Consider the following 57,671-nt stretch of genomic DNA (forward strand, 5'->3'; position numbering starts at 1 on the left):
CACAATTTCTTTTCCATCAATTTGCCATCCTATTAGTTTATTTCCATGATATCGCAGTTCTACTAATCCATATAGCTGTTTGGGTTCCTTAATTAGACCATGATTATACAGAATATCTTGGAGTTCTTTTAAAATATATGCCAGCATTTTTTTAAATACGTATTCGACATAAACTACCTCTGATAAACTGGATATTTTACCTATATCCAGATATTCGATAAATGTTATCAAAATCCTCCAATGATAGGAATAAACCTCGGCTTAAAGATTTCTTATTGCAGGTCTCGGTTTTCTCAACATTAAACATCTATACAACTGAAAGACTGTTTATAGTAATATAATTCTAAACACGACATTGTAATTTGTTAACCAGGAGTTCTGCTTATGGCCGTAACTATCAGCCTTATTAACATGAAAGGCGGGGTGGGAAAAACCACCCTGGTTATTGCCCTGGCTGAATTTATGGCAATTGAACACGGTTTAAAGGTACTGGTGATAGACCTCGATCCTCAGTCTAATGCCACCGCCTGCCTGATGGACCTCAAAGAATGGAAGCGCCGCAATATGCGGGGACAGACCATTATGCGCCTGTTCCTCGACCCGTTTAAGCAGTGGCCGGTTTTCTCTCCCCGGGAAGCCCTGGTTAGAAACGCGTCCAATATCGGCGGCGGGGTGGATGGGTTGGATCTCATGCCCTCAGGGCAGGAGCTTATGGACCTGCAGGATTCTTTATTAACCGCATTCCCTGATGATTGTGAAGGCGATACCTCACTGTATCTTTTGCGCGATGCTATGCATGATATTCTGCCTGATTATGATATCGTGCTGGTGGACTGCCCGCCGAGCCTGGGCATTATTACCCAGAACGGTCTGGCCGTCAGTGACTGCTGCCTGATCCCGGTAATCCCTGAAACCATGTCTATTAACGGCATTCCCCAGATTATAACCCGGGTTAACCGTTTCAAACGTTTGACCGGTTCTCTTGTTCAGCCTTTGGGAGTGGTTGCCACCCGCTACCGGGAGCAAAACAGCGAACATTCAGTAAATCTTATGGAGATGCGGGCAGGGGCTAAAGTCAAAGGTTATGGGCATGTTTTTGAGACTGTAATTCATGAATCAAGCGGGGCGGCCAATGCAGTAGAGTACCGGCGTAAGCCCGTCAGTCTGCGAGATAAATACCCCTCCCCCCGGCCATTTAATGAATATCGTCAATTGACCACGGAGGTGCTGCATTGTGTCGGAAAATAAGTTTGCCCCGCTAATGGCGGACTTTTTACGGCAAATTGCCCTGGAAGTTGAAAACAATAAAGCCCTGGCCAGCGTTTGGCTGAGCCCTTTCAGGCTGTACTTAAGGAAGCTCTGGAGGCAAACAAGGCCGGCGGTAAAAGCACCGGCAAAACGAAAGCAAAGCAGTACCCGGTTCCGGAAGGATTTGAACCATACCAGATTTACTATGATGAAGGCAGCCCTGGCCTGTACAACAAACTGCAAACCCTGACGGCGGATGAACTTAAAGGGGTTTTGGCCCAATATACTGCCATTCCGCGCGCGCAATACAACCGTAAGCAGAAAAGTGAAGACCTGGCGCAGATGGTGGTGCAGGGGATAAAAGATGTGGCTTCGCGAGGGCAGGCCTTCGGCGACTACAAGCTTGATGATTAGATAACCATGCCTGATTATTTATGTTATTGAATAGGGGATTAAGCAAAATTGGATATGGTTAATAGTGAATTAAAGAAATGCCTGGAGGAATTGGACCAGATCCATGAACAAATTAAACAGCTGCATGAACTGATAATATTATTAAACTCTTGTGAACGCATGGAAGAGAGTTACCTTATAGTCAGCAGCCAGATGCAGTTCATATTTCCGGATACTGCCGGGGCAGTCTACCTTTTTAATCCTGAAGGCGGCTGGCTGGAACTTAAAGCGCTGTGGAACATTTGGCATGCACCGGCAGAAAAACTGTCTGCCGGTGAGTGCCAGGCGGTTCGATTAAGTTTTTCCAGCCTGGCCCCGCAAATCTGTCCTGTTTGCAAACAGCCGGGTTTGGAATCGGAATACGATTGCCTGTGTATCCCCATGCTGGCCCAGGGCGAATTACTAGGACTGGTAAAATTAATGGCTCCCCGGGATTGGTTTGACGAAAACCGCCTGCAGTTGGCGCGGACGGTAGTAGATGCCACGGTTCTGGCTTTGTCAAACTTAAGAATGCGAAAGCTTTTGGATTTATGAAATGGGAGATGAAATCGTTACTATCTCATTGGGGACAGCGATTTTCCCGCAGCATGGCCAGACAGTGGAGGAACTGCTGCAATACTATGTAAAAATTTGCAATCCAGAATCTGAAAAGCAGGCATTAGGAAACTAAGAGAAGAATTAGACGGCCTGTTTGGTATACCGTGGTTCCCAGGATAAACGCCAGCAGGAGTGAAAAAACCACGGAAAAAACTGCGAATGAAATACTTCTGCTTTCCTGGCGTATGGTAGCGACTGTAGCCAGGCAGGGGGTGTAGAACATATAAATCACCAGGAAGGCCAGACCCACCAGAGGACTGATGTGGCTGACCAGAATGCTGGACAGGTTGCCCAATCCTTCTGAGGCGTGATAGAGAACTCCCAGGTGGATAGGGTGGTTTCTTTGGCGAAAAAGCCCAGGAACAAGGCTACGATTAGCTGCCAGTGCAGCCCGGCCATTACCCCCAGCGGTTCAAAAAATTTGCCCAGCATGCAACGTAGGATTTTTCAAACCCCGCTCCCTGGGGGAAAGTGGATAAAAACCATACCAGAACCGCGCTGATGATAACTACATTCTTAATTTTATTTAAAAAGTCCATGGTTCTTATTAAGGCTGACTTCACCACATGACTGGCTTTGGGCCGGTGCAGAGGCGGGAGAGTAAGTTTTATGGCTGTTGCTTCAGGCTGAGGAAAACGCGATTTGATGGCAAAAGCCACTGCCGCACTCACGGCCCAGCTCAGAGCTATCAGGCTGGTCATTACCAGTGTGGCGGTCAGGGGAGTAAAGAAAGCGGCAGCGATATAGAGGATTACGCCCAAACGTGCTGAACAAGGGGTAAACGTACTGACCAGCATGAGAATCAAACGGTCAATGCGCTGGGGAATATCACGTGTGGCCGCCACGGCGGGCACATTGCAGCTATAGCCTATAAACAGGCAGGCAAAACCGCTGCTGTCCATATTAAGGCGCGACATGGGGCTGTGCATAATGTAAGCCATGCGCTGGGCATAACCGGTATCATTGATTGCGGAATAAAAGACATAGAAAATAAGCATTTGCGGGAAGAAGGCCAATGCTGAACCGATGCCGCGAAAAATGCCGTTTGATATCAGGCTGGTAAAGAGAAGCGGAAAACGGTTGGCCCCAGCCCAGCTTTCAAAAACCGCAACCAGGCGGTCCAGACCCAGTCCCAGCAGGTTGGAAATGGGTTTTCCCAGGATAAAACTGGCGGCAAAAAGCGCGGTAAAACACAAGAGCATAATGGGAAACCCCGTAGCAGGCCGCAGCAGGTAATCATCCAGCGTTTTAACCTGTGTTGGCCTGGTATCAAGATCATATTTTCTATCGGATTCAATTATATTCTTAAAGTTTTTAATCATCAGACACCCCGGTTAATATGATAATGATAACTATTATCATTATATTTAATGTTATATCTTGTTGTTATATTGGTCAACGACTTTTAAAATAATGCTCATAGAAGCAAGGACCTGGACAGAATATAAACCGCAGGGAGTAATTATGCTTTAAGCGGAGAAAGTAATTTTATTTTTTTATAAGGTGATTTGCTTTAAAGGCGGGCATAATCAACGCCTGAAAATCTGGAGGTGCGTCTATGTTTGTCGGTCATGCAAAAGATATTGCACAGATTAAGGTTCAAACAGCGGGAGCCAGTGGCGTTATTAAACAGAGTTTGGTAGGTCCTGAGCAGGGCTGGGAAGGTTGGGTTATGCGGCTCTTTACACTGGGGCCAAACGGTTATTCCCCGCGCCATGCCCATGCCTGGCCGCACATTAATTATATTGTCAGCGGGCAGGGAACGCTGTTCCTGGAAGGGCAGGAATATCCGTTTGAAAAAGGTTCCATCGCTTATATTCCCGCTAACGCTATACATCAGTTTTTAAACCGCGGCGAGGAGGATTTTGTTTTTATCTGTATAGTGCCAAAAGAGGGGGATAAATAAAGGCCCATGCAATATCGGCCTCAGAACTATACAAACCCAACGGCTGTGAATGATATAAAGATTAAAGATGAATTTACCAGCGGTCTTTGTGCACAATCTCATCCAGGGGGCGCTTTGGAGGTACGGGTGGTTGTTCTGCGGCTTTCCCCAGAGGTATCATGGATACTACCTTTATGTTTTCCGGCAGGTTGAGGGCTTTTTTTACGGCCGAATCGCTGAATCCTCCCATATAACAGGCACCATAGCCCAGGGCGTGGGCGGCCAGAAGCATGTTTTCCGTGGCATTGGCTCCATCCAGGAAACAATAGTAGTTCATGCCCCGCTCCCCGTACTTGGATGAACGCTCCGGCTCTACGCAAACCACGATCACCACCTGGGCAGTGCTGAGAAGTTCTTGGCCGAAAGCGGCTTGCTGCAGCCTGGCACGCACTTCGGGATCATTAACCACTACAAAATGGCAGGGCTGCAGGTTGCCGGCCGTCGGGGCCATACGGCCTGCCTCCAGGATTATGTTTAAATCGTCCTCTTTAACGGTCTCATTGGTAAAGGCTCTTATACTGCGCCGGGTCATTATAGCCTGAATACAATCCATCTATATTTCCTCCTCATTTTTAATGCAATGTTTCACGTGAAACATATTATTTCAATACATGCTTCATAAATAGCATTTGCGGCATATGTTGTCAATTATAATGGCACTCAAAATCATCTATGTATGAGTATTATAAAACGTACAAAGTAAGTGCATCATTGTATGCTCTTTGTACGTTTGTTAGTATATTATTTATCAAAAAAATCTAAGAGGAGTAAGCGGGGCGTTAATTTATCGGAGAGCGCCTGCTGCGATGAAATGAAGTGGAAAGCGATAGGAGCGTTAGCTCTTACAACGATATTATTCAGCACCTTTGAAGTCGTGTCCCGGCTGATTGCCTTTGATATTGAACCGCTGCAAGTGAACTTTCTGCGTTTTATAATCGGGGGTCTGGCTTTGCTGCCTTTGGCTATTATGGATATGCGCAAGCAGTCTATCCGCCTGGACGGAGACGATTTTAAAAACCTGCTGTGGCTGGGGCTTCTTAATGTTACCTTCTGCTTGTCTATCTTTCAAATCAGTATAAAATACATTCCGGCTTCGGCGGCTGCGGTAATCTTCTGCACCAACCGGTTTTTGTTCATATATTTGAATCCTGGCGGGGAGGGCATAATTTCAGCCGTCTGCAGGTATCGGGTCTGACCAGCGGCATTATCGGTCTGTTCATGGTGATGGGCAATGAAATAATACTCGGCAGCGGTTCCTGGAAAGGAGCGGGAATGGCAGTCTTAGCCTCCATAAGCTATGGCCTGTATATTGTTCAGGCCCGGGACGCCACTCAAAAAATGGGCAGCCTGACCGTCAACAGCCTGTCGTTTATTTTGGGAGCTATAGCTATAATACCATTGTTATTAGCCTTACATATTCCGTTGTTTAAAGCGGAACAGCAGCTCTGGCCCTGGATAATATACCTGTCTCTGGCCGTAACCAGCCTGGCCTATTACCTGTTTCTTTACGGGCTGCAGCATTTACTCCCCGGGGCGGGTTCCCTGCTGTTTTTTATAAAGCCGGTCCTGGCTGCTGCTCTGGCAGCCTTTGCTCTGCATGAAAACCTTACTTTGTTGTTCATTATGGGAACTATAGTAATTATTGCGGGACTCTTAATCTATTCCTGGGGCAACACGGACATTCAAACCGATTAGCAACAGAGTTCGTAATAAAATGTAAAGCATAATTTGCATATTATATAATAATAATGTAAACTATACATATAAAAAATTTATTTGGGGATATATAATGACATTTCTCAGTCAAGAACAGTTAATCAAAGTATTGCTGGCTTTTAATCCCTGGTGGACATCTGCCTATGTTCCCAGGGAATTGAATAAGCCAGTTAGAAGGGTAGCTTTTGATGAAATAAAGAATGCCTTGCTGCATCCTACTATTAGAAGAGCGGTATTTCTATCGGGTGCGCGACGAGTAGGCAAAACTACGTTGGTATATCAACTGATTGCTGATCTTCTTCAACATCGGGCAAACAAAAACCAAATTCTATATATCTCTTTTGACCATCCTATTCTTAAATTTTTTGATATGGGAGAAATATTAAGTGCATTTCTAAACAATATAGCTTCGCAAGTTAATAACGAATTGTACTTGTTTTTTGACGAGATTCATTACGCGGATAATTGGGATACCTGGCTCAAGATAATCTACGACCAGAATCCATCTTATCGTATAATGGTAACCGGTTCGGCCAGCCCTCTTTTAGAAAACAGGGCCAGCGAAAGCGGGGTGGGTCGTTGGATAACTCTGAAGATTCCTACGCTTTCCTTTTTTGAGTATCTGGAATTGATCCAAGCCCGAGATTTGCCAATATTACAACAGAATATTCAACCGGCCTGGCTGCATAATCTGACGCGTAAAGAACTGGCGGACATAATGATAAGGCTTTCGCCATTGCAGTCGTATTTTTCACGCTACTTACTAATAGGTGGGTTCCCGGAACTTGTATTATCAGATGATACGGTCTATGCTCAGCGCGTTTTACGGGAAGATGTAGCCGATAAAGTCCTGAAACGTGACCTTACGGCCCTATTTGGGACCAGGAATGTGATCGATCTAGAAAAAATATTTTTATTTCTCTGCCTGTACAGCGGCAATATTATTTCTCAGGATACCATTGCCAGTGAAGTAGGGGTTTCCCGGCAAACTGTGAGCAACTATCTTTCAATAATGGAACAGGCCAACCTCATCTATATCAGTAATCCCCTGGAGATTGCAGGTAAAAAGATACTGAAATCACGTCCCAAAATTTACATAGCTGATGTCGCGCTCAGGAATGCGGTTTTATTATTGGATGAAAGTGTTTTTTCTGATCCTGTGGAAATGGGGATGATGATTGAAACCGCGGTTTACAAACATGTTACATCATTATATTATGCCAGTCGTCCAAGGATCGGATATTACCGGGGAAGGAAAAATAAGGAAGCAGATATCGTAGTCGCTCTTCCCGGTGGTCGTATCGTAATTGAAGTTAAATACCGCGAAGATACGACGCTGGGCAGAGATGAGGCGATAATTGAACTGGCAAATCTTGATGATACCCTGGGCGCTGTACTGGTAACTAAAAATATAGATGATTTCGGACCGGCTGATTACAATACGCGCATTCCCATTGTAAAAATGCCGGCCTTTGCATTTCTATATCTATTAGGTTATGCTGAAAGGCAATCCCAAAACGGAAGCCTGCGAAAATAAACCTATCTCCAGTAAAACGCTGGAATATATCTTCCGAATGAGGAGTGAAACGGGTGGAATTTTTAATGCAGCGTATATGGCACAGTTCGGTAGTACGAGAGGATGAACACTACCTGATAGCCAAAACCAGCTACCTGGATTCCCTTATGGAACGCATGGCGGCAATGCGGGTTAATTCAGCTGACCTTGTGATAGAAAGGGCTTGGCTTGAACGTCTGGGGCGTCCTGGCGATATGGCCGAAAGCCGGGAATACGTAGAGGAGCTCAAGGGCGTGGAGGCTTATCTGGGCAGCAGCTCCGGATTAAGAACGGGTCTGCAGGGTATAAATAACGAAGCAGAGCGTTCCTTGTTTAATGATACGGTAATTGCCATAGTGCAGGCCGAGACTTTTCTTTTCCGGGAAAGGGGCTACAGTGACGCTGCGGCGTACAGCCGGGCTTGGGAGGAGTTTTATGCCGGTTCCTGCCGTTATTACAGCAATTTGGACCGGGTCAAAACCACCTGGGGAGCTTACATCGGAAATAGCGGGCGGGAAATAAACCTGTTTGACCGGGGCAAGAGCCAGCAGCTATACCGCGATGATGATGATAATTATATAATCAACGGCAGTTTAATTGATTCTTTTCATCAAGTAAATACCCGTCTGGAACTGAATAAGGATATGGTAGTTATTGCTGCTCACGGCCATTTATTAAGGGTTCCTGATGCAGTTTGCCGCGAGTCCGCCTTGCAGATGCAAAATCTAAAAGGCCGATTCATCAAAGGAATTGCCAAGAAAGAATTGGCCGGGCTGCTAGGCGCCGGACAAGGATGTGTGCACCTGATCGACCTTGTTTATGACAGCGTAAAAACCCTGGAACTATACTTACACCAGGAGAAAATCCTGGATTGAGGAAAATATAACGTAAAATTTATTACAGGGGGTTGAAGAGACTACTTCTTTCCCTTAATAAAAGCGCCGGCAAAGACCCCGTCCAGTTCCTTTATTATCATGCTGCTTATATCTTCAGAACCGATAATGGATGCAAGGGTTTCCGCGGAATAAAAATGTTCGGGTTCAACCTGAACCTCGATAAACCCGATGCCTGTCAGCATATCACGGAAGGTGTCTTGAACTAAAGCCCCTCCTATGCATCCTACCCAGGGACCGATCATCTCCCGCAATTCGGGGGCAACTTCATGCAGGGCGACAATGTCAGCCATGGCCAAACGGCCGCCCGGTTTTAAAACCCGGTAGATTTCCCGGAAAACCTTTTTTTTATCAACGGAAAGGTTTATTACACAGTTGGACATTACTACATCTACGCTGCTATCCGGCAGGGGGATTTCTTCAACATATCCCTGCAGGAACTCAACATTTTGAGCGCCCATACGATCACGGTTAGCCCGAGCCAATTTGAGCATCTCGCCCGTCATATCCAGACCGAAAACCTTGCCTGTGTCACCCACATAACGTGATGACGCCAGGGCATCCAGGCCCGCGCCGCTGCCCAGGTCGAGTACTATTTCACCCTCCTGTAGGTTGGCCAGAACCAGAGGGTTGGCACAGCCCAAAGATGCACTGATGGCTTCTTTAGGTACATCTTTTAAGGTATTTAGGTCATATACCGCTTCACCGATAACATTTGCACGGCAGGAACCGCCAGCACCGCAGCAGCCCGCAGATTTGCCCGCGTTTATATCGGCGGCCAGGTTTCCGTAATGTTTCTTTACTTCTTCACGCATATCGTTTGACATTTTATTTCTCCTTTCTCTGCACAACAAGGGTTAAGTTCGAAAACCTCTATCAGTATGTCGAGACTGTCTAATACCTGCACAATCTTTTCCCTGGGGATTGAAGCAATCAGCTGTGTATAGTAATCATCCATGTAGGTGTTAATTCCCGCTACCGTAGCCTGTCCTGCTGCGGTTATTTTCAGACGCATATAACGGCGGTCACTTGGATCGGGACTGCGTTCTACCCAGCCCTGGCTTACCAATGAATCACTTATCCGGCTGGTGGTGCTTTTATCCAGGCCCAATACTTCAGCCAATTCACCAACGCTGGTTGTCTTAACCCGGTTGATTTCCAACAGGGCATGGCACTGACTTAAAGATATACCACAGCAGGCAGCTTCGCCTTTTTCCAGCAGTCCCATCTTCCTTATCAGCAGCCGCACTGATTCCCGCAAGCGGACAGCTTCCGATGTTGCTTTTGATTCGGTCATAATCATCACCCCGCACAATTATTGTAACATGCAATTGTTGCAAAAAACAAATAAAAATTCGTAGTAGGATACAGAAGCTTTAATGCGGTTCTTATGCCATCCTCAAAAAGGGCGGCAACAGAAACCGGTCCTTTGTTCTTCGGATAAATATGTTAAAATTATTACACTGCGATTGAAAATGAGGTGGGGGAATGTACGAGGATTGCGTGTGGCTGCCTTTTGAAGACATGCGTGCATTTATGCAAGACGTTTTCCTGGGTCTGGGGGTGCCGGGCGAGGAAGCAAAGATATGCGCAGATGTGTTGATAAAAGCTGACCAGTTGGGAATAGATTCCCACGGCATCGGCAGGTTAAAGCCTATATATTATGACCGGGTGCGCTTGGGCATTCAAAAGGCTGTAACCGATCTGGAGATTGTACGCGAGGGGCCAACCACGGCGGTTCTGGACGGCCATGACGGGATGGGGCAGGTAGTGGCTTACCGGGCAATGGAAATGGCGATTGATAAGGCTAAAAAACTGGGCCTGGGTATGGTAACCGCCAGGAACTCGACGCATTACGGCATTGCGGGATATTATTGCCTGATGGCGGTGGAAGCAGGCATGATCGGCATCGCCGGCACCAATGCCCGGCCATCGATTGCACCCACCTTCGGGGTAGAAAATATGCTGGGGACCAATCCCATGAGTTTTGGCATTCCCAGTAACGATCCATTCCCGTTTTTGCTCGATTGTGCCACGTCAGTATCGCAACGGGGAAAGATAGAGGTATATGACCGGGAGAACAAGGAATTGCCGGAGGGTTGGGTAATTGACCGCCAGGGCCGCACCCGCACCGATACACATCAGATTCTGGAGGACCTGGTCAGCGGAGAGGCAGCCTTGACTCCTCTGGGGGGAATTGGCGAGGAACACGCCGGTTATAAGGGCTACGGCTACGCCACGACAGTGGAAATACTGTCTGCGGCTCTGCAGGGCGGGAAATTCCTCAAAGACTTATCCGGATTTGACGCGGATGGGAAACGGCAGCCGTACCACCTGGGGCATTTCTTTATAGCCATCAATATTGAGGCTTTTACAGAGCTGGAGAAATTCAAAAAAACCACGGGTGAAATATTGCGTTCATTACGGGCTTCACAAAAGGCTCCCGGCGAACAGCGCATATATACAGCCGGGGAAAAGGAATACCTCATCTGGCTGGAACGCAAAGACAAAGGGGTTCCGGTAAACCCGCCCCTGCAAAGGGAAATGATAATCATGCGTGATGAACTGGGCTTGCCCTATAAGTTCCCTTTTGAAACGCAGCGGCCGATAGCCTTGCTCTGACCATAAATAGGCTCATTCGATACAACCGAGTTTCAGATTGCGGGGGTCATGGCTGGTAATAAGCCGGGTTCCCCATTTTTTCATGTCCTTCCAGGGGATGGCCTGTCCTTTGACTGGTCCCAACCTGCCCTGCTGCTCCAGATGGTTTTGAATATCTGACAAAACATTATCACTCCAATAAAATCTCTGTCCGGGTCCTTCACGGAAAAGCCGCCAGCCCTCCGGTGAAATCATTTCCCACAGCAGGTCATAGTTAAAGGGAGAATCTCCCGCCAGCACGACCGGACCGGAGCGGGTCTGCACTTCCACCAGCTGATGCCCCCTGGTATGCCCGCCGTTGTAAATTAATTTAATGCCTGGTTTTAGTTCATAATCGCCTTCTACCAACTCCATCTGGGGCAAAAGATTAAACCAGTGGTTGGGGTTATAATACGTCTCCTCATTAGGATTTAAATGCAGGAGGCCGCGAAAATCATCAGCCTGAATAAAAAAACGCGCCCGGGCAAAGTCGTTCATACCTGCGGTATGATCCCAGTGGAGATGGGTCATGACCACCTGTTTTATAGCTAAAGGATCAAATCCCAATTTGTCTATGGCAGCCGGGATTTCATGTTCAGGGTTTCTGGTGAAACCGGTATTAAGGCCGGGAATATAGGCCGGAGAAAAGCCTGTGTCGACCAGAAGCATCTCGCCATCTTCATCAACTACCAGAAAGGCGAAACAATGAATATTCTCCATAGCCGGAACCGATTTGAAAAATATACTGAAACAACCGTTAAATAACGGATAGATGCGGTGGTACATCAATTATTCCCCCATAAATTGTTGCTATATAGATTATACTCCAACGGATTAGTTTTTGAAAACTAAGAAGAAAATGAAAATATGATCAGGGTCATAAATTGTCAAAGCTAAGCGGTCTAATATACGATAATTATTTTAGATTCTAAATATTTTATAAATTGCAGGTGAATTATGTGCCCGGATTCTCATTTCCGGACCTGCCCCTGGCAATGCCGGCGATAATAATTATTATCACGGCAGGCATAATATTTGTTCTGTTGGGCTGTTTACTGATCAAAAATAAAAAAAGACAAATCATGTATCATGGAGAACAAAGCAGCTTAAACAGAGTACTGGATGATATGAATATGGTTACCTGGTCATATGAACCGGTAAGCAAACGGGTATTTGTATCGCGCGGTATTCAGCGGGTGGCTGGCTGCGGTCCATATGATCTTCAAACCCGTCCCGGTTTATGGCAGCGGTTGGTTCATCCCTATGATAATCTCAGGATGCGTGAAGCCTGGAGAGAATTAGCCCAGGGGAAAAGACTTGTTTTTGAACATCGCCTGCTTTTGCCTGATGGCACTGTAAAATGGGTGCGCCACTATGCCATGGCTGTTGGTGAAAATAATAAGAAGTTTCGTTTTGAAGGTTTAATAATAGATATAAGCGAACAAAAGGAACAGCAGGAACGCATGCAGCAGATGGCATTTCACGATTCTCTCACCGGACTGGCCAACCGTAACCTGTTTGAAAACTACTTTAAGCATTGCCTGGCCAGCAGCCAGTATTTCCCGCAAAGGATGGCTATCATGTTTATTGATCTGGATGGGTTTAAGTCTGTAAACGACAGGTATGGACACGATACAGGCGATCTGCTGCTGATGGAAGCGGCACGCCGCTTTAAAACCCAGCTGCGGGGCAGTGACCTATTAGCCCGTATGGGAGGCGATGAGTTTGTGGCTTTATTAACCAGGGTTTCCCGTGAGTCTCTGGTACTGGTTGCAGACCGGATTATAGAAGCCTTTAGCAGCGATTTTACTATTAATGGGCAGCACATATCAACCGGCGTCAGTGTGGGGATCAGTATATATCCCGATGACGGAGGGGACCTGGAAACCCTGGTTAAGAATGCGGACCAGGCCATGTATATGGCAAAACGTGAGGGAAAAAACACCTACCGTTTCTTTGACCAGACCATATGAGGTTTAACCCGCACCTCTGTATAAACGGCCCATTTTTATCATACTTTGCGTCAAATGGTTTCCGGCGTTTGGGGCAGATCAGATTTACTGACCGCCGCCTTGTTGACCTGAAAGCTTCTGCTCCAGGGCTTTGAGGTTCTTCATAAGAATGTCGCCTTTAATAATCACCAGGCTCAATTGCTTGCTGTTTACCGCGTTCTCCAGATCTGTTACGGCGAAATCGGTTTTCATAAGTATGTCCTGACTGGCCTTCTGGGATTGTACCTTCAAACGGTTCCAGGGGTCCTGAATGTTTGTTATGTGGGCAGAAGCCTGTTCCCAATCCTGCTGGGCGGCGAAAGCCATGGCTGCCATAGCTTCATATTTAACCTGAAAATAATCCGGCGGTATGGACATGCTGAATATTTGTATCAAATCACTGAACTTCTTATAGAGTTCAATTGCGGAGATCAGGCTTTCCTCCAGCTTTTGTTCACTGATGCTGGCGGTAAGTTTATCAAGTTCCTGTTCAAAATCATCGCGGCTGGTACTGCTCATTCCGGCTTTAGCCGCTTCCGGCTCCAGGCTGTTCCAGCTTTCATGAATTTTTAATAAGCTCATGGTTTCAGCTTGATATTTCATACCGGGCTGCTGCTCTTTGCCTTGAGTCTTACCTTGACCTGAACCCTGGCTTTGTTTCTGCGACTCTGCTTGTTTTCCATCACTCTGGCCTGATCCGCCCTGTGATCCGTCAGATTGGCTGCTGTCCTGGCCTTGTCCGCCTTGAGCCGTCATTTGTCCTTGAGTTGCAAACATCGGCATTTTCACAGCCTTGGTTTTTTTATCTAATTCGCTGATTATTTTATCAATTTCTTTAAGAATGTCCTTTGCGCCTGATGGTGTCTTGGGCTTTTGATTCATTGATGTCTCAGGCTTCTTGGGCTGGGAACTGCTTTTTTGCGAACAGCCGCATATAAGCAGACAGGAGACAAGGATAATCAATATCAGATATATAGAATATTTTTGTTTTGTCAAAAAAATCACCTCGAACGCATTATTTGTACCCAATTGTGTATTTCAGTTTATCTTTTCCATGAGTCCGAGGAATGATGCGAAAAACCGTATAAAATTGTGATAGTGAATACCGTCCTTCATAAAAAGTCTGCCTAAATCTGCGCCTGAAGGGTCTGCGTGTTAGCTAAGCGAACCCCGCGCCTATCGTTCCCCTTTGCTGTGCGGTATCTACCAGCGGGACAGACTTTTGGCAAACTGGGAGAATTGCTGGGCAAACTCGTTTTCTTTGGGCCGGAAAAGGTTGAGTTCGTTTTCAACACCGTTGATTTTAAGTTTGATTTGTTGTATCTGGCTGTGTTCTTTTCCCAGGTCGGAAATTATTTCGTAGCTGCGTTCAATGCTGCTGATGCTCTGGCGGGTAAAACTGCGAACCCTGATATTATTCGGGGCTATCTGCATATTAATCAGGTTTTTTTCCGTCAAAAACCAGTAGGTTTCATAACGTTCGTAGAGCTTGTCATGCCCCCGTTCTTCCTTATTGGCACGTTCCTTATGATATTCACGATACCAGGCAATTAAGCTGCCGCTATCCTGCAAGGTTTCTTCAAGAACAGGCCTGGTTACCGACTCCATAAACAGATGCAAACCTTCAATCTGCACGGCTATACCACCTTTCTTCAGCTATTTTCTATTAAAAAGAACCCGACTCCTGCAAAAGGGTTTTCATAAACCATATAGCAGTTATTCATATTATCGAAAAATAATGGGAAACATAACAGTGCCTTAATTAAGAATTATGATTCACCGTAAAATAAGACCGGGAAAGGTGTGATTAGATGGATAGCAAGAGAGCTCAAGAAATAATGGAATCAGAGGCGGTATATGAAGTCCGCTACAAAGCTTTCCGGTGTGGATAGAGGAAGTGAACGGCGATAAAGCCAAAATACGTTCTATGGATACCGGACGCCGCTATGAGGTAATGGTGCTCGAACTGGTGGAAGGAATCGGATTGCTGTAATAACGATTTAATTAGAAAATAGCCGCTTAACACTGATTCTTAAACTGTGGGCAAGATAACATTTGAGGTACAATCTGACCAGTGCCAATCGGTACTGGTTAATTTTTGATTTTTGGTACCGGCCTGATTAGATCTTGGAAAGCATGGACTTGAACAGGAAAAATGTAAAAGCCCCGATAATGATAAGCAGCAGAACTGCAAATACTCCCAGCTTGTTATTGCAAACAGCTGTCCAAAGTCTATTAAGCATATTTTCACCACCCGTCTGACGATTTACTGGCAAATCCGGTGGCCACCTGTGTTCCCGGACGGTTTATTTTTCTTCGGTTTGTTTTCGGCTGTTTTTGTTAAGGTACATGCGTTTATCGGCAATTTGAATGGCATCAAACAGGGATGCCGTATCCTGCGGACAACTGGCAATGCCATAATCAGCAAAAATTTCTGCTTCGATACCCGCCGGTTTTTGTTTGCCGAGTTCGGTATTAATGCGCCGCAGGATGTTATCTGCCTGCTCCGGGGTGCTGCCCGGCAGGAGGACGATGAATTCATCGCCTCCGTAGCGGCCCACGTAATCGCTGGTTCTGATAAAGGACGCTATAGTAGCGGCAATATATTTCAGAACTTCATCACCTGCTATATGGCCAAACTCATCATTAATCGTTTTGAAATTGCCTAAATCAACAATAGCTATGGAACATTCTCCTCCGGAGCGTTTTAGCTTATCATTTTCTATTTCAATCTGCTTCATTATGTACCTGCGATTCCAAACCGAGGTCAGGGGGTCGATCAAAGTCTCCTGCTCAATTTTTTCAATCAGCAGGTCAAGTTCTTTGAAAATGGCTATGTAGTTGGCGATAATCCATATAATATCCAGGTCTTCATCGTAGAATGCATCCCGTTTTACTACACAGAAAACCCCGTACAGAACATCACCGTAGGCTACAGGACATATCAGCCGGAAAACACCGTCAGCATCAATCTGCTGCACCTGGGGAGAGCGGGAGTATAAAAGATTTTGGAAAAGTTCACCTTGTATATCAGGTTTGGGCAGGTATTCCTGCAGGCCGCTCGAAAATACCAGTTCAAAATCAGTACCCGCAGGCAAATGACGGGAATCGTAAACAGCCAGGGAGAGAAATTCAACCGAGGAAAAAAGCTCTTCCAAAAAATGCATGGCATTAATATTGCTGTTGTCCAGAACGAGAGAACTAACCATTTCATGAAGGTAGCGGAGGCGGTAAGCATGAAAATTCAGACTGCGTTTTGCTTCCATTTCTTCCAGGTGAAGAGCCAGGTGGGAAGCCAGCATTTCCATAAGTTCGAGGTCCAGTTTATTAAAAGCGTGTTTATCCAGGTGATCAACAGCGATCAAACCCCATTTAAAACCTTTATAAGAAATAGGTACTACTATCAAAGAATTCACATCCCGGCGGTAGACTCCGGGAAGATGATCGGCGGGCAAATCGCCGGTAAAACAAGATTGGCCCGTTATTATGACCTCCTCCAGGATGCCGTTCTTTCCTGTAAAAAGGCCACCCGGGTTAAAATGAGCGAAATCTCCGGTTACTTCTTTAATTTCGAAGCTGCCGGCATTTTTAGAACAGCGCACAGCTATGAGAAAGTTGCGGTAATTAATTATGTAATGCAGGGATGACTGCAGGACGCGAAAATCGTCATCCAGGGTCTGGCATTCGCTGAGGGAACGGAAAATATTAAAAAGGTCGCGCTGACCGCTGGCTAATTTCTCTACTTTGCCTTTTTCCAGCTCCAGGTTGCTATTGTATGATTCCAACCGTAGTACCAATTTGCGGGCGGTCCTATATATGGAAAAATACAGCAAGAGCAGGGTTGTTAACAAGGCTGTAGCGATTACTGCGATCATAAAATAGGTAACACCCTTTTCTTGCTGGTAGAGAACATTATCGCTAACCTTAACCAGCAGAGCTGCATCGCTGTTTTTAATGCCTTTATAGAAGCAGGTGTAGGTTTTGCAGGCATATAATTCATTGCCTATTCTGACATCGCTGTGGCGCTCGATATTAAAATCGGCCTGGGAAACCAGCTGGTAATCATAATCTTTGGAACTTACATCGTACAGCAGCGGAGCCGGGTCAAAGAGGAGATGATCATAGCCCAGGATATCCTGGCCGTGTTTGATGGGACAGCTTACCAAAAAATAGGAGTGATGATGGTGTTTATAAAGCTTTACGCGTAATTGTTTCGGTTGATTCGACAGCAAATCAGAATAGGGGATTATAGCATCGCCATAAGAATAAACAATGCTTTTGTCAGTTGTGCGTACGGCCTGGACCAGGTTTTCTATATACTGGCAGGTTTCATTATAACAGGACAGGGTATCATAAAACATTTCCGAACGGTTGATATGCCCTTTTTTATACGACGTTAATTTCCGTAACGGTTCCTGGCGTTGAGTTAAGGCGAAGGTCTCGGCTGAACAACGTGTAACAAAGTGATTAAGACTGGTAAGGGAAATTCTAGCCTCGGTACGAAAGTTATCCTGGGCGTCTGACTGCATTTTCTCCTGAACCGGGTAAAAAATAATAATAAAACAGAGGGCTAAAAGCGTCAGCAGACCAATTATAACCAGACGAAACTGTCTTAGTAATTCCCTCACTCTATACCCCCTCCCGATGTTTATATCATATTCGTTTCATAGGACAAAAATCCTGCTGAAAATTAGGATAATATTAAGGATATTTGGAAATGCTGCGGCTGATTGGGGCGGAAATACGATAATCAAAGCACCCGGCAGGAATTTATTCTTGAACCAGCGAATAAACCATTTCAACAGCGTTGCTTTATTACGAAAGATGAAAGGGGTTGAGTTCGTGAAAAAACCAGTAATCTGGGTAGTAGTTGGAGTTATGGTTTTATGCCTCATATCCGGGATAGGGATGTACAACGGAATGGTAGCTGATAATGAGAACATTGACAACAAATGGGGCGATGTCGAGAATTATCTGCAGCGCAGGGCGGACCTGATACCTAATCTGGTTGAAACCACGCGCGCTTACGCCGCACAGGAAACCAAAATATTTACAGGAATCGCAGAGGCCAGGGCCAAGCTGGCCGGGGCGAATACGGTAGCCGAAAAGGCTCAGGCGGATGCTGAACTAAGCGGGGCTTTAAGCCGTTTGCTGGTAGTAGTGGAGAGATATCCGCAGCTGAAATCGAATCAGAACTTTCAACAATTGGCTGATGAACTGGCCGGAACCGAAAACCGTTTGGCCGTAGCCCGAAAGGATTATAACGCTGCGGTCAGGGCCTACAATACCAGGATTAAAAAATTTCCCGGCAATATAGTAGCGGGAATGGCGGGTTTTGAACCGCGGGAATACTTCGAAGCTGCTGAGGGAACCCAAAAAGCGCCGCAGGTTAAATTCTAGGCAGGGGGTTTAACATGCGCAAAACTATCCTCGCCATTACAGTTTTCACCATGCTGTTGCTGGCGGCAGCTGCAGCACAGGGGGCTGCGGATATACCTGATCCCCCCAGGGAGTTCTATTGTCTGGATCAAGCTGAGGTTCTTTCTGTTGGTACTGAGAATGCTATCATCAGTTCGGGGCGAGAACTATCAAAAGCAACCGGTGCGCAAATAGTAGTAGTTACTATAAACAGCTTGGGAGATGCGGCGGTCGAAGACTATGCCAACGAACTTTTCAGGAAATGGGGAATCGGTGATAAGAAAAAGAACAATGGGGTACTGCTTTTACTGGCCATGCAAGAACATAAAAGCCGCATTGAAGTAGGCTACGGCCTGGAGGGCATCTTGCCCGACGGGAAGACCGGCCGCATTCAGGATGAATATTTAATTCCTTTTCTCAAGAAACAGCAATATGACCAGGGAGTAATTGCCGCCTATAATGCGATTTTGCAGGAAGTAGGGCGGGAATACGGACAGGAATTTAAAGCCATAGCTCCGCAGAATGTTCCTCCGGGCAGCCGTCAGAACAGTAAATGGTCCTGGATGGACGTGCTGCTGATTCTACTGGCCGTGTGGGCAATATATTATGGTTGGCGGCGCAGCGGCGGCGGCAGCGGAGGCTTTAGAGGAGGCGGCGGCTATTTCGGCGGCGGTGGATTTGGCGGAGGCGGAGGTTTCGGCGGGGGCGGAGACTTCGGCGGGGGGCGGCAGCAGCGGCGGCGGAGGAAGCAGCCGGGATTGGTAAAGAAAATAATACGCAGGGGGTTGGATGGTGAATAGCAAAACATTGCTGGAAAAGGCCGTAAGCATCCTGGCAGGATCCAATAATACGGTGGTGGTAACCGGCGCCGGCATCAGCACCGAAGCGGGTATACCCGATTTCAGGGGTGAGAAGGGTATATATCGCACCCTGGGTGAAGACAGGGTCATGCGTATTATTAATATTGATGCCTTTCATCGCCAGCCTGAAGTCTTCTGGGATTTTTATCGCCGTTACTTTGATTTTCCTCCCGTAGAACCCAGCCTGGCGCATAAGACCCTGGCTGATATGGAAAGCAAGGGTTTTATAAGGGGTATTGTTACCCAGAATATTGATGGTTTGCACGAAAAGGCCGGGAACCGTAATGTTATCGCTGTACATGGAACAGCAGACCGGTTTATATGCACCAACCATAAATGTCGGCGGGTTTACGAGGCCGAGTATGTTCGTGATTTCCCGCAGATTGTTCCTGCCTGCTCAGCATGTGGCGGGGTCATTAAGCCGGATGTGGTGCTTTTCGGTGAGGCGATCCAGAATTATATGGATGCCCGTCAGCTGATTCTGGAGGCTAAAGTGCTGGTGGTAATTGGTTCATCATTGACCGTATACCCGCTGGCCGGTTTTGTGAAGGAATTCAGCAGCTTTTACCAGGATTTGATTATTATTAATAAAGGCCCCACACATCTTGATCATGCGGCCCTGGTTAAAATTGAGGTGGAAAACACTACGGGGGAAATATTGCAGGAGATCAACAGGCAGTTACAGATATTAAAGAGATAACGGGGAAATTATACCTGCTGGTATACACCCTTCTCGATTTCGGCGATCAAACCCAGCTGCAGAAGATGTTTAAGATGATTAAAAACGGTCATGCGTTCCCAAAACACCTCATAGATGTTGCCGGCCTGGGGGAAAACCAGCTTGTAGTCACCGAGCTGCGGCAGTGTATGAGGTGATTGCAAAATATCGAAAATCCTGGCGTCGCGATCAATGACCACCTGGATATAGGCCTGCAGTTTCTTTTGAATATTATCTGTTTGTACCTGTCGATGAGATGGGACTATTACAGCGGGGTCCAGTGCTTGGATTCTTCGTACCGAGTTTATCAACTGGCCTATGTCAGCACTGGCGCTGCTGTACCAGGGACCGCTTTCCACGAGGTCGATATCCGCACTGAAAAGGATATTTTCTTTTTTCAAGTAGAAACCGTAATGTCCGGCGGTATGACCTGGCAGGTGCATAGCTATAATAGTATGGGCGCCAGGTTGATTTCCTGGTTATCGCAAAAAGTACCGGCAAGGGGAATGGTTCTGAATCCAGGTTTAACCGGAACGTCATCGGGGAGAGGCACTACCTGGCCAAAAGCGTCACGTTCCGCTCCAGGCATGATCTGCTGCCAGAGATCATAGCCGTGGAAGGCGAGGTATTCCTCCTGATTAATATAGGTTTGACTTTCTTCCCGGCCAGCCCACAATTGCGCATTGGGGAAGAACGAGTCGCCGTGCAGGTGGTCAAAGTGAAAATGAGATATTAAGGCCAGCTGAATTTCTTGGCAGGGCAGGTCGCTAAAGGCCCGGCCTCCGGCTCCCAGGTCAATTACAGCGGAATGTTCGTCCTCGATGTACATGCAGTTGCCATAAGGATAACGGGGCTTAACGGGCGGTTTCACTACCCAAATTCCTTTTTCAAGCTTAATCAGCATATTTTTCTCCAGCTAATTTAACAGAAGGCCAGGGATGAAATTATCTTGCATCCCTGGCTATTTCGATCTGATGCGCCTGATTTATTTGGATTTATTCAGGGTGTTTAAGATAATCATGTTTTGATTGCGGTTTTCCAGCTGTATGGCTGCTTCGAGCCCCGGGCAGTCCAGGTTAAGGTTTATGGCTTCCTTGGTAAGTTTTATTACAAAAGGTTCTTTGCTGGCAATTACCTGGGCAATTTCCATAGCTTTATCCATGAGTTGATCGCGTTCCACACAGTAGGAAGCCAAGCCTAATTGCATAGCTTCATCAGCCTTAATAAAGCGGCCGGTATACATGAGTTCATAAGCCCTGCCGGCCGGAATTAAACGGGTCAGGAAATAGCTGGACCCCATGTCCGCGCCGCCAATTCCCACATTAATAAAAGCAGCGTTAAAACGGGCATCGGGGGTAATGATTCTGATGTCGGAGGCCAGCGCAAAGCACATGCCCGCGCCTGCGGCTGCGCCGTGGACTGCACAAATAATAGGCTGCGGCATCTGACGCATAGCCAGTTCTATCCGGCCCAGATCCAGCTGGAAATCATACATTCCCGGACCGTTCATAATATTAGGCTGGAAACAATCAGCCACATCCATGCCCCCGCAGAATCCCTTTTCAGCTTCTGAGCGTAATATTACCACGCGGATATCCAGGTTGTGTGCTAAACCGGTCCAAAGATCACAGAGCTCATTAACCATCTGACGATTCATAGCATTAAGTTTATCCGGGCGATTCAGGCCCACAATCAATATGCCGTTTTCTTTTTCCTCCAGTTTTAAGGTTTCATATGTTTTCACTTGGTAACCCCCTCAACAAATTTTTTATAATTTGATGATATCACATTATTACGTGTACGTTTTATTTTATTAATAATTATTTACTTAACATAAATTTACAGCCTGGGCGCGGCCAAGGTATTGAATTTGTGTCAACTGCTTAAACTTGACCATTATTTGGCACAAAAAAAGGCTCACCTTGGCGGTGAACCCAAATTAAATTCAGGAGGATACAGACTAATCCATTGGTCCGCCTTCCCAATACTGCCTGATTTTACGCAGGGCATAACCCCCAAAAAACAGACCGTTCATGAATGCCAGCGGAATAGCCGCGGCGCCAAACCAGTGGACTTTCTGTTTCATATCTTCTTTACCGTCAGTTGTGCGATATCTAGTCATTCTATCCCTCCTTACATATCTATTTTGAACGAAAAAGCCGCAAATATAGCAGGATATAATTATCATTTTTTATTTTTTAAGGAAGGAATTACCCGTTGAAAGGCTAGATAGAATAAAGTGCCTGCAATTAATATAACTAGAAATAAACTTAAAATTTTTTCCAACACAAATCATCACCAGGTATAATCTGCCGCCTAAAACCTGTTTTTATGCAATTTCATGTGAAGTGAAGAATGAAAAGTGAGGAGTAAGCAGTGAGGATAAATACGCTTTAACCTTCTGCGTTTTGTCATACCCTTCAGTTAAAATCTGTGTTAATCTGCGGCTATTTTCTTACTCCGCGGCATGCAGATTATTTCCCGCACTTCCGTTTTAAAAAAGTTTTTTGAATGGGCGGGTGCAGCTACGATTGCGGTATCGGCGCCTTCAATGGTACCGCCGATAGATACTACCTCCTGATTGTAGGGGATTAAGCCTGCATCCAGCGCCATTATAGCTATTTCTACCGCTACTTTTAAACCTTGTCCCATGATGCGCAGGGTTTGGGCCATAATTTCGGATGGATACACCCCGCCGAATTGATTGCGGAGAGCGCGGTCGGCGCCGGCAAAAAAGTGCGTGGCAGTAAGAACCTTTACTCCCTTTTGCATCAGTTCTTGCCTGACGGCGGGGTCCATTTCATTTTCACCGGGATTTTGAAATCCATTATGGTGGGTTACACAGATAATTTCCAGACCAGCCCCCTGCTCCAAGGCCAGCTGAGCGGTTTCGCCTGAACATGAGGCTACCAGCAAATACTGGAGATTCAGGGCTCTTGCTCTGGCGATGGCCAAATCCAGGGTTCCTTGAGTATTTTGTCTGCCCGCATATTCCCAAAACATATTTTAAACCTCCTTAGCTGGACAATTATGACGGATTTGCTGCCGCAGTTGGGCTAATTCTTGGTCGGAAATAACCCTTACCACGATAACCGTATCCATTTTTGATAAATCCACTTCATGTGGTTGAGACAGCCGGTGAAAATTATTGTCATAAACAACTTTAACCACCGGGCGTGTAGGGTGCTGCCGGTTAATATCCACAACGATGCCGATATTACCTGAACTCAACTCCACGACACTGCCAACCGGATATACAGCAATATTGGCAATAAGCGCGTTGACGCTATTAGGATCTAAATAAATACCGGCCATACGTTTCATAATGTGCAGGGTCTGGCTTAGAGAATATGAAGCCCGGTAAGGACGGTCAGCCATAAGGGCGTCAAAAACATCAGCCACAGCAACAATGCGGGCATATTCATGAATATCACTGCCGGTTAATTTGCGGGGATAGCCCTGACCATCCCAGCGCTCGTGATGCTGGAACGCTATATGAGCAGAAAGCAGGGAAATCTCATCATATTGGCGCAGGATGTTAAAACCATATTCAGCATGCCGTTTGATTTCCTGGTATTCCTCAGCAGTCAGGTCACCCGGTTTATTAAGCAAAGAATTATCTATCCTGGTTTTACCCACATCATGCATCAGTGCTCCGATGCCAAGTTCTCTTAATTTAGTATCATTATATCCCATCGTGATTCCTGTCATTATGGAAAGAACGCATACATTAACCGAATGGGCAAAAGTATAATCGTCAAAGGCCCTTATGTCGGATAATTGTATTAGTACATCATGGTTGCTCAAGAGTTCGTCAACGATATTGGCAACTGTATTTTGCACCAGACGCACATTCATTTTGTGCTTATTGGCAAGCCCCGTAAAGTTTTCTTTGATAATTTGAATGGTTTCACGCCGGGTTTCCTCGGATATCACATCTTTGATATCCACATCTTCAAACAGTTCATCGCGTACATAAACGGAGACAATGCCAAGTTCCATCAGACGGCTGATATAATTTTCATGTAAAACCGTACCCGTATGTAAGAGCACCCGGCCATCACTATTGAAAACTGGCCGGGCTACAATCATATCGGATTCCAGTTTGTCTATCGCTACGCGCCGCATAAAATCACCTGCATTAATATGATATGTTAAAGTATAAATAAAATCATTCGCCTAATAAGGATTCACTTCCTGCTTTATACTCGGAATTTTTGCGTTATTAAGGGCACTGGCAAGGCCTGACTTATATTGAAAAATAAAGGATGGAACCGGGGGTTGTGCGTTGCGATATTAAGGGCATAATGATAGATTAGAATCAACAGAAGTCAACCAACAGGAGATCGTGAATGAAAAAGAAAAAATCTGCCTTTCCCCGGTCCCTATTAAAAAACCTGATTGAGGAAATCCGCAAACTGGTAGACAGCAATGAAGGACGTATCTTCATGCTGGAAATGATAGAAGATGTACCGTATGCGATGCGCATACAAGTCATAGAATCATTGTCTTCTTTCTATGAAGAAGAAATGGTCAGCTTTTTTTATTTGCTGAAAAGTGAATATGGAAAGGAACTGGAGAAAACCTGCGACCGCGCTTTGGAAAAATTCCGGTTAGCCGGGCTTGATATGACAAATCATCTGGAGATCAAAGGTTCTTTCTATAAAGCTTATGCCAGCTGCACTCGCCACGGAGGCAGGATGACTTTGGATGTCGCCTGGGATACAGGCCATAATAAACTGCAGGTGGAATGCTTTTATCTGACTTTTAACCCTGACGGAATTCATAGTTTCTTTGTTATTGACGATATGTCCAAAAAACAATATGAACAGGACCGCCGGGCGTTATCAGATATTGTGCAGCTGAGTCTGGATGAAGCGTGTACCCTGATAAATGAGGCCTATGCGTTTAATGTCCGTAATATGACACGGCCGGCCCTGGGACGGTTTTTGTACGAGAAATATCTCGCGCAGGTTCCATCTGCCATCGATATTAACGCGTTAATGAGCAAAGTCAGCCAGCGTCTGACCCCCAGACAGGTGGTAAACAGTTATTTTCATGCTGTGAAATCCCGTGATTATGTATTATTGCGGTATATTTGCTCCGGACGTGAATATAATCTGGATTTTGCAGCATTTGATCCTGCCGCGTTTATTAAATCGGGGAGCATCATCCTGGAAGGCCAGGCCCAGGAAGTTAAAGGTTCTCGCCAAACCGCCCGGGTGGGGGCTTATTCTCTTACCCTTGAAGAGGGCAAGGTCTATAAGACCGAGTATTATTTTTACCTCTTAACCGCCCAGGGGACATGGTTTATCGGCGATATTGAGCAGGTTGGCTGTGAGTTAATTACCGAAGATTCAGGGTATCATCCCCTAAATATTACGGTTTACTGCCGGGTTTATGAGGTTTTAAGCCTGGACGCCCTGTTTGAATTACTGGACGGAGTGGATAATATTCGCGAAATTCAGGAGCTGCCTTATGGTATGCATATGAGAGTCAGCGCCTATGAGGATGATTTTAATCATGGGGTGGCTCTGCTGGCCGGAGTTATAGCCGACCTGGTGGTAAACGGCGATGAATTCGTGGTCATTGCCCGGGATATAGATACTTTAAACGAATATCATGAGCTTTTTGCCGGAGAATATAATGCCCCGTTAATCTCCCGGGGAGAGTATCAGGTGGGATTAATGACCGCTTACGGCTACCTGAACGGAAGCTATAATTCCTTTGAGGACATTCTCTTACAGGAAGAGGGCGAATTCTGTACTCAGGATGGTATGCGCCTCTTGACCGCCCGTTATTTTGTTAAAGATCATCATTTGGTCAGAAAGCAGATTGAGGAGCTGAAAAGCTTTGCCATTGAACTGGAAGATGGGTTCATGGCTTATTACCGGATGGACAGCGAACCTCCCAGCGCAGGGATGTTTGTTGAATACTTGCTGGGACCAGGATGGCTTTCCATATCTGCTTTTGGCGAACACGATCACAAGATAGCCCGCCAGCAGTTTGAGGAGAAAATGTATGACTGCCTGGAGTATGAGGGCTTGGAGCTGAGGGAAGAAGGAATTTTCGATATACTCACCGCCAATGTTAAGAAACAATACCCTGATTTGGAAAACAAACTAAAAGATATTTACCTGGATAAATGGTACTATTCGCACTTGGCTTCCCTGCGCGGCATGAGCCCGTCCGAAGCCTGTCAAACCGAGGAAGGCAGCCAGTTGTTGTGGGCCATGTTTAAGAAAATCAAACAGAATGAAAACAAACAATTTACTTATGGGCGCAGGCATAGGATTGCCTTGAATGAATATATCCGTAAGGTTGAACAAAAAAAACCATAATAAGGCTGAAAATTGTTGACATGCTCTCCACCTTTCAATATACTCTATAGATAACAATCTAATATACAAGAGCGATGAAGGGAACTGACCTGTTAAATCCCTTGATGAAAGAGAGCCGGGGCAGGTGCAAGCCGGTATCAATATTTACAGGGAGCTCATCCCAGAGCTGCTATCTGAAAGGTCTCTTGACTCAGTAGGTGGCGCCGGACGAAGAAGTCTGTTAAAAAGTCTGCATATTTGCTTAGGTTTGTATGCTGCAAGAGGTTCCGCCATTGGCGGAGCAAGCAGGGTGGTACCGCGGGAATTTCCTCTCGTCCCTGAATACTATATTCGGATGAGAGGATTTTTGTATTTAAAGGAGGACAAGATTCTATGAGAAGTGACAATGCTAAAAAAGGACTGGAAAAAGCCCCTCATCGTGCGCTTTTTAAATCCATAGGTTTAAGCGATGAAGAAATGAATCGTCCGCTCATTGGTATCGTCAATTCTTTCAGTGATATTATTCCGGGACATATAAACCTGGATAAAATCGCCGCGGCTGTCAAGGCTGGTGTGTATATGGCCGGAGGTACGCCGCTGGAGTTTCAAACCATCGGAATATGCGATGGCATAGCCATGAACCATATCGGGATGAAGTACTCTTTGGGCAGCCGGGAGCTGATAGCCGATTCGATTGAAATAATGGCTATGGCGCATCCCTTCGATGCTCTGGTCTTTATTCCCAACTGTGACAAGATTATACCGGGAATGCTGATGGCGGCGGCGCGCCTGAACCTGCCATCGATCTTCATCAGCGGCGGGCCGATGCTGGCTGGAAGAATCGGCAATAGGGCAGTCAGTGTTACCCAGGTATTTGAAGCCGTAGGCGCTGTCGCGGCGGGCAGAATGAACCAGGAGGAACTGTCTGAACTGGAGGAATGCGCATGTCCCACCTGTGGTTCATGTGCCGGTATGTTTACAGCCAATTCCATGAACTGCCTGACCGAGGCTCTGGGGATGGGACTGCCGGGGCACGGAACCATACCGGCGGTATATTCTGAAAGAATCCGCCTGGCCAAGCTGGCGGGCCTGAAAATCATGGAACTGCTGGAGAAAAACATTCGTCCTCTGGACATCATGACCCCGGAGAGCTTTTATAATGCCATCAGGCTTGATAATGCCATAGGATGTTCGACCAATTCTGTTCTGCATCTCCTGGCTATTGCCAGCGAATGCAACGTTAAGATCGACCTTAACCTTTTTAATGAAATAAGTGATACTACCCCTAATTTGTGTAGATTAAGCCCGGCAGGGCCGCATCATATGGAAGATCTATACCATGCCGGCGGAATTCAGGCCCTGTTCAGTGAACTTAACAAAAAATCCCTGATAAATACAGATTGCATTACTGTTACCACCAGGACGGTGGGTGAGAACATTAGCGCTTATCCGGTCAGCGACTATAGTGTAATCAGACCGATTGAGGAACCCTACAGTGAAAGCGGAGGCCTGGCGATATTATTTGGCAGCCTGGCTCCTGAAGGGGCCGTAGTCAAGAAAAGTGCAGTGGCCCCTGAAATGCTGCGGCATCAAGGTCCAGCCAGGGTGTTCGATTCGGAAGAAGCAGCTGTAGAAGCCATTTTAGGCCAAGAGATCAAACCGGGGGACATCATTGTAATACGTTATGAAGGTCCCGCCGGAGGTCCAGGTATGAGAGAAATGCTGACCCCGACTTCATCCATATCCGGGATGGGCCTGGATAAAGAAGTAGCCCTTATTACTGACGGCCGGTTTTCAGGAGCCACCAGGGGGGCTTCTATCGGTCATGTTTCTCCTGAAGCCGCTGAAGGAGGTCTCATAGGTCTCGTAGAAGAAGGGGACCTTATACTTATTGATATTCCGGCTCGCAAGCTTGAGCTGCTGGTAGACCCGGCTGTCATTGTAGAACGGAGGGCCCAGTGGAAAGCACCGGAGCCCAAGATTAGCAAGGGATATATGAAACGATACGCAGAGATGGTACAATCCGCCAGTACGGGGGCAATATTCAAGAAATAATCAGCCTTCGGAACCAAGACAAAGATAGCGGGCCATCCACAGCCCGCTATTTAATTTTAAATTGCGAAGTTTTTAACTTGACTTAACTTTAGCAAGGGCAGTCATAACGTTTTATTCGACAGTTGAGTTTTAAATAATTTAAAACTAAAGAAGGAAATTTATGACATTTACTATCCTAAATTATATCAATTCACAATTAAAATGAGTATGGAGGTGATCAGGTGAATATGAGAGGAGCAGAGATTCTACTTCATTGCCTGAAAGAAGAGGGGGTGGATACGGTATTCGGCTACCCCGGAGGGGCGGTATTACCTATTTATGACGCCCTGTACAGTTCGGATCTTATTCACATACTGGTACGCCACGAGCAAGGCGCCGCACATGCCGCCGATGGTTATGCCCGGGCTACGGGTAAAGTCGGCGTATGCATAGCCACTTCCGGTCCGGGAGCCACAAATTTGGTAACCGGCATAGCCACAGCCTATATGGATTCAGTACCCCTGGTTTGCTTTACCGGGCAGGTAGCAAGCCCTCTTATTGGTAAGGATGCTTTCCAGGAAGCGGACATCTGCGGTATAACCCTTCCCATTACCAAGCATAATTATTTGGTGGAAAAAACCGAAGACATAGCCCGTATAGTAAAAGAAGCTTTTTATATCGCCAGGACTAACCGGCCCGGCCCCGTGGTGGTTGATCTTCCCAAGGATGTAATGGAACGGGTAATAGATTTTGAGGCTGTACCTATTGAGCCCAGTATTCGCGGCTACCGGGTGATGAAGGGCTTTAATGCTGGTCAAATACTGGCCGCGGTTGAGCTGATTCGCCAGGCGCAGCGCCCGGTTATTTACGCCGGGGGCGGGGCCGTTATCTCTAATGCTGCCAGTGAACTGGCCAAACTGGCTGAAAAGAGAAAAATACCGGTAACAACAACCCTTATGGGTATTGGCTGTTTCCCCGGCAATAACTATTTATCGCTGGGAATGCTGGGTATGCATGGAACCCGCTACGCTAATTACGCTATTGCGGAAACAGATCTTCTAATTGCCGTTGGGGCTCGGTTTGATGACCGGGTCACAGGCAAGCTGGATACTTTTGCTCCCAGTGCCCGGGTTATTCATATAGATATCGATGCCGCAGAAATCGGCAAAAATATTGATGTAGATGTGCCAATTGTTGGAGATATCAGAGAGGTATTGGCTGCTATTAATGAACGTTTGGAGCCGGTTGAACATTATTCCGAGTGGCATAAGCGTATAGACCGCTGGAAAGAAGAATACCCTTTGCGTTACGGTCCCTCCTGTGAAGGACGGATTATGCCCCAGCACGTGGTGGAGAAAATCTATGAACTGACTGGCGGTGAGGCTATCATAACCACTGAAGTGGGGCAAAATCAAATGTGGGCTGCCCAATACTGCATGGTAAAACACCCGCGCCACTTTTTAACATCTGGGGGTTTGGGGACTATGGGTTACGGATTCCCGGCCGCCATTGGCGCCAAAGTCGCCTTCCCGGAAAAAACGGTAATAGATATTGCCGGGGATGGAAGCATACAGATGAATATTCAGGAAATGGCTACCGCGGTGCAGTATAAGCTTCCGGTTATCATATGTATTTTAAATAACCAGTATCTGGGCATGGTACGCCAGTGGCAGGGGCTGTTTTACGGCGGGCGCTATTCATTTACCCCCATGGATCACCAGCCCGATTTTGTTAAATTGGCAGAAGCTTATGGGGGAGTGGGTATGCGCGTTAAAGATCCCGCCGAAATTGAACCGGCCCTCAAACAAGCTATGCAAGTTAAAGATCGCCCGGTGATAATTGACTTCTGGGTGGAAAGAGAAGCCAATGTATATCCTATGGTTCCGCCCGGGGCATCCTTATTAAACATGCTGGGGGAGGAGGAATAATTTATGAAGAAACACACCTTATCAGTAACTGTGGAAAACCGGTCAGGTGTACTAACCAGAGTAACCACTTTATTCCGGCGCCGGGGTTACAATATAGACAGTCTTACCGTAGGCCAGACTGAAAACCCCAGCATATCAAGGATAACCCTGGTTGTTTCCGGTGATGACAAAGTCATGGAACAGGTAAGCAAACAGCTCTATAAACTCATAGATGTTATCAAAATCGTTGATATTACTGAAGAACGCGCGGTTGAACGGGAGTTGGTCCTGGTCAAGGTCAAGGCTGATGCCAATGTGCGGGCCGATATTGTACAAATCGTTGATATTTTCAGAGCCCGCATTGTAGATATAGGCCGCAATACTTTAATAATTGAGGCTACCGGCGATTCCGGCAAAATAGATGCTATTGAAGACGCGTTGATGCCTTTTGGCATTGTTGAACTGGTGCGTACCGGCAAAGTAGCCATGGTGCGCGGCGGCAAGTAGTTAAATTAACCACAGATGAACGCAGATTAACACTGATTTTTATTAACACTCGCAAAGGTTAGGGCACATAATAGGATTTCAACTTAAATGTAACTCTAATAATAATCAGTGAAAATCTGTGCAAATCAGTGGCAAATTATAATTTTAGGAGGTTGTTAGTAATGGCGAAGATGTATTATGATGCGGATGCGAACCTGGATTTGCTTAAGGGCAAGACGATTGCTGTTATTGGTTTTGGCAGCCAGGGTCATGCTCAGGCTCAGAATGCCCATGAAAGCGGGCTTAATATTATTGTGGGCTTGCGCAAACCCGTAGATGCCACTACCCAGGCGGAATGGGACATGGTTAAAGAAGCGGGTATTACTCCCATGACCGTGGCCGAAGCCGCAAAGGCTGCTGATATCGTTCACATATTAATACCGGATACCCTGCAGGCCAAGGTGTACCGGGAGGAAATTGCTCCATATCTGCAGCCAGGCAATGCTATTGGATTCTCACATGGATTTAACATTCATTTTGGTCAGATCGTTCCTCCGGCTGACATCGATGTGTTTATGGTTGCGCCTAAAGGACCGGGTCACCTGGTAAGGCGAATGTATCAAAAGGGCGCAGGGGTACCTTCACTTATTGCGGTGGAAAATGACTATACCGGCCAGGCCCGTGAGTTAGCCCTGGCATTTGCCAAGGCTATCGGCGCTACTCGGGCGGGCGTAATTGAAACTACTTTTAAGGAAGAAACCGAGACCGATCTTTTCGGCGAGCAGTGTGTCCTGTGCGGCGGCACTACCGCTCTGGTTAAAGCTGGATTTGAAACCCTGGTTGAAGCGGGTTACCAGCCGGAAATCGCTTATTTTGAATGTTTGCATGAGTTAAAACTCATAGTTGATCTTATGTATGAAGGCGGCATCGAAATGATGCGTTTTTCCATCAGCGATACGGCAGAATACGGCGACCTGGTTATCGGTCCGCGCCTTATCAACGAAGATGTCAAACAGGAGATGCGTTACGTGCTGGATGAGATTCAAGACGGCAGTTTTGCCCGGGAATGGCTGCTGGAAAATCAGGTGGGACGACCCGTATATAATGCCTTAAAGAAACAAGGTTCTGAACATCTCATTGAGAAGGTTGGCAAAGAGCTTAGAAGCATGATGCCCTGGCTCAAAGAAATTAAATAACCCAGGGTTATTGTTTATATTTACAGATATTTAAGATAAACGCAGACATGCTGATTTCATACTAAACGATGGCAACTGTAATCGGGCAGAAGCAAGCTGTGTTTAATCAAGGGCTAATTATCCCCCGGAGGTGAGTTATGTCTGATAATAACCGGATTTACATTTTTGATACTACCTTAAGAGATGGAGAACAGTCTCCCGGTTTCAGCATGAATATTGAGGAAAAGCTGCATTTTGCCGATCAGCTGGTTAAATTGAATGTCGACATCATTGAAGCCGGATTTCCCCGTTCATCGCCTGGTGATTTCGAATCCGTAAAAAGGATAGCCGCCCGTGTTAAAGGGGTTCAGGTAGCCGGACTGCCCGGGCCAATTTTGAAGATATCAATACAGCCTGGGACGCTTTGAGAGGTGCGGAGAATCCTCGTATCCATACCTTTATCTCCAGTTCTGATATTCACATTTACAACCAGTTCAAGAAAACCCGTGAGGAAGTATTGGAACAAGCGGTGGCGGCCGTCAAACATGCAGCATCGTTTACCTCCAACGTGGAGTTTTCACCGATGGACGCTACCCGCAGCGACTGGGCTTACCTGGCGCAAATGGTCGAAGCGGTAATTGCTGCAGGCGCCACCACGGTTAACATACCTGATACGGTAGGATACGCGATACCCTCAGAATTCGGCGAGCTTATCAAATACTTGTTTGCCAACGTATCAAATATTCATAAGGCGGTTATCTCAGTACATTGTCACAATGACCTGGGGTTGTCTACCTCGAATGCCCTGGCGGCAGTACAAGCCGGGGCCCGTCAGGTGGAATGCACCATAAACGGCATCGGCGAACGGGCCGGCAATACCGCTATGGAAGAAGTTGTAATGGCGATCAAGACACGCAAGGACATATTTGGCCCCTGCGAAACCGGGATTAATACCCGGCAGCTGGTTCCTACCAGCAGTCTCTTGACACATATTACCGGGATTGGCGTGCAGCCGAATAAAGCGATAGTGGGCGCCAATGCTTTTGCCCACGAATCAGGTATTCACCAGGATGGCATGCTGAAAGACCGCACCACCTATGAAATCATAAATCCGGAAACAGTTGGAGTCACCAAAAGCAGCCTGGTATTAGGCAAACATTCAGGACGCCATGCCTTTAATGACCGCTTGTGTGAGCTCGGCTTCGACCTGAATGAAGAAGAACTGGATCGCGCTTTCGCTCGTTTTAAGGACCTGGCCGATAAGAAAAAGGAAATCAGCGATGAAGATATCAAGGCTCTGATCAATGATGAATTCAGGGTGATCCCGGATCGCTTCAAACTGCGTTACCTGCATTTTACCGGGGGAAGTACCATAGTGCCTACCGCCACAGTCGGAGTAGAAGGCTCCAAGGGCAGGGTAGAAGCCGCCGCTTGCGGGGATGGGCCAGTTGATGCCGCATTTAATGCTATCGACCAGATAACCGGTCTGCCAGGTACTCTGGCCGAATATAGCTTAATGCTGTTACAGGCGGTAAAGATGCCCTGGGAGAGGTGGTTGTCAAGGTGGAGGTGGGAGATTTAAAGGTGGCTGGCCGCGGAGTATCCACAGATATCGTAGAAGCAAGTGTTAAGGCTTATATTAATGCTATCAATAAAGCCGCCTTTGAAATAAGCAAACCCGGCCTAACGAACATGGAGGAGTGAGATATTATGGCCATGACCATAAGCCAGAAGATACTGGCAGCCCATGCTGGTCTCAAACATGTGGAAGCGGGCGAACTGATAAACTGCAAACTGGATGTCATACTGGGCAATGATATTACCGCCCCGGTGGCTATAGCGGAATTTGCGAGACTTAACATGGATAAGGTATCAGATCCTGATAAGATAGTCCTGGTGCCGGATCATTTTACTCCTAACAAGGATATAAAATCAGCCGAACAGAGTAAGGTAGTACGCGACTTTGCCCGGCAGCAGGGTATCAAGAATTATTTTGAAGTAGGACAGATGGGCATAGAACACTGTCTTTTGCCGGAGCAGGGTCTGGTGCTGCCTGGAGATGCTATCATCGGCGCTGATTCACATACCTGTACCTACGGAGCTTTGGGGGCTTTTGCCACCGGGGTAGGGTCAACCGATATGGCGGCTGGTATGGCTACCGGTGAAGTATGGTTTAAGGTCCCTGAAAGCATCAAATTTATTTACTACGGCAAACTGCCTGCCTGGGTGGGGGGCAAAGACCTGATACTGCATACCATTGGAGATATAGGAGTTGACGGGGCTCGTTATATGTCAATGGAGTTCACCGGAGAAGTTATCCGGACACTGTCAATGGACAACCGCTTTACCATGGCTAATATGGCTATAGAAGCCGGCGGCAAGAATGGCATTATCGAAGCGGACGAAATTACCCTGGAATACGTGAAAAGCCGTGCCAAACGGGGTTATACAGTCTATAAATCCGATCCCGACGCCAAATATTTCGAAGTGCGCGAGTATGATGTCAGCCAAATGGAGCCGGTAGTGGCGTTTCCCCACCTGCCGGAAAACGCCAGGAAAGTCAGCGAAGCCAGCGGGGTGAGGCTGGATCAAGTGGTAATAGGCTCCTGCACCAATGGGCGCATAGAAGACCTGGCAGTAGCGGCGGGCATACTCAAAGGCAAAAAGGTGCATCCGGAAATCCGCGTAATAGTTATCCCCGGAACTCAGCAAATCTACCTGGAAGCCATGCGCCGAGGTTATATCGAGACATTTATCGAAGCCGGGGCGCAGTCAGCACGCCTACCTGCGGACCTTGCCTGGGAGGCCATATGGGTATACTGGCTAAAGGTGAAAGATCACTGGCTACAACTAACCGCAATTTTGTGGGCAGGATGGGGCATCCTGAGAGTGAAGTTTATTTAGCCAGCCCGGCCGTAGCCGCTGCCAGTGCTATTAAAGGCCAAATTACCCCCCCGTGGGAAGTGTAAATAGACACGGATAACTCTTACCCTGCAGTTAAAATCTGTGATAATTAAATCTGCGTTTAAGTGTGAGGAGGTTCTGTATGAAGTTTTCAGGCAAGGCGCATAAATTTGGCGCCGATATAGATACTGACGCTATCATTCCGGCTCGTTATCTGAATACTATAGATCCCTTGGAATTAGCCAAACATTGTATGGAAGACGCGGATGCTGAATTTCCTTCTAAAGTTCAGGCGGGTGATATTATCGTAGCGGACAAAAATTTCGGCTGCGGCAGTTCCAGGGAACACGCGCCGATAGCTATTAAAGGCGCAGGTGTATCTTGTGTTATAGCCCGTTCATTTGCCCGCATTTTTTACCGTAATGCTATTAATATCGGCCTGCCCATACTGGAATGCGATGCGGCGGTGGACGGAATCGCTGCCGGTGATGATGTGGAGGTAAATCTGGACAGCGGCGAAATAAAGAATGTAAGGACAGGCCAGACTTACCAGGCAGTGCCGTTCCCAGAATTTATGCAGGACATAATGCAAAAAGGCGGTCTGATCAACTATATAAAAGATAAAAGATAAACCATAAACGCTGGCGGCTGCGTTGCACACAGAATTACAGATATCATTTATAATTTGAATTTGAGAGGATGGAAGGAATGTATAAGATAGCGGTGCTTCCCGGAGATGGCATCGGGGTGGAAATCGTTCCGGAGGCGGTAAAGGTTTTAAAGGCCATAGCAGTGAAATTTGGGCATCAGTTTGAATTTAGGGAGGCTCCTGTAGGCGGTGCGGCTTATGATATTACCGGGCATCCCTTGCCTCCGGAAACCCTTAAGCTGTGTCAGGAATCTGATGCGGTTCTGCTGGGAGCTATTGGCGGACCCAAGTATGATAATCTGCCTGTTCATTTGCGGCCAGAAATTGGCGCCTTATTACCTTTGCGCAAGGAACTGGCGCTTTACGCCAACCTTCGTCCCTGTATTCTTTTCCCGGGGTTGCTGAAGGCATCCACTTTGAAAGAAGAAGTAATCAGCGGGGTGGATATTATGGTAGTCAGGGAGCTCACCGGCGGCCTGTATTTTGGAGAAAAGTACCGGGAAAACACTCCTGATGGCGGGCAGAAGGCTACCGATATCTTATCTTATTCCACCTATGAAATAGAACGAATAGCCAGATTTGCTTTTGAGGCGGCCCGCAAACGCCGCAAGAATTTATGTTCAGTTGATAAAGCCAATGTAATTGAGACTTCGCGTTTATGGCGGGAAACAGTCACTAAACTCGGACAGGAATATCCTGATGTTTTATTGAGCCATATGTACGTAGATAATTGTTCCATGCAGCTGATTCGCAATCCAAAGCAATTCGACGTTATTGTTACCGAGAATATGTTTGGGGATATACTTACTGATGAAGCCTCAATGCTGACAGGTTCTATAGGCATGCTGCCCAGTGCTTCCATCGGCGGCAAGGTCAGTCTCTATGAACCTTCTCATGGCAGCGCTCCCGATATTGCGGGGCAGAAAAAGGCCAATCCCCTGGCTACTATTTTATCCGCCGCCATGATGCTGCGTTATTCATTCAACCTGGAAGAAGAAGCCCTTTTGATAGAGGAAGCGGTACGCCAGGTAATGGCAGATGGTTACCGCACCCCTGACCTTATGGAAGCGGGCTGCACCCTGGTCAATACTGTTGAAATGGGCGATAAGGTAGTCGAAATGATTATGAGATAGACATGGATAACACGGATAATAATTCTAAGATTATTTATTGATTAAGAAATCACCTTATGCACTTAACTAAAGGCAAGAGCCTAACGCTTTGTCCAAGCCAGGAAGGCAACAGCGGGTTACCCCATTTATTTTCCGCGTCTGTATTTGAAAATAGGAGGTATTTGTGTTGGGGATTTTAAGCTGGACGTATTAAGCTATGACACCACCCTGCGGGATGGTTCTCAGGGGGAAGGCATTTCCCTGTCTATTGATGATAAGCTGAGAATCGCGCGCAAACTGGATTACCTGGGCATTTCATATATTGAAGGCGGATGGCCGGGCAGCAATCCCAAAGACCTGGAATTTTTTCAACGCGTACGGGAAATTGAGCTTAAGAATTCCAGGATTACCGCTTTCAGTTCCACTCGTAAACCTGATATTGCTATAAAACAAGATAGCAATATCCAGGCCTTATTGCAATCAGGAGTAAAAGCTGCCACTATCTTCGGCAAGAGCTGGGACTTTCATGTCTTAAGGGCCCTGGAAACTACTTTAGAAGAAAATCTGGCTATGATTAGAGATACGGTAGCCTTTCTAAAAGATGCCGGTTGGGAAGTTATATTTGATGCGGAACACTTTTTTGATGGATATAAGAACAACCGGGATTATGCCTTAAGGGTTTTGGAAGCGGCGGCTGATGCCGGCGCTGATTGGCTGGTGCTCTGTGATACCAACGGGGGAACCATGCCCTGGGAAGTGGAACAGATCGTGTGCCAGGTTCGGGAATTTAGCCGTACTCCCCTGGGCATTCACGCGCATAATGATGGCGCCTGCGCGGTGGCTAATTCTCTGGTGGCGATTAAAAACGGCTGCAGCCAGGTGCAGGGTACCATTAACGGCTATGGGGAAAGGTGCGGGAATGGTGACCTGTGCTCAATCATACCCAGCCTGGAACTTAAAATGGGACTGAAAGTGCTTCCCGGAGATAACCTGCGTTATTTGAGCGAAGTATCCCATTATGTTACTGAGATAGCTAATATGCCCCATTACAATAACCAGCCTTTGTAGGCTACGGCGCTTTTGCCCATAAGGGAGGAATTCATGTCAGCGCTCTGTTAAAAGACGCCCTGACTTACGAACATATTAATCCCGAAGCGGTTGGCAACCACCGCCGGGTTTTGGTTTCCGAATTGTCCGGTTTGTCAAATCTGCTGTACAAAGCCAAAGAATTTAATATTGATGTAAATAAATATGGAACCGAAACCCGTAAAATTATTAAGCAGATCAAGGAACTGGAGAATCAAGGTTTTCAGTTCGAAGGCGCGGATGCTTCCCTGGAGTTGTTCCTGCGCAAGGCCTTCGGACAGTATGAAGATTTCTTCCAATTAAAAAACCTGAAAATCATCCTGGAGAAAAACGAGGGTGATGAAATTACCTCCGAAGCTGTAATCAAGCTCTTGGCAGGAGATCAGGTTTTCCATACCGCTGCCGAAGGCGACGGCCCTGTGAATGCCCTGGATAATTCGCTGCGCAAAGCCTTAACCGAGGTTTACCCGGAAATAAGTGAAATGCACCTTACGGATTATAAGGTCCGGGTATTAAACGGCACCGAAGGGACGGCGGCTCGGGTGCGGGTTTTGATAGATTCTGCGGACAGCCTTGAAACCTGGAGCACAGTGGGGGTATCGGAAAATATTATTGAGGCTTCCTGGCAGGCTCTGGTGGACAGTGTCAATTATATGCTGATGAAAAGGCAGCTGAAAGGCGCAGAAGAAAAATAGCCCCATCACGATGCCCATGATCATTATAATACCGCTTAAAGCCCATGAAGCGCGCAATCAGGATAATATTTACCAGAAAACAAAAGGAGGTTCAAGGCGAACCTCCTTTTCATATATTAAATGTTAATTTTACGGCATCTGCGGCATTGGGGGCATATTCTTAATATCAGGCAGATTCGGCATTTGGGGCATATTATTCATGGACTGCACATTCACTCCCGCGGGTAGTTTGAACAGGTTTTCATCCTGAGCTCCGACTTTAATGTTTTTATTCTCTACGAGAATTTTGCCGTCAGCCGTATTGGATTCTATTCTGGCAGGTATGCCTATGTCTTCCCGTATCCACATGCGGACCGTTTCCTGACCCTGCACAGCTTCTACAACAGCACATTCGGCCCCGTCTATTTTTTCATGTCCCACTATTTTCAGATTATCTTCTGCCTGGCCCTCTGCCCATTCGGTAGCCGGCTTATTTTTATTTTCAGTGATAGCAACTTTCATAGCCATGTTTTCAGCAGGAAAATACATATATACATTACTGCCATCAGATATGGTTACGGTTTTTTTCCCTTGAACCTCAGCCTCAAAACGCGCCTTTTTCCCGCTAATAAAAACCTTGTTTTTTATGACCTCTTTACTTGAAGACAACGTTGAAGTACTGTCATATGAGAGACCTTTAACAGCTTTCGCCGATTGCATCAAATCTCCAATGGTTAAAGCGGTTGTTTTTGCGGGGGCTTTCTTTTCTTCCACCTGATTTGACGCGGGCTGTTTTTCGGAAGGTTTTCCACATCCCGCTAAAACCAGTGAACTGGTCAGGAGTACCATAACAATAACAAATGCTAGTTTTTTCACTAATATAACCTCCTAAAATGTCAATTGGGAAATTCGGTTTTATCAATCCTCCCCTCCAAATTAAAATAATATATATGTATATGAATATTTTAATAATAATACAGGGCAAACAACAAGTGTAATCACGTTGGACTTATAAGCTTATAAAATCTAGGGGGGATGATTCCTGGAAAGCAAAGAAAATCAGGCTGTATCAAAGCTGTTTTTGATAATTGCCTGCTTATTTGTGACCTGTTTGTTGATATCTAACATTATTGCCGGCAGGCTTATAACCGTTTATGGGTTAGTCCTTCCGGCAGCGGTGATACTTTTTCCCTTAACCTATATATTTGGTGATGTTTTAACCGAAGTATACGGCTTTAAAAAGGCCCGCCTGGTCATATGGACCGGTTTTGCATGCAATCTGCTCATGGCGGCGGTGTTCATAGGCGTAGCAGCATTCCCGGCTCCTTCATTTTGGGAAGGGAAACAGGCTTACGCAGCAGTGCTTGGTTTGACACCGCGCATGGTGGCAGCTTCTCTGGCGGCTTACTTTATAGGCGAATGGAGCAATGCTGTTCTCTTGTCGCGCATGAAAATATGGACAGCAGGCCGATGGTTGTGGATGCGTACTATAGGATCTACTGTCGTTGGCGAAGGGCTGGATACAGTAATATTTGTCAGCCTGGCATTTGCGGGATCAGTCCCAGAGCCGGTATGGGGACAAATGATCCTGGCCCAATACTTATGGAAAGTGTCTTATGAAGTTGTGATAACACCTTTTACCTACGCAGTGGTCAGCTATTTGAAACAGAAGGAGAATATTGATGCGTTTGATTACGGAGTGCGTTATAATCCCTTTAAGCTAAATTTTTAAATACAGCAGGGGGAATAGCAATGAAGGCCATGATAATGGCGGCAGGGGTAGGTTCGCGTCTGATGCCTTTAACCATAAATGTTCCCAAACCTATGGTTCCCATGGCTAACCAGCCCTTGATGGAGAACACGGTTCGTTTGATGGCCAAACAAGGTTTTAATGAGTTGATTGCCAATTTGCACTATCATGGAGACAAGATTCAGGATTATTTTGGCGATGGAAGCAGGTTCGGAGTTGACATAGCCTATTCGCCTGAAGAAGAACTGTGGGGTACGGCCGGGGGGGTGAAACGCTGCCAGTGGTTTCTAAATGAAACCTTTGCGGTAGTCAGCGGAGATGCTTTGACAGATATCGATGCGGCCGCTTTGTTGGTTCAGCATAAAGCCAGAGGAGCGCTGGCGACTATTGCCCTGAAAGAGGTAGATGATGTAGAGCATTTTGGAGTGGTTGTAACCGGTGAAGATGGCAGGATTGAAAGATTTCAGGAGAAGCCTCGTCCCGAGGAAGCCTTAAGCCATTTGGCCAACACCGGTATTTATATTTTCGAACCCGAGATATTTAACTACATACCGGCACATCAATTCTATGATTTCGGGAAACAGGTCTTTCCCCAGCTTGTAAAAATGGGGGCTCCTTTTTATGGGGTGGCGGTGGACAATTACTGGTGTGATGTGGGCAGTCTTAATACCTATCGCCAGGCGCACCTGGATATATTAAAAGGATTAATGCAGGTAACCGCCTCGGGCAAACGTCTGGAAATGAACAATGGGGCCACCGTACTGTTAGGTCCCGGGGCGGTTGTAAGCGATAAGGTCAATTTTAAAGGTAAAAATGTCATCGGTCCAGGATGCAGAATAGAAGATCATGTAGATATAGAAAACTCGGTTTTATGGGATAACTGTATCATCGGTGCGGGAACTGTCATATGTGAAGCCGTCTTGGGTTCATCTTGCCGTATAGGTCCTGAGTCTACATTAAGTCAAGGTGCGGTGCTGGCCAGTGATTGTGAATTGTCGTCTAAAAGCATGATTCCTAAGGGAGCCAGGGTTTTTTGTTCTCATTCAGGTGACCTGCAGGCAGAAATATAACAATAGGGTATAAGTCTGTTCGGAGGCGTGGGCATGGCGTTAGATATCACCGGCGAACAACAGTACCGCTGCCTGTCATTGCTAAGAGAACGGGGAAAGATTGCTTCGCTGCGCTCGCAATGACACAATAAAAGATTATCTTCTGGAACAACCGTGCTGTCATTGTTATGAAAACTATGTATTCGTCGTTGCGAGGAGCGCAGCGACGCGGCAATCTAAAACGAAAAAGCTGGTCTCCCGCAGGGCGAATTTTGTTCTTTGGGTTCAACTATTTTCCGAGCAGTTGTTTAAAATTGTCATTCAATGCTTTTAAATCAACCTTATCAAGTTCTTTAAGATTTGACTCGGCAATAGGGGTAGTGGTGTAGATCAGATAGCTGTACTTTTCTTTGATTAAAATCGCCGCTTGATATCCCGGCGGCTGCCCTGCGCGCACAAATTTATAAGCTACCACAGCGGCACGGTCGCTTTTCTTGGTATAAGCGGACATTATTTCCAGTTCCATACCCTCGGGGACTGGATCATTTTTGCGAAAACCTTCCAGCACGATGGCGGTATCCCTTTCTATAGCCGACCGATTGGCTATCAACTGCTGCGGTTCCAGCGACATATACTGGGGCAAAAATTGAGCTGACCAAAAAACGCTTACGTTTTGGGCCGCTTGATTAAAATCCTCCGCAAAATAGGCCTGGTAAAAATTACGCACGCTGTTCTCCGGGTTGTCAAAGGCGACAAAAGCGGCATAATAATACATAGCTCCCAGGATAATTGCGATAAGTAAAAACAACGAACGGGGTGTTCGTGACGATGCTGGCTTGCTCATTTTTATCCTCCATTTTCCTTTAAAATATACAAGTAGAATTCTAACAGATTTGCCGCCGATAAACAATTAAAAGTAGCTGAAGGCAAAACGGGTGCCGGGGTCATTGACTGAGCTTGTGATTTCTGTTACTATTAGGGGCGAAAATTACGGAGACAGCCTAAATATGGGAGGAATATAAATGGTTAAGAAAAGCGGAGCCTATAATGGTTCATCCAACTACATAGTTACGGATGAATTAAGGAATGCGGTAAATATTGCCATAGCCCTGCAAAAACCGCTGCTCATTAAGGGAGAACCGGGTACCGGGAAAACCATGCTGGCTCAGAGTATTGCTGATTCAATGGGAATGCCTTTGTTGATATGGAATATAAAATCAACCACTAAAGCCCAGGAAGGCCTTTATGTATATGATACTGTACAGAGGCTGTACGACAGTCAATTTGGCGAGGGCGATGTGGGCAATATTAAAAAGTACATCAAACTCGGCAAACTGGGGGAATCGTTCCTGGCTGATGAACAGGTGGTGCTGCTCATAGATGAGATAGATAAAGCCGATTTGGAATTCCCCAATGACCTCTTATGGGAATTAGATCAGATGAGCTTTTATATTCCCGAAACCCGTGAGACTATTTCCGCCAAACATCGGCCTATTGTCATTATCACCAGCAATGCGGAAAAAGAACTGCCGGATGCCTTCCTGCGCCGCTGTATTTTCCATTATATAGCCTTCCCCGATGCCGAAGGCATGGAAAGAATCGTTAAGGTTCATCATCCCAATTTGGACCGCCGTCTGCTGGAGCAGGCCATGGAAACCTTCTATATGCTGCGCAATATTCCCAATGTACAGAAAAAACCCAGTACCAGTGAACTTATTGACTGGCTTCAGGCCCTGGTGGTCGGGGGCATCAACCCCAGCAAGCTTAAACAGGAATTGCCGTTTTTGGGCGTCTTGTTAAAGAAAAATGAAGACCTGGATACCCTGCTCAGCCAGCTGTACGGCAAAAACCAAAACCGCGGCAGCCAGGTTAATGTACACGGCAACATCAACCGCTATTACCGTTAATGTAAAAATAGACGCTGAAAACGCTGAATTACTATGAGTACGCTGAATTGAACATACACGATAATTTATTAAATTCGCTCAATTTATTTTCATCGGCGGTTGCAGCCTGCAGCCATAGGTGATTATTTTCAAAATTGATACAATATCTTTCTATTCTGCGTTTAAGCATAATAAATCTGCGTTTATCCGCGTCAAAAATGGGGAAATCTTATGTTTACTGATTTTTTTATACCTTAAAACATTTTGGGGTGCCGGTTACAATGAATGAATGGCAAAGCCTCCTGGAAGCGCTGGAGGACGGTATGGCCGGATCAAGTCTGACCGGTTTTTATTACCTGTGCCGGGCCCTGCTGGTTAAAACCGAAGCTCATTATGACCGTTTTGACATGGCGTTTGCCCGTTATTTTCACGATATCGAAACGCCGGAAGGCCTGCCTGACAAAATATGGGAATGGCTTGATAAAGAATTGCCTCCCATTGAGGTTACTGATGAAATGCGCCGCAATCATAAACAGCTGGATATTGAAGAAATGAAACGCATGCTGGCGGAACGACTGGCGGAACAGACTGAAGAACATCACGGCGGCAACCGCTGGGTTGGAACCGGGGGTACTTCACCCTTTGGTCATTCCGGTTATCATCCCGGCGGTATACGTATTGGCGGCGAATCACGCAATCTGTCGGCCGTAAAGGTCGCCGGCATGCGAAGATTCCAGGAATTTCGCACTGATGAAACCCTGGGGGTCAGGCAGTTCCAGATGGCCCTGCGCAAGCTGCGTCAGTTTACTACCCGTATAGAAGGAGCCAGAACTGAATTGGACCTGGATGCCACAGTGGATAAAACCTGTGACAATGCGGGCAGGCTGGAATTGATTTGGGAAAGACCCCGGGAAAACGCGATCAAGGTTCTTTTATTAATGGATGCGGGCGGTTCAATGGTTACCTACAGCCGCTTGTGCAACCAGCTTTTCACTGCCGTAAACCGCTCCAATCATTTTAAGGATTTAAAGGTTTTCTATTTCCACAACTGCATTTACGACTGGCTGTATCATTCATCCGCGTGCAGCAACAGCGACTACACAGATACAGAATACGTACTGCGTACTTATTCGCCCGATTATCGGGTTATAATCGTAGGCGATGCCAGTATGGCTCCGTATGAACTCATGAGGGTTGGCGGGGTCATAGATTGGGAACTATATAATGATAAACCCGGCATTGATTGGCTGAAACGTTTGCGCAAACACTTCGAATATTCAGTTTGGCTGAATCCTATTTCACGCGATTACTGGGACTGGATGGAAGGTTCTTATACTATCAAGACCATAGCTTCTATTTTTCCTATGCATGAATTGACTATAGATGGACTGGAACTCGCTATTAAGAACCTGCGCAGCCGCCAGCCTGTCAAAGCCGGATAGCATACGGCCGCCTATCACGTATCCGCATGTGTCCCCTGGTAAAAAAACATTTCTTATTTTACTTTTACAAATCCCATGGATATAAAATGATTCCCATTGCGTAATTTCTGCAGGAGAAATATAATCTAAGTAGAATTATTACTTTAACTAAAAGTTTAATGTTGGAGTAATTTTTAAACGATGGGGAGGACGGATATATGAATTTTACTTTTACAAAAGAACAGCTGATGATTCAACAGATGGCCAAGGAATTCGCGGAGAAGTATCTCGAACCGGTTGCGGAACAGGTGGATAGGGAAAACAAGATACCGGACGAGATATTAAAGGGTTTGGCGGAACTTGATCTTTTCGGTATACCATATGCTGAGGAATATGGCGGAGCGGGCGGCGGCTATGACGGCTACGTTCTGGCTATGGAGCAGATCAGCCGGGCGTGCAGCGGGGTAGCTATGACGATATCGGCGCACAGCCTGTCCCTTAGCGCTATAAATGTTTTCGGCACGGAAGAACAAAAGAAAAAGTACATGACCCCCGCCTGCAAAGGCGAGCATATCGCTTCCTTTGCATTTACCGAGCCGCAGACCGGTTCAGACCCCAAACAGCTTGCTACCACCGCCAAAAAGGTTGGCAATGAATATATTTTGAACGGAACCAAGCGGTTTATCTCCAATGCTAATTGGCCCGGAGTCGCAGTTATTTTCGCAGTCGATGACCAGACAGGCAAGCCCTCGGGTTTTCTGGTGGAAAAATTCTGTGAAGGCTATTCGATTTCAGAACCCTGGGATAAAATCGGTATGCACGGCGGACAACTATTAGATATTTATCTAAAGGACGTCAGGGTGCCAGCCGAGAACATGCTGGGCGGCCCCTCTATGGGTTATCCTATTCTCCAGCTGGGCATATCATTCGGTAAGGTGGGCGTAAGTTCTACCGCTCTGGGCGGTATTCTGGCGGCCTATGAGGAGGGCGTGAAATACGCCACGGAAAAAATGCACCGCGACGCCCCGATATCCAAATTCCAGGCTGTCCAACTGCGTATTGCCGATATGGCTATTAAATACGAAGCTGCCCGCTGGCTGACCTATCGCCTGGGCTGCCTGGCGAACAATGTCAAAGATCCCCGCGCTTTTGCCAAAGAGGCTGCTTTAACCAAGACTTTTGTATGTGATACGATGGTGGATGTAGCACGTATTTCGATAGACATTCATGGCTCTTACGGACTAATGAATGATTATAAGATTGCCAAGATATACAAAGATGCAATTATTGGACCTGAAATTGAAGGCGTGGCCGATATGCAGAAGCTGATTGTTGCCGGGGTTACCTTGGCTGAAAGAAAATAATTGTTTATAGACAAGGGAAGCGCCAGTGTTTCCCTTGTCGTTTAATGATAATATTAGAAAAACAGATCATTGCCTTGGCAGGAAGCGAGGTGCCTTAACAGGTGGAAAAATTTGATGTAATTGTAGTAGGAGGAGGATTGGCCGGGCTTGGCGCAGCCTATACCCTGGCCCGGCAAGAGCTGGAAGTATTGGTCCTGGAAAAGGGAGACTACCCCGGATCGAAAAATGTTACCGGCGGCCGGATTTATGTTAGTCCGGTAAGGGAATTATACCCTGACCTCTGGGCCAAGGCCCCCTTGGAGCGGTTTATTGCCCATGAAGGGGTTACCATGATGGCCAAGGAACGGTCTGTCAGCGTTAACTACAGCGGCCAGGAACTGCTGCAGGAACCCTGCCAGAGTTACAGTATTCTCAGGGCGAAATTCGACCGCTGGTTCGCCAAACAGGCCGAGCGGAAGGGAGCTATGCTCGTAACCAAAAGCCGGGTGGACGACATTATTATGGAAGATGGCCGGGTGGCGGGCGTGTGGGCCGGAGGTGACGAACTGCGGGCTGATGTGGTCATAGCCTGTGACGGGGTGCTTTCCTTTACTGCGGAGAAAGCTGGTTTGCGCGGGCCGGGAAAACCACAGGATCATGCCGTAGGTTTTAAAGAAGTGATTGAGCTTCCGGCTGAGGTAATTGAAAATCGTTTTCGGCTGGAGGGGAATGAAGGGGCTGCCCATATGTTTATGGGTGAAGTAACCAGAGGAAAATTCGGCGGAGGCTTTCTTTATACCAATAAGGAAAGTTTGAGTTTGGGAATCGTAGTCGGTATAAAAGACCTGATGGAAGGTTCCCCGGCAGTCGAAGCCCCGCAGCTCTTGGACGAGTTTAAACAAAGACCGGAGATAGCGGCCTTAATTAAGGGCGGTGAAACGGTTGAATATTCCGCGCATGTTATTCCTGAGGGCGGGTTGAAAGCCTTGAGCAGACTTTATGGAAACGGAATACTCGTGGCTGGAGATGCGGCTGGTTTTTCCATGAATATAGGTGTTACGGTCAGAGGGATGGAATATGCTCTGGCTTCAGGCTATTATGCGGCTCAGGCTGTTTTGCAAGCCAGGGAAAATGCTGATTATGGCGCCTCCGGCCTCGCGGTTTATGAACAGTTATTAAAGAATAGTTTTGTAATGAAGGATTTCGAAAACTTTAAGGATGCTCCCCATGTTCTGGAAAACCCGCGATTCTTCCAGCATTATCCGGAACTTGTCACCAATATGATGCGTGATCTGTATGAAATGCCATCCGGACCTAAAGACAGGATCTATCCAACTATGAAGAAATATATGAAGCTCGGTGAACTGGTTAAGATGTTTGGCGACTTTAGGAAGGTGAGAAAAATATGAGCGAGATCATTGGATTAAAGGCCAAACTGGGCCTGGATGTTTTCAAACATGACAGTGAACCCCATATAAAGATAAAACCGGGGATGGAGAAGGATCCGCGCTTAAAGGCTGCGGTACTGGTATGTCCGGCCGGACTTTACAGTTTAAAGAGCAGCGGTGAAGTGGAACTCACAATAGACGGCTGTTTGGAGTGCGGCACTTGCCGTATTGCCTGCGGGACTGAGGTTCTGGACTGGAAATACCCCTCCGGCGGGGCCGGAGTTCAATTCCGCTTTGGATAAAAGAAGATGATTAGACGCTTGCACGCAGACTTAATATGATTTTCACCAGAATTGATTAAATAGTTATTTTAAATATATCTGCGTTTTTCCTAATCCATCTGCGTTAATCCGCGTTAAAAAAATTATTAGGGGGTTTGGAGAGAATGAATTTTGTAGTGGCAATGAAACAGGTGCCGGACTTACAGCAGGTTCGCATCCGTAACCGCCAACCGGTTTTTGATGATGTGCCGCTTACCCTGGGCAACATCGACAAGAATGCTCTGGAAGCGGCGGTTGTATTGAAAGATAGCCTGGGAGGCAGCGTCATTGCCCTTTCGGCTGGCAATGAAAATGTGGAAGACACCATCAAAGAAGCCCTGGCTGCCGGTGCTGACGAGGCCTTTTTGGTTTTGGACGATAAACTGGACGGGGCGGACAGCAGTGTGATCGCCCAGGTGCTGGCTGCGGCTATTAAAAAAATCGATGATGTAGGACTGATTATTTTTGGGGAGGGCAGCGGCGATAATTATTCCGGCCAGGTGGGCTCCCGGGTGGCGGAAATATTGAATTTGCCCCAGGCGGGCTACGCGGTGGACATTAAAGTCGAAGGAAATAAAGCCATAGTGACCCGTTCACTGGAAGATTGCCAGGAAGTCCTGGAAGTCAGCCTTCCCGCAGTTATTACCGTACTCTCGGATATCAATGAGGCCCGTATTCCATCGGTAACCCAGATACTGAAAGCGGGCAAGAAACCTAAAGAAGTTTTGGAATTATCTGATGTGGACATAAAATTACCTGCCGCATCCGCTGTGACTACTGTCAGCAACCTGGCCCCGGTATCAGAACGTAAACGTGTGGTAGTTAAGTCAGCTGCGGAATTGGTACAGGTTCTGACTGCTGAAGGCGTAATCGGGAGGTGATGAGGATGGCAGCAATACTCATATACAGCGATAAAGACAAGTTAGCTCTGGAATTGGTGAATGGGGCCAAAAGCCTGGGGGCTTCCAGCATCAAGGCCGTAAGTATAAACAATGAATCCCAGGCCGCAACCCTGGCGGGAGCGGGGGCAGAGGCTTTCAGTATTAAAAATGAAGCTATTTCAGTTGTTGACGTATCTGCGATGGCTTCAGCTTTGGCTCAGGCAGCCGTTAAACTCGGCGCCGATACGGTACTCCTGTCCTCCGACCGGCGGGGCAAGGAACTGGCCGGAAGACTGGCTCAGGTTATGGAGGCGGGATGCCTGACTGATATAAGCGCTATTAATGTTAACGGTGATATTATCGAATGCCAGCGCAATGCCCTGGGCGGAGCAACGGTGGCCACACAATATGTTGCATCCGCTAAAAAGGTTTTGGCTGTTCGTCCCAAGACCTTCGAAGCGGCTGCTGCAGGTCAGGGTCAGGCTAGTTCTCTGGAGGTAGAGGTTAAAACTTCTGCGGTAAAACTGGTAGAAGTCAAACAAAAAGGCGGAGATACGGTAGATATTGAGGCTGCCGAGGTGCTGGTGGCGGTGGGCCAGGGCTTAAACAGCCAGGATGACCTGCCCATGGTAGAAGAACTGGCTCGTAAGCTGGGCGGTGAAGTAGCGTGTTCAAAGCCCGTTGCCACTGATAAGAAGTGGTTGTCGGAAGAAAGGGTTATAGGCTTATCAGGCAAGAAATGCAAGCCACAGTTAGCCCTGCTGTTCGGTATTTCAGGTCAGGTGCAGTTCACCGTGGGTATCCGTGACGCCAAGGTTATAGCGGCGGTAAATAGTGATGAAAACGCCGCCATCAACCAGATGGCCGACTATATTCTGACCGCCGACCTCCACGATGTAATTAAAGATATGAACAAAACCGTGGGTTAGTTGTATATAAACACGGATGAAAACAGATAGATTCATCTAGTATCATTGTTATTAATCATGTGTGTTAATTTAGAAAACATCCGTGTGAATCTGTCTTAAACCGATTCCCCATAATTAATATTGTGATTGCTATAAGCGTGTTAAGGAAATGTCCTTAGCACGCTTTTTTATGCCAAACATTGCCAGCGTTGCTTGCGAACGACTGCATATATTTATAGAGAATCCTTATGTATTTATACGGGTTAATGGGTTTGGGGGAGGAAACTTCATGGTCAACGATTTTCAGGAAATTATTAAAAAGGATAGAGAACAGCGCCCTGATCAAGAGTTTACAGGCAGTTTTCTCGATTATCTGGAGATAGCAAAGGCTCAGCCGGAAGTCGCCAGCCTGGCACATGAACGGATGTACCGTATTATCATGAAGCCGGGGGTGGAAGTAATAAAAACCGAAAATCATAAGCGTTTGCGCCGAATATACGGCAACGACAGACTGCGCCGGTATGCGTTTTTTGAACAGGACTTTTTCGGTATTGAAAAGACTATCATGGAAATCGTCCGTTATTTTTATTCAGCCGCCATGCGGGGTGAAGAATCCCGGCAGGTGCTTTATCTGGTTGGCCCTGTGGGCTCAGGGAAGTCTTCGCTGATGGAGAGCCTCAAACTGGCTCTGGAAAACGGCCCTCCCATTTATCATCTGGCAGGCTGTCCGATGCGTGAAGAACCATTGCACCTAATCCCTAAACATCTGCGTTCCCGGTTTGAAGAACTATTGGGAATACCTATCGAAGGTGAGTTATGTCCGGTATGCAGCTACAGGTTAAAACATGAGTTCCAGGGCGAATATGAGAATTTTCCGGTGGAGCTGAGCAAATACTCCATCCGGGCTCGCCAGGGCATAGCCGTGGTTCCCCCGGTTGATCCCAACAATCAGGATAGTTCAGTCCTCATTGGATCCGTGGACATTTCCCGCCTGGACCTTTATCCAGAGGACGATCCCCGTGTGTTCTCGTTAAATGGCGCCTTTAATGCGGGTAATCGAGGCATTGTGGAATTTATTGAGATATTTAAAAATGATGTCGAATACCTGCATACCATACTTACTGCCACTCAGGAAAAATCCATTCCTTCACCGGGCAAAGGCTCCATGATCTATTTTGACGGCATCATCCTGGCTCATTCCAATGAGGCGGAATGGAACAAATTCAAATCAGACTACACTAACGAGGCTATATTGGATCGCATTGTAAAAATAGAAGTGCCCTATTGCCTTGAATTAGATCAGGAAATCAAGATATACCGTAAGATACTTAAAAAGAGCAGTTTCAAAGCCCATATAGCTCCGCACACCATTGAAATGGCTTCTATGTTCGCGATTACCAGCCGGCTCACGCCCTCGAACAAGGTGGATATTATCAGCAAAATGCGGATTTATAACGGCGAAGAAATAGTGCAAAAAGACTCCACCCGCAAGGTGGATATCCAGGAACTGCGTGATGAGGCCGGAAGGGAAGGATTCAGCGGAATTTCTACGCGTTTTATTATGAAGGCCATAGATAATGCCCTGTCCGAATCAGATCATGACTGCATTAACCCTATCAGTGTACTGGAGGCTCTGATAAAAGCAGTAAGGGCGGCGGATTTTTCTGATGAAGAGAAAAAACGTTTACTGACGTATCTAAAGGACAGCATTCGCAAAGAGTATCACCGTATTCTCGAAAAAGAGATAACCCGCGCTTTTATCCACGGTTACCGCGAGCAGGCCGAAACCCTTTTTAATAATTACCTGGATCACGCGGAGGCCTTTGTAAATAAGGTTAAATTGAAAGACGCCAATACCGGTGAAGAGCTTGATCCCGATGAAGCGTTTCTGGAATCAATTGAGGCCAGCATAGGTTTAACCGGTGCGGCGGCCCGGGGTTTCCGCCACGATGTTACCGCTTATATGTTTTCGCTCCTGCGCAGCAACAAAAAGGTGGAATATGAAAGCTACGAACCCTTGAGGGAGGCTATAGAGAAGAAGCTGATGTCATCAGTACGCGAATTGTCACGGGTAATAACCAGGGCCAGGGTGAGAGATAATGAGCAGAGCGAAAAATACGATGCTATGGTGGATGAAATGAAACGCAGCGGTTATTGCGACCACTGCTGCAACGTGGTTCTAAAATACGCCGCCAATAACCTGTGGAAAGATTGATATATTTCCTATCCAGGCTTCTCCAGCAACATATCCGCTGTTTCTAATCAGATGAGGTCCGGTTGTTTTTCAGAGAAGCTGTTTTGTCCTTAATTTTGTCTATCATGTCCTGGGGAAATGACCTTTCAAATTGGACTTGAGCCCAATTTCTCAATTTCTCATCTTCCAATGACCATAGTTGTATAAGAAAATTCAACATTTTTTTGAGTTCGATATCATTTCCCATTGCGTATGAAGAGTCACTACTAAAACTGTTTAGCAGGTTGTGCTTTTCAAATAGTGCCGCTATGGCTTTCAGGAGTTTTTCCTCACCTAAGACCTCTAAAGCCCGCTCAATAATTTCAGAAGGAAAAACGAACATTTGTCCTTCACCGGTCGCCAGCCAGTTTTCTGAGGAAGAATACTCGTGCGCAATTAGACGTAATAATTGGTCAGAAGGCTGCCTTACTTCCTTTTCTAAATTAGAAAGAAACCCTTTGCTGATTCGCAATTTGCGGCAAACTCTTCCTGGGTTAGGTTTAGAGCCTTTCTCAGCGCCTTTATTCTACCTCCTACGCCCAAATGTAGTTGCCTCCACAGAAAACTAAAGTCATTGACAAGTATTCCTAGAAAACCTAAACTTAAACTAAACAAATAATATTGGGTTTTTTCGTTTATTATATCGAGATAGGTAAAAAAATATTAAATTATGAATTATTCAACTTAGCAAATATTGTAAACATTAAATCATAGTAAAATAACTCAACCTCATTTGACTAAATTGGCGGGTTTAAGCCCGTAAATATTGTTTCAGTTTTAATTTCTTAATTATAATCCATATTTTATTCAGATGATATAAATGACCCCAAAAATTTAGGCTGAAAGTAGGATCAGAGATATCATCAACGATTACACCCAAAGAAGGGGAGAATTCGGTTGTACCCGGGAGAAGAAGGAAAAATGGGGATATGGCAGGCTAGAGATGCGCGTCATCTCCTGGATCATATCAGAACTTATATGCAATTAATATCCAATTATGACCCTCCTACTTATACCCATTGCCTTGAGGTGGCAAATCTGTGCCGCAAGTGGTCAGTCTTTTTAGGATTAAGAGATGAAGACAGGTTTGAGATATATATCGCAGCTTTGATTCATGACCTGGGTAAAATATATTTGCCCCGCAGTGTTTTATACCAGAATGAGCCCTTGAAAGCAGATGATTGGGAAATAATCAGAGTGCATCCGCAAGCCGGCGCCAAACTTATTATTTACAACCAGGATTTGGATACCCGAAGAATAAAGCAGTATATCCTTGCTCATCATGAACGCTGTGACGGTCAGGGTTATCCATTAGGTCTGAAACGGGAAGAAATACCGGTGGGAGCCAGACTAATCGCTATTGCCGACGCTATGTCTGCTATGACCTCACTGCGGCCTTACCGTTTGCGCAACATGAGTCAGGTTGAAGCCTGTCAAGAGCTCAGTAAAAACGCTGGAACCCAGTTTGACCCGGAAATGGTGCAGTGCATCCTGAATAACTGAATATTAAGGAGAGTGAGTTGTTTGAATCGAGTGGACAACCTTAAGACGCGAACCAAGTTATTGTCGGGTTTTTTATTGCTGGCTCTAATTATGGCGATTGTAGGTTATATTAGCTGGCTGGACATTAACCGTACCAATGCGGGTTCAGATATGATGTATGAACAGGTCGTAAAACCGGCTCAGCCCCTGGCGGAAATAGATGCGGGCATGGAAGCGGCAGCAAAAAATATATGGAAATATACCTTTATGGATAATAACAGCAGGGCCGCGGTCAGAAAAGACCTTGACAAGGAATTATCGAATGTAGAACAGGCTGTCAACGATTATAAACAATATGCTGATGGAGCCGATGAAAAAGCCCAAATCGAAACGGCCGCAAATGCCCTCGCACAATATAAAAAATATGCGGATGAATTTCTGGGCTTAATTGACCGGGGACAGACAGGCGAAGCCATGATACTGGTAAGTACCACCTTTAAAAAACAACGCGAAATAATTGACCAGGCAACCGATGTGCTGACCAAGCATAACCGGGATCATGCGGATGAACTTCTCCTTCAAGCTGATTCAATATTACAGAGTGCGGTTTACAGAATAATCATTCTTACTGTTTTGGCCATCCTGCTGGCTGTCGTTTGTGCGTTGTTCCTGGAAAGGAAAATAGTCAAACCCCTGGAAACATCGATAGAACATCTGAATTTGATGGCGGCGGGCGATTTCAGTGCAAAGCTGCCGCCTGAATTTATGTCGCGGGGTGATGAAATCGGCGCTTTAGCAAGAGCGGTTGATAAAACCTCCTCTGCCCTGTCGGAATTGGTCGGCAATATTATAGCTGTTAGCGGCCGGATGATGCAGGGCAGTGAAATACTGGCCCGGGGAGCGCAGGAAATATTGATTCATACCCAGGAAGCCTCGGCAGCGGTGCAGGAAATCGCGGCGGGGCTGGAAGAGGTTTCGGCTGCTACTGAAGAAATGACCGCCTCCGGCGAGGAAATCGGAGCGTCCCTCGAACAGGTCAACCAGGAAATGGGGGGCAGCAAAGACCAGGCTGATCAGATTGAAAAACGGGCTCTGAAAATACAAAACGATGCCAGCCAATCGAGCACTTCCACGCGGGAAATATACAAAACTATGGAAGCCCGTCTCAGGCAGGCTATTGATGAAGCCGGAGTAGTGAATGAAATATCCAGTCTGGCTGCAGTAATAGCCGGCATTGCAGGGCAAACCAATCTGCTGGCTTTAAACGCCGCTATTGAGGCGGCCAGAGCCGGCGAACAGGGACGAGGGTTTGCGGTAGTATCGGAAGAAGTAAGAAAACTGGCGGAGGAATCATCAAGCACTGTAGCCGGTATTCAAAACTTAACGCTTCAAGTGCAGAATGCCATCACCAAGCTGGTAAATGACGCCAATGAAATACTTAAATTTATCGCGGACGTAATCTTGGGCCAGTTATCAACCATGAAAGAAATCGGGGAAAAATACCGTGATGACGCAAACCTGGTAGCCACATCCAGTTCTACGGTTTCCGGCTTGACGGAAAATGTTGTCCAGGCCTTTCAGGAAATAAACCGGGCTATAGAAGCTACCGCCGCGACTATAGAAGAGAGCGGCGCGGGCGCTCAGCAGGTAGCGCGAAACATGGAGGAGGTCAGCCAGGCAATGGTTGATATAAACAACACCGCCGCGGATTTGGAGAGTATTGCCCAGGAACTTCAATCCGGGGTATCGTCATTTAAAATACGATTATAAAGTCCCAAATAGACCCCTACATAGATGTTCTATTGTTTCTCCGGCAGACATAAACTCTGCCGGTTTTTTTTGCCTTCAATATTAGCTTCAGGCATATAATCGTTTTTCTCGTAGTAAACCTTAGTAAGAAAACAGCCTGTGCGAGTAAACACCGGGAGGTTAGAAATTGGCCATTTTCCGTGATTATGATAATTCGGGACGGGACCGCAGCGCCGAGGACCGGAGGCGGCATCGCCAGTTGGTGGAAAAGTCCATTAAGGAGAATCTGGGCAATATAATTGCTGAGGAGAGCATAATCGGCCAGAGCAAGGATAAGATCATTAAAATACCGGTACGGGGTTTAAAAGAATACCAGTTCATCTATGGCGAAAACCGTGAAGGGGTAACGAGCGGCAAAGGCGATGAAAAAAGAGGGCAAAAAATTGCTTCACAAAAAGGGCAAATAGGCACAAGCACCGGAGACGGGGCAGGTAATTCAGAAGGTGAGGATATTTACGAAACCGAGATCAGCCTGGAGGAATTGGTAGCCTATTTGTTCGAAGACCTGGAACTCCCCAATCTGGAACGCAAACGTTTTTCCTGGGTGGAAAGCGAAAGGAGCTATAAAAGATGGGGAATACAACGTAAAGGCATCCCGCCGCGCCTGGCCCGCAAACGTTCTATGACCGAACGCATTAAACGCCGGCAGGGAATGGAACGCGCTTTAAAAGAGATAGAAGGGGAGGGAAATGAAACTGAAAACGAAGCAAGATCACGTTTTCCTTTTCGTGAGGAGGATTTGCGTTACCAGCGTACCCGGGAAGATTATCGTCCCGAATCAAATGCGGTAGTAATATGCATTATGGATAATTCGGGTTCTATGTATCTGAATAAGAAATACCTGGCCCGCAGTTTCTTCTTCCTTCTATATCAGTTTGTACGGCACCGCTACATAAACGTTGAACTGGTTTTTATAAATCACAGCACTACGGCCAAAGAGGTTAATGAAGACGATTTTTTTCACCGTGCCGAATCCGGCGGCACGATGATCAGCAGCGGCTACGAACTGGCCCTGCAAATTATCGAGTCCAGGTACAGTCCTGACCTATGGAACATCTATGCCTTTCATGTCAGTGATGGCGACAACTGGCCGGAAGACAACGAGAAGACCATCAGCCGGGCGCATGAATTATGCGGTATATGCAACCTTTTTGGCTACGGGGAAATCAAATCGTCCTGGAAGCCTGACCGGACTATGGCGGATGAATTTGCGGAGAGAATCAGCGCTGATAACTTTGTGGCTGTAACTATTGAAGGCAAAGAAGATATATGGCCGTCTTTCAAAAAACTGCTGGGCGTAGTGGAGAAGGAGGGATGATGTGGGCAGTGATTACAGCCTGCAGCAATTAGAAGCATACAACCAGCACATTGAAAATCTGGTCAAGGATGTAGGCCTGGACTGTTATCCACAGGAATTTGAGATAGTAAGCTATGAAAATATGATTGGCTATGAAGCCTATTCAGGAATACCTGTACGCTACCGGCACTGGAGCTTCGGCAAGGCCTACGAACGCAAAAAAACCTTTTATCATTATAACCTTACCGGTTTGCCCTATGAAATGGTCATCAATTCCAATCCTTGTCTGGCCTATCTTATGAAAGACAATACCTTGCTGCTGCAGGTATTAACCATGGCGCATGTTTATGGCCACAACGACTTTTTTTAAAAACAACCGGCTTTTTGCCGGGGGAACCAGAGCGGAACATTCCCTGGAAATGTTCAAATCGCATGCCCGCAGGATTGAGGAGTATATGCAGGACCCCAGCATTGGATATGAACGGGTGGAGAGAGTGCTTGACGCGGCCCATACGCTGCGCTTTCAAACTTACCGTAACGTTGGGCAAAAGCATCTAAGTACCGAGGCCCAGAAAGCAGAGCTGGTCAGAAAGTCCATGCCGCCTGTTTCTCAGTATCCGCTGTTCCAGTCTGCGGTTAAACCTGAACCGCCTGATCTGAACCGTGTACCTCTGGAAATAGAAGAAGACCTGCTGCTGTTTCTATATGAACATGCCCCTTTGGAAGAATGGGAACGTGACATTATACGGATTGTTCGCGAAGAAAGTCTGTATTTTTGCCGCAAATAGAAACCAAAATCATGAATGAGGGCTGGGCCAGCTACTGGCATAATAAATTGCTGAAAGAACTTGACCTGCCGCAGGACCTGTATCTGGAGTTTTTGAAACGTCATAACCAGGTGATCTCGCCTCATGAGGGCTCAATTAATCCTTATCACCTGGGGTTTAAGATATTTGAGAAACTGGAACAGGCAAAGGGGATTTCACATCTATTTGCGGTACGGGAGCAGGAACGTGATGCTTCTTTCATACGTAAATTTCTTGATAGGGAACTCTGCCATGAATTGAATCTTTTCGCCTATTTCAAGAAAGGGCGGGACTTCGTGGTCAGCGAAGTGGCAGATGAGGAAGGCTGGCAGAAAATCAGAAATATTTTGGCCGCAAACGTTGGCATTCAGGCGGTTCCAAATATTGTGGTAAGGGAAGTCGGCAAAAAGGACCGCCTTTTGATGTTGGAACACGAATGGGATCACCGGGAACTGCAGTTGGAGTATGCCATGCATACTATAAAATATATAGCCCGCTTATGGGATGCCAGGGTGCGGCTGCGTACCCTGGTGCGCAATTCTTTTCAAATATTAGAAGCTGACCCCGATTAAAATAAAGATTAACAGAGAGCCCCAGGACTCTTGATAGGTCGCCAGAGCAGCGAAAAACAGATATACTACGCAGTTTGCATTACGGCTTGGGAAAACCTTAAGAATAAAATCTTCAAATAATATTTGGTGAAGGATTTTCAGGCTG

General features: G+C 46.5%; 57 protein-coding genes, 4 pseudogenes and 1 other annotated feature. Of the genes and pseudogenes, 41 read left to right on the forward strand and 20 right to left on the reverse strand.

Going from position 1 to position 57,671, the window contains the following annotated elements; genetic code table 11:
• Positions 1–231, reverse strand: a 231-nt coding sequence (locus JCM14374_RS14015; protein WP_054693993.1) for a hypothetical protein, incomplete at its 3' end; no start/stop codon positions are given.
• 153 nt (positions 232–384) lie between these two features.
• Between JCM14374_RS14015 and JCM14374_RS04435 the strand changes: the two genes are divergently transcribed.
• The 4 genes from JCM14374_RS04435 to JCM14374_RS15170 all read left to right on the forward strand — a co-directional run bounded on the left by JCM14374_RS04435 (position 385) and on the right by JCM14374_RS15170 (position 2,371).
• Positions 385–1,248, forward strand: coding sequence for a ParA family protein (locus tag JCM14374_RS04435; RefSeq protein ID WP_054693996.1), 864 nt, complete (start codon positions 385–387; stop codon positions 1,246–1,248).
• Positions 1,249–1,323: 75 nt separating this feature from the next.
• Positions 1,324–1,662 (forward strand): hypothetical protein, encoded by a 339-nt coding sequence (locus tag JCM14374_RS04440; protein ID WP_054693999.1) that lies wholly within the window; start codon positions 1,324–1,326, stop codon positions 1,660–1,662.
• Between the two features lie 54 nt (positions 1,663–1,716).
• Entirely contained in the window at positions 1,717–2,235 is a 519-nt protein-coding gene (locus JCM14374_RS04445; RefSeq protein ID WP_242848827.1) for a GAF domain-containing protein, read from the forward strand.
• 1 nt (position 2,236) lies between these two features.
• A complete protein-coding gene (locus tag JCM14374_RS15170; protein ID WP_278279229.1) occupies positions 2,237–2,371 on the forward strand; it encodes a hypothetical protein in 135 nt (44 codons plus the stop codon).
• Here JCM14374_RS15170 and JCM14374_RS04450 read toward each other — a convergent pair.
• On the reverse strand, positions 2,360–2,593 hold the full coding sequence (locus JCM14374_RS04450; RefSeq protein ID WP_054694005.1) for a nucleoside recognition domain-containing protein: 234 nt from the start codon (positions 2,591–2,593) through the stop codon (positions 2,360–2,362). The genes JCM14374_RS15170 and JCM14374_RS04450 overlap by 12 nt on opposite strands.
• A gap of 103 nt (positions 2,594–2,696) precedes the next feature.
• Positions 2,697–3,620: a nucleoside recognition domain-containing protein gene (locus tag JCM14374_RS04455; protein WP_054694008.1), complete on the reverse strand. Its 924-nt coding sequence runs from the start codon at positions 3,618–3,620 to the stop codon at positions 2,697–2,699.
• A 236-nt stretch (positions 3,621–3,856) separates the two neighbouring features.
• Between JCM14374_RS04455 and JCM14374_RS04460 the strand changes: the two genes are divergently transcribed.
• Complete coding sequence (locus JCM14374_RS04460) at positions 3,857–4,204, forward strand: cupin domain-containing protein (protein WP_054694011.1); 348 nt, start codon at positions 3,857–3,859, stop codon at positions 4,202–4,204.
• A gap of 73 nt (positions 4,205–4,277) precedes the next feature.
• Here JCM14374_RS04460 and JCM14374_RS04465 read toward each other — a convergent pair whose 3' ends face one another.
• Positions 4,278–4,796, reverse strand: a complete 519-nt coding sequence (locus tag JCM14374_RS04465; protein ID WP_054694014.1) for a nitroreductase family protein — start codon at positions 4,794–4,796, stop codon at positions 4,278–4,280.
• Positions 4,797–5,054: 258 nt separating this feature from the next.
• Between JCM14374_RS04465 and JCM14374_RS04470 the strand changes: the two genes are divergently transcribed.
• The 4 genes from JCM14374_RS04470 (at position 5,055) to JCM14374_RS04485 (ending at position 8,389) form a co-directional block, all read left to right on the forward strand.
• On the forward strand, positions 5,055–5,438 hold the full coding sequence (locus tag JCM14374_RS04470; protein WP_172674153.1) for an EamA family transporter: 384 nt from the start codon (positions 5,055–5,057) through the stop codon (positions 5,436–5,438).
• Between the two features lie 23 nt (positions 5,439–5,461).
• A complete protein-coding gene (locus tag JCM14374_RS04475) occupies positions 5,462–5,938 on the forward strand; it encodes a DMT family transporter (RefSeq protein ID WP_054694019.1) in 477 nt (158 codons plus the stop codon).
• Between the two features lie 94 nt (positions 5,939–6,032).
• Positions 6,033–7,496 (forward strand): ATP-binding protein, encoded by a 1,464-nt coding sequence (locus JCM14374_RS04480; RefSeq protein ID WP_054694022.1) that lies wholly within the window; start codon positions 6,033–6,035, stop codon positions 7,494–7,496.
• A 65-nt stretch (positions 7,497–7,561) separates the two neighbouring features.
• Positions 7,562–8,389 (forward strand): DUF2889 domain-containing protein, encoded by an 828-nt coding sequence (locus tag JCM14374_RS04485; protein ID WP_157048957.1) that lies wholly within the window; start codon positions 7,562–7,564, stop codon positions 8,387–8,389.
• Positions 8,390–8,430: 41 nt separating this feature from the next.
• Here JCM14374_RS04485 and arsM read toward each other — a convergent pair whose 3' ends face one another.
• Together arsM and JCM14374_RS04495 are read right to left on the reverse strand one after the other, a co-directional pair.
• Positions 8,431–9,234, reverse strand: a complete 804-nt coding sequence (gene arsM / locus JCM14374_RS04490; protein WP_054694027.1) for an arsenite methyltransferase — start codon at positions 9,232–9,234, stop codon at positions 8,431–8,433.
• The gene (locus tag JCM14374_RS04495; protein WP_054694030.1) at positions 9,207–9,704 is read right to left on the reverse strand and encodes a MarR family winged helix-turn-helix transcriptional regulator; all 498 of its coding nucleotides are present in this window, start codon (positions 9,702–9,704) and stop codon (positions 9,207–9,209) included. The genes arsM and JCM14374_RS04495 overlap by 28 nt, the downstream gene beginning before the upstream one ends.
• Positions 9,705–9,895: 191 nt before the next feature.
• Between JCM14374_RS04495 and JCM14374_RS04500 the strand changes: the two genes are divergently transcribed.
• Complete coding sequence (locus JCM14374_RS04500) at positions 9,896–11,029, forward strand: Ldh family oxidoreductase (RefSeq protein WP_054694033.1); 1,134 nt, start codon at positions 9,896–9,898, stop codon at positions 11,027–11,029.
• 12 nt (positions 11,030–11,041) lie between these two features.
• On the opposite strand, the gene JCM14374_RS04505 is transcribed toward JCM14374_RS04500, so the two are convergent.
• Positions 11,042–11,833: an MBL fold metallo-hydrolase gene (locus JCM14374_RS04505; protein ID WP_054694035.1), complete on the reverse strand. Its 792-nt coding sequence runs from the start codon at positions 11,831–11,833 to the stop codon at positions 11,042–11,044.
• A gap of 173 nt (positions 11,834–12,006) precedes the next feature.
• Here JCM14374_RS04505 and JCM14374_RS04510 point away from each other — a divergent pair, with 173 nt between their 5' ends.
• Positions 12,007–13,020, forward strand: a complete 1,014-nt coding sequence (locus tag JCM14374_RS04510) for a sensor domain-containing diguanylate cyclase (RefSeq protein WP_054694037.1) — start codon at positions 12,007–12,009, stop codon at positions 13,018–13,020.
• 84 nt (positions 13,021–13,104) lie between these two features.
• Here JCM14374_RS04510 and JCM14374_RS04515 read toward each other — a convergent pair whose 3' ends face one another.
• Together JCM14374_RS04515 and JCM14374_RS04520 are read right to left on the reverse strand one after the other, a co-directional pair.
• Positions 13,105–13,920, reverse strand: a complete 816-nt coding sequence (locus JCM14374_RS04515; protein WP_157048959.1) for a hypothetical protein — start codon at positions 13,918–13,920, stop codon at positions 13,105–13,107.
• A 321-nt stretch (positions 13,921–14,241) separates the two neighbouring features.
• The gene (locus JCM14374_RS04520) at positions 14,242–14,673 is read right to left on the reverse strand and encodes a hypothetical protein (RefSeq protein ID WP_054694043.1); all 432 of its coding nucleotides are present in this window, start codon (positions 14,671–14,673) and stop codon (positions 14,242–14,244) included.
• A gap of 176 nt (positions 14,674–14,849) precedes the next feature.
• On the opposite strand from JCM14374_RS04520, the gene JCM14374_RS16045 reads away from it, so the two are divergent.
• Positions 14,850–14,930: a small, acid-soluble spore protein, H family gene (locus JCM14374_RS16045; protein ID WP_157048967.1), complete on the forward strand. Its 81-nt coding sequence runs from the start codon at positions 14,850–14,852 to the stop codon at positions 14,928–14,930.
• Positions 14,931–15,158: 228 nt separating this feature from the next.
• Here the strand turns inward: JCM14374_RS16045 and JCM14374_RS15175 are convergent, their stop codons facing one another.
• Both JCM14374_RS15175 and JCM14374_RS04525 read right to left on the reverse strand, forming a co-directional pair.
• Positions 15,159–15,281: a hypothetical protein gene (locus JCM14374_RS15175; RefSeq protein ID WP_278279230.1), complete on the reverse strand. Its 123-nt coding sequence runs from the start codon at positions 15,279–15,281 to the stop codon at positions 15,159–15,161.
• Between the two features lie 63 nt (positions 15,282–15,344).
• Complete coding sequence (locus JCM14374_RS04525) at positions 15,345–17,666, reverse strand: sensor domain-containing diguanylate cyclase (protein WP_054694046.1); 2,322 nt, start codon at positions 17,664–17,666, stop codon at positions 15,345–15,347.
• Between the two features lie 196 nt (positions 17,667–17,862).
• Between JCM14374_RS04525 and JCM14374_RS04530 the strand changes: the two genes are divergently transcribed.
• From JCM14374_RS04530 to JCM14374_RS04540, 3 genes are read left to right on the forward strand one after another with little or no spacing between them, the layout of a single operon-like run.
• Positions 17,863–18,438 carry a LemA family protein gene (locus JCM14374_RS04530; RefSeq protein ID WP_054694296.1) on the forward strand — a complete coding sequence of 192 codons (576 nt, stop codon included), beginning with the start codon at positions 17,863–17,865 and terminating at the stop codon, positions 18,436–18,438.
• A 14-nt stretch (positions 18,439–18,452) separates the two neighbouring features.
• Positions 18,453–19,256, forward strand: a complete 804-nt coding sequence (locus JCM14374_RS13405; RefSeq protein ID WP_054694048.1) for a TPM domain-containing protein — start codon at positions 18,453–18,455, stop codon at positions 19,254–19,256.
• Complete coding sequence (locus JCM14374_RS04540; protein WP_054694051.1) at positions 19,249–20,016, forward strand: SIR2 family NAD-dependent protein deacylase; 768 nt, start codon at positions 19,249–19,251, stop codon at positions 20,014–20,016. The genes JCM14374_RS13405 and JCM14374_RS04540 overlap by 8 nt, the downstream gene beginning before the upstream one ends.
• A gap of 8 nt (positions 20,017–20,024) precedes the next feature.
• Here JCM14374_RS04540 and JCM14374_RS04545 read toward each other — a convergent pair whose 3' ends face one another.
• The 6 genes from JCM14374_RS04545 to JCM14374_RS04565 form a co-directional block, all read right to left on the reverse strand.
• Positions 20,025–20,477 carry an MBL fold metallo-hydrolase gene (locus tag JCM14374_RS04545; RefSeq protein ID WP_054694054.1) on the reverse strand — a complete coding sequence of 151 codons (453 nt, stop codon included), beginning with the start codon at positions 20,475–20,477 and terminating at the stop codon, positions 20,025–20,027.
• Positions 20,478–20,479: 2 nt separating this feature from the next.
• A complete protein-coding gene (locus JCM14374_RS04550; protein WP_054694057.1) occupies positions 20,480–20,938 on the reverse strand; it encodes an MBL fold metallo-hydrolase in 459 nt (152 codons plus the stop codon).
• An 81-nt stretch (positions 20,939–21,019) separates the two neighbouring features.
• Entirely contained in the window at positions 21,020–21,778 is a 759-nt protein-coding gene (locus JCM14374_RS04555) for an enoyl-CoA hydratase/isomerase family protein (RefSeq protein WP_054694060.1), read from the reverse strand.
• Positions 21,779–21,994: 216 nt separating this feature from the next.
• Positions 21,995–22,156 (reverse strand): hypothetical protein, encoded by a 162-nt coding sequence (locus tag JCM14374_RS13410; RefSeq protein ID WP_157048962.1) that lies wholly within the window; start codon positions 22,154–22,156, stop codon positions 21,995–21,997.
• 314 nt (positions 22,157–22,470) lie between these two features.
• A complete protein-coding gene (locus tag JCM14374_RS04560) occupies positions 22,471–23,037 on the reverse strand; it encodes a pyruvate kinase alpha/beta domain-containing protein (RefSeq protein WP_054694063.1) in 567 nt (188 codons plus the stop codon).
• Positions 23,038–23,040: 3 nt separating this feature from the next.
• Positions 23,041–24,162 carry an HD-GYP domain-containing protein gene (locus JCM14374_RS04565; protein WP_054694067.1) on the reverse strand — a complete coding sequence of 374 codons (1,122 nt, stop codon included), beginning with the start codon at positions 24,160–24,162 and terminating at the stop codon, positions 23,041–23,043.
• A gap of 224 nt (positions 24,163–24,386) precedes the next feature.
• On the opposite strand from JCM14374_RS04565, the gene JCM14374_RS04570 reads away from it, so the two are divergent.
• The 11 genes and pseudogenes from JCM14374_RS04570 (at position 24,387) to JCM14374_RS15935 (ending at position 38,402) form a co-directional block, all read left to right on the forward strand.
• Complete coding sequence (locus tag JCM14374_RS04570) at positions 24,387–26,375, forward strand: hypothetical protein (protein ID WP_054694070.1); 1,989 nt, start codon at positions 24,387–24,389, stop codon at positions 26,373–26,375.
• A gap of 65 nt (positions 26,376–26,440) precedes the next feature.
• Positions 26,441–26,697 (forward strand) — a binding site (T-box leader).
• A 50-nt stretch (positions 26,698–26,747) separates the two neighbouring features.
• The gene (ilvD, locus tag JCM14374_RS04580; protein ID WP_054694075.1) at positions 26,748–28,409 is read left to right on the forward strand and encodes a dihydroxy-acid dehydratase; all 1,662 of its coding nucleotides are present in this window, start codon (positions 26,748–26,750) and stop codon (positions 28,407–28,409) included.
• A gap of 221 nt (positions 28,410–28,630) precedes the next feature.
• On the forward strand, positions 28,631–30,316 hold the full coding sequence (gene ilvB / locus JCM14374_RS04585) for a biosynthetic-type acetolactate synthase large subunit (protein ID WP_157048963.1): 1,686 nt from the start codon (positions 28,631–28,633) through the stop codon (positions 30,314–30,316).
• Between the two features lie 3 nt (positions 30,317–30,319).
• Positions 30,320–30,802 carry an acetolactate synthase small subunit gene (gene ilvN, locus JCM14374_RS04590; RefSeq protein WP_054694078.1) on the forward strand — a complete coding sequence of 161 codons (483 nt, stop codon included), beginning with the start codon at positions 30,320–30,322 and terminating at the stop codon, positions 30,800–30,802.
• Positions 30,803–30,963: 161 nt separating this feature from the next.
• Positions 30,964–31,977 carry a ketol-acid reductoisomerase gene (ilvC, locus tag JCM14374_RS04595; protein WP_054694081.1) on the forward strand — a complete coding sequence of 338 codons (1,014 nt, stop codon included), beginning with the start codon at positions 30,964–30,966 and terminating at the stop codon, positions 31,975–31,977.
• A 137-nt stretch (positions 31,978–32,114) separates the two neighbouring features.
• Positions 32,115–33,660 (forward strand): annotated as a pseudogene (locus tag JCM14374_RS04600) (2-isopropylmalate synthase).
• A gap of 6 nt (positions 33,661–33,666) precedes the next feature.
• Positions 33,667–34,925: pseudogene (leuC, locus tag JCM14374_RS04605) on the forward strand (3-isopropylmalate dehydratase large subunit).
• A gap of 77 nt (positions 34,926–35,002) precedes the next feature.
• Positions 35,003–35,491, forward strand: a complete 489-nt coding sequence (gene leuD / locus JCM14374_RS04610) for a 3-isopropylmalate dehydratase small subunit (protein ID WP_054694084.1) — start codon at positions 35,003–35,005, stop codon at positions 35,489–35,491.
• 77 nt (positions 35,492–35,568) lie between these two features.
• Positions 35,569–36,642: a 3-isopropylmalate dehydrogenase gene (gene leuB / locus JCM14374_RS04615; RefSeq protein WP_054694086.1), complete on the forward strand. Its 1,074-nt coding sequence runs from the start codon at positions 35,569–35,571 to the stop codon at positions 36,640–36,642.
• 144 nt (positions 36,643–36,786) lie between these two features.
• A complete protein-coding gene (cimA, locus tag JCM14374_RS15930) occupies positions 36,787–37,689 on the forward strand; it encodes a citramalate synthase (RefSeq protein WP_439646061.1) in 903 nt (300 codons plus the stop codon).
• Positions 37,690–37,733: 44 nt separating this feature from the next.
• A complete protein-coding gene (locus JCM14374_RS15935; protein ID WP_439646062.1) occupies positions 37,734–38,402 on the forward strand; it encodes an alpha-isopropylmalate synthase regulatory domain-containing protein in 669 nt (222 codons plus the stop codon).
• 129 nt (positions 38,403–38,531) lie between these two features.
• Here JCM14374_RS15935 and JCM14374_RS04625 read toward each other — a convergent pair whose 3' ends face one another.
• Positions 38,532–39,257 carry a LolA family protein gene (locus JCM14374_RS04625; protein ID WP_054694089.1) on the reverse strand — a complete coding sequence of 242 codons (726 nt, stop codon included), beginning with the start codon at positions 39,255–39,257 and terminating at the stop codon, positions 38,532–38,534.
• Between the two features lie 205 nt (positions 39,258–39,462).
• Here JCM14374_RS04625 and JCM14374_RS04630 point away from each other — a divergent pair, with 205 nt between their 5' ends.
• Together JCM14374_RS04630 and JCM14374_RS04635 are read left to right on the forward strand one after the other, a co-directional pair.
• Entirely contained in the window at positions 39,463–40,113 is a 651-nt protein-coding gene (locus tag JCM14374_RS04630; protein WP_278279231.1) for a queuosine precursor transporter, read from the forward strand.
• 20 nt (positions 40,114–40,133) lie between these two features.
• Positions 40,134–41,201: a nucleotidyltransferase family protein gene (locus tag JCM14374_RS04635; RefSeq protein WP_054694094.1), complete on the forward strand. Its 1,068-nt coding sequence runs from the start codon at positions 40,134–40,136 to the stop codon at positions 41,199–41,201.
• 268 nt (positions 41,202–41,469) lie between these two features.
• On the opposite strand, the gene JCM14374_RS04640 is transcribed toward JCM14374_RS04635, so the two are convergent.
• Positions 41,470–42,024: a hypothetical protein gene (locus JCM14374_RS04640; protein WP_054694097.1), complete on the reverse strand. Its 555-nt coding sequence runs from the start codon at positions 42,022–42,024 to the stop codon at positions 41,470–41,472.
• A gap of 178 nt (positions 42,025–42,202) precedes the next feature.
• On the opposite strand from JCM14374_RS04640, the gene JCM14374_RS04645 reads away from it, so the two are divergent.
• The 9 genes and pseudogenes from JCM14374_RS04645 to JCM14374_RS04680 all read left to right on the forward strand — a co-directional run bounded on the left by JCM14374_RS04645 (position 42,203) and on the right by JCM14374_RS04680 (position 51,542).
• Positions 42,203–43,087, forward strand: coding sequence for an AAA family ATPase (locus JCM14374_RS04645; RefSeq protein WP_054694100.1), 885 nt, complete (start codon positions 42,203–42,205; stop codon positions 43,085–43,087).
• A 233-nt stretch (positions 43,088–43,320) separates the two neighbouring features.
• A pseudogene (locus tag JCM14374_RS16050) lies at positions 43,321–43,488 on the forward strand (VWA containing CoxE family protein); the annotation flags it as partial.
• A 93-nt stretch (positions 43,489–43,581) separates the two neighbouring features.
• Entirely contained in the window at positions 43,582–44,508 is a 927-nt protein-coding gene (locus tag JCM14374_RS04650; protein ID WP_500797390.1) for a VWA domain-containing protein, read from the forward strand.
• A gap of 197 nt (positions 44,509–44,705) precedes the next feature.
• Positions 44,706–45,851 (forward strand): acyl-CoA dehydrogenase family protein, encoded by a 1,146-nt coding sequence (locus tag JCM14374_RS04655; protein WP_054694107.1) that lies wholly within the window; start codon positions 44,706–44,708, stop codon positions 45,849–45,851.
• A gap of 101 nt (positions 45,852–45,952) precedes the next feature.
• Positions 45,953–47,239, forward strand: coding sequence for an FAD-dependent oxidoreductase (locus JCM14374_RS04660; protein WP_054694110.1), 1,287 nt, complete (start codon positions 45,953–45,955; stop codon positions 47,237–47,239).
• The gene (locus JCM14374_RS04665) at positions 47,236–47,520 is read left to right on the forward strand and encodes a ferredoxin family protein (protein WP_054694113.1); all 285 of its coding nucleotides are present in this window, start codon (positions 47,236–47,238) and stop codon (positions 47,518–47,520) included. The genes JCM14374_RS04660 and JCM14374_RS04665 overlap by 4 nt, the downstream gene beginning before the upstream one ends.
• A gap of 143 nt (positions 47,521–47,663) precedes the next feature.
• Positions 47,664–48,419, forward strand: a complete 756-nt coding sequence (locus tag JCM14374_RS04670; RefSeq protein WP_054694116.1) for an electron transfer flavoprotein subunit beta/FixA family protein — start codon at positions 47,664–47,666, stop codon at positions 48,417–48,419.
• Positions 48,420–48,424: 5 nt separating this feature from the next.
• Positions 48,425–49,348, forward strand: coding sequence for an electron transfer flavoprotein subunit alpha/FixB family protein (locus JCM14374_RS04675; protein ID WP_054694119.1), 924 nt, complete (start codon positions 48,425–48,427; stop codon positions 49,346–49,348).
• A gap of 268 nt (positions 49,349–49,616) precedes the next feature.
• The gene (locus tag JCM14374_RS04680) at positions 49,617–51,542 is read left to right on the forward strand and encodes a PrkA family serine protein kinase (RefSeq protein WP_054694122.1); all 1,926 of its coding nucleotides are present in this window, start codon (positions 49,617–49,619) and stop codon (positions 51,540–51,542) included.
• A gap of 43 nt (positions 51,543–51,585) precedes the next feature.
• Here JCM14374_RS04680 and JCM14374_RS04685 read toward each other — a convergent pair whose 3' ends face one another.
• On the reverse strand, positions 51,586–52,032 hold the full coding sequence (locus JCM14374_RS04685) for a helix-turn-helix domain-containing protein (protein WP_054694125.1): 447 nt from the start codon (positions 52,030–52,032) through the stop codon (positions 51,586–51,588).
• A gap of 425 nt (positions 52,033–52,457) precedes the next feature.
• Between JCM14374_RS04685 and JCM14374_RS04690 the strand changes: the two genes are divergently transcribed.
• The 4 genes and pseudogenes from JCM14374_RS04690 (at position 52,458) to JCM14374_RS04705 (ending at position 57,526) form a co-directional block, all read left to right on the forward strand.
• The gene (locus tag JCM14374_RS04690; protein ID WP_054694128.1) at positions 52,458–53,063 is read left to right on the forward strand and encodes an HD-GYP domain-containing protein; all 606 of its coding nucleotides are present in this window, start codon (positions 52,458–52,460) and stop codon (positions 53,061–53,063) included.
• A 30-nt stretch (positions 53,064–53,093) separates the two neighbouring features.
• A complete protein-coding gene (locus tag JCM14374_RS04695) occupies positions 53,094–54,812 on the forward strand; it encodes a methyl-accepting chemotaxis protein (RefSeq protein ID WP_242848828.1) in 1,719 nt (572 codons plus the stop codon).
• Between the two features lie 166 nt (positions 54,813–54,978).
• Positions 54,979–56,169, forward strand: a complete 1,191-nt coding sequence (yhbH, locus tag JCM14374_RS04700) for a sporulation protein YhbH (protein WP_054694135.1) — start codon at positions 54,979–54,981, stop codon at positions 56,167–56,169.
• Between the two features lie 19 nt (positions 56,170–56,188).
• Positions 56,189–57,526, forward strand: a pseudogene (locus JCM14374_RS04705) (SpoVR family protein).
• The last annotated feature ends 145 nt before the right edge of the window (positions 57,527–57,671 follow it).

Source organism: Syntrophomonas palmitatica JCM 14374, assembly GCF_001311885.1.
Lineage (GTDB): Bacteria > Bacillota > Syntrophomonadia > Syntrophomonadales > Syntrophomonadaceae > Syntrophomonas_A > Syntrophomonas_A palmitatica.

Coding starts and splice junctions, on each gene's coding strand:
- JCM14374_RS04500 (WP_054694033.1), top strand. CDS start 9,896: ATGTACGAGGATTGCGTGTGGCTGCCTTTTGAAGACATGCGTGCATTT.
- JCM14374_RS04640 (WP_054694097.1), bottom strand. CDS start 42,024: ATGAGCAAGCCAGCATCGTCACGAACACCCCGTTCGTTGTTTTTACTT.
- JCM14374_RS13410 (WP_157048962.1), bottom strand. CDS start 22,156: ATGACTAGATATCGCACAACTGACGGTAAAGAAGATATGAAACAGAAA.
- JCM14374_RS04485 (WP_157048957.1), top strand. CDS start 7,562: ATGCAGCGTATATGGCACAGTTCGGTAGTACGAGAGGATGAACACTAC.
- JCM14374_RS04655 (WP_054694107.1), top strand. CDS start 44,706: ATGAATTTTACTTTTACAAAAGAACAGCTGATGATTCAACAGATGGCC.
- JCM14374_RS04635 (WP_054694094.1), top strand. CDS start 40,134: ATGAAGGCCATGATAATGGCGGCAGGGGTAGGTTCGCGTCTGATGCCT.
- JCM14374_RS04465 (WP_054694014.1), bottom strand. CDS start 4,796: ATGGATTGTATTCAGGCTATAATGACCCGGCGCAGTATAAGAGCCTTT.
- JCM14374_RS04460 (WP_054694011.1), top strand. CDS start 3,857: ATGTTTGTCGGTCATGCAAAAGATATTGCACAGATTAAGGTTCAAACA.
- JCM14374_RS15170 (WP_278279229.1), top strand. CDS start 2,237: ATGGGAGATGAAATCGTTACTATCTCATTGGGGACAGCGATTTTCCCG.
- ilvD (WP_054694075.1), top strand. CDS start 26,748: ATGAGAAGTGACAATGCTAAAAAAGGACTGGAAAAAGCCCCTCATCGT.
- JCM14374_RS04435 (WP_054693996.1), top strand. CDS start 385: ATGGCCGTAACTATCAGCCTTATTAACATGAAAGGCGGGGTGGGAAAA.
- JCM14374_RS04650 (WP_500797390.1), top strand. CDS start 43,582: ATGCGCCGCAATCATAAACAGCTGGATATTGAAGAAATGAAACGCATG.
- JCM14374_RS04680 (WP_054694122.1), top strand. CDS start 49,617: ATGGTCAACGATTTTCAGGAAATTATTAAAAAGGATAGAGAACAGCGC.
- JCM14374_RS04570 (WP_054694070.1), top strand. CDS start 24,387: ATGAAAAAGAAAAAATCTGCCTTTCCCCGGTCCCTATTAAAAAACCTG.
- JCM14374_RS04475 (WP_054694019.1), top strand. CDS start 5,462: ATGGTGATGGGCAATGAAATAATACTCGGCAGCGGTTCCTGGAAAGGA.
- JCM14374_RS04515 (WP_157048959.1), bottom strand. CDS start 13,920: ATGAATCAAAAGCCCAAGACACCATCAGGCGCAAAGGACATTCTTAAA.
- JCM14374_RS04530 (WP_054694296.1), top strand. CDS start 17,863: ATGAAAGGGGTTGAGTTCGTGAAAAAACCAGTAATCTGGGTAGTAGTT.
- JCM14374_RS15175 (WP_278279230.1), bottom strand. CDS start 15,281: ATGCTTAATAGACTTTGGACAGCTGTTTGCAATAACAAGCTGGGAGTA.
- JCM14374_RS04565 (WP_054694067.1), bottom strand. CDS start 24,162: ATGCGGCGCGTAGCGATAGACAAACTGGAATCCGATATGATTGTAGCC.
- arsM (WP_054694027.1), bottom strand. CDS start 9,234: ATGTCAAACGATATGCGTGAAGAAGTAAAGAAACATTACGGAAACCTG.
- JCM14374_RS04505 (WP_054694035.1), bottom strand. CDS start 11,833: ATGTACCACCGCATCTATCCGTTATTTAACGGTTGTTTCAGTATATTT.
- JCM14374_RS04645 (WP_054694100.1), top strand. CDS start 42,203: ATGGTTAAGAAAAGCGGAGCCTATAATGGTTCATCCAACTACATAGTT.
- JCM14374_RS13405 (WP_054694048.1), top strand. CDS start 18,453: ATGCGCAAAACTATCCTCGCCATTACAGTTTTCACCATGCTGTTGCTG.
- ilvN (WP_054694078.1), top strand. CDS start 30,320: ATGAAGAAACACACCTTATCAGTAACTGTGGAAAACCGGTCAGGTGTA.
- JCM14374_RS04665 (WP_054694113.1), top strand. CDS start 47,236: ATGAGCGAGATCATTGGATTAAAGGCCAAACTGGGCCTGGATGTTTTC.
- JCM14374_RS04495 (WP_054694030.1), bottom strand. CDS start 9,704: ATGACCGAATCAAAAGCAACATCGGAAGCTGTCCGCTTGCGGGAATCA.
- JCM14374_RS04470 (WP_172674153.1), top strand. CDS start 5,055: ATGAAGTGGAAAGCGATAGGAGCGTTAGCTCTTACAACGATATTATTC.
- JCM14374_RS04675 (WP_054694119.1), top strand. CDS start 48,425: ATGGCAGCAATACTCATATACAGCGATAAAGACAAGTTAGCTCTGGAA.
- ilvC (WP_054694081.1), top strand. CDS start 30,964: ATGGCGAAGATGTATTATGATGCGGATGCGAACCTGGATTTGCTTAAG.
- JCM14374_RS04670 (WP_054694116.1), top strand. CDS start 47,664: ATGAATTTTGTAGTGGCAATGAAACAGGTGCCGGACTTACAGCAGGTT.
- JCM14374_RS04545 (WP_054694054.1), bottom strand. CDS start 20,477: ATGCACCTGCCAGGTCATACCGCCGGACATTACGGTTTCTACTTGAAA.
- JCM14374_RS16045 (WP_157048967.1), top strand. CDS start 14,850: ATGGATAGCAAGAGAGCTCAAGAAATAATGGAATCAGAGGCGGTATAT.
- JCM14374_RS04550 (WP_054694057.1), bottom strand. CDS start 20,938: ATGCTGATTAAGCTTGAAAAAGGAATTTGGGTAGTGAAACCGCCCGTT.
- JCM14374_RS04455 (WP_054694008.1), bottom strand. CDS start 3,620: ATGATTAAAAACTTTAAGAATATAATTGAATCCGATAGAAAATATGAT.
- JCM14374_RS04480 (WP_054694022.1), top strand. CDS start 6,033: ATGACATTTCTCAGTCAAGAACAGTTAATCAAAGTATTGCTGGCTTTT.
- leuD (WP_054694084.1), top strand. CDS start 35,003: ATGAAGTTTTCAGGCAAGGCGCATAAATTTGGCGCCGATATAGATACT.
- leuB (WP_054694086.1), top strand. CDS start 35,569: ATGTATAAGATAGCGGTGCTTCCCGGAGATGGCATCGGGGTGGAAATC.
- JCM14374_RS04560 (WP_054694063.1), bottom strand. CDS start 23,037: ATGTTTTGGGAATATGCGGGCAGACAAAATACTCAAGGAACCCTGGAT.
- JCM14374_RS04445 (WP_242848827.1), top strand. CDS start 1,717: ATGGTTAATAGTGAATTAAAGAAATGCCTGGAGGAATTGGACCAGATC.